Below are 54,752 nucleotides of genomic sequence, written 5' to 3'. Positions count from 1 at the left end.
GCTCGAAGGCGTGGACGAACGCGTCCAAGAGAAGATCCGAAAGCGCATCCCGCTCGACCGGTTCGCCGACGTCGAAGATATCTGCGGCATCGTGCGCTTTCTCGCGAGCGGCGACTCGCGGTACATGACCGGACAGGTCATCGGCGTCAACGGCGGTATGGAGTGGTAGGGAATCGAACCGGACCGTTCGCACACCAGTCTGCCACCCCAGACTGTGCACATCGGAAGCACACACCTTCAAACCCTCAGCGAGCGTACACGAGCATGTGTACTCGAACATCTTGATTCCGACCGACAGGAGTCGCGGAGCGAAGCGCGGAGTAGAGCGGGGATTGGAACTGGCCGAGGAACACGGAGCGAGGGTTCACTCCTTGTTCGTTCTCGACGAACGGATGTACGAGACGCCCGCGTTGAGTAGCGACGAACTCTACCTCGAAGAGATCGAACGGCGGGGGGCGAGAGACTGCGCGGAGATAGTGGCCTCGGCGTCCGAACGCGGACTCGAGGCCGAGGCGGCGTGTACGAGAGGGTGCCCGCACGAGGAGATACTCTCCTACGTCGCGAGAAACGACATCGACCTCGTGGTGATGGGCGGACACGGAACCTCGCCGCCGACGCGGCCGCACGCACACGCCTGCACCGACAGGGTCACCGAGTCGGCCTCCATCCCGGTCCTATCGGTGTGACGACTCGGCGTCCGCCCACCGCGGAGAACTCCGACCGACCGTCGCGGAGTCCGAAACGGCGGACAGTTGCCGACTCGGTACTGTGAAATCGCCGACACATTCTCGCAGTATTACAGGTATACGACTGTAAGGGAAGTCGAATCAGCGTCGGAGGAGGACGGCGATGCCGCCGCCGCCGCCGACGCTCATCCCGACGACGCCGTACGTCACGTCGTCTTCGACCATGGCGTGCGCGAGCGTCGTCGCCAGCAATCCGCCGCTTCCGCCGATGGGGTGGCCGTACGCGATGGCGCCGCCGAGGGGGTTCAGTTTCTCCCTCGGAACGTCGAGACGGTCCATTGTGTACACCATCTGCGCGGCGAACGCCTCGTTCAACTCGAAGAAGCCGACGTCCTCGACGGTCAGGTCGTTCGACTCGAGGAGTCGTTCCACCGCGTCGCCGACGGACTTGCCGAACCACTTCGGGTCGCGGTACGAGACGGCGTAGTCGGCGACGGTGGCGAGGACGTCGGAGTCGTCCACCGCGTCCGCGTCCGCGAGGAGGAGTGCTCCCGCGCCGTCGCTCAGGTCAGAGGCGTTTCCCGCCGTTATCGTCCCGTCGGACTCGAACGCGGGCGACAGCGACCCCAATCTGTCCATGTCGGTGTCCTCCCGCGGTCCCTCGTCCACTTCGACCGTTCCGGAGTCCGTCTCCACCGGGACGATTTCGTCCTCGAACCTGCCGTCTTCGATGGCCCGCACCGCGCGCCGGTGGCTTTCGAGGGCGTACTCGTCCTGCGCCTCGCGGGAGATGTCCGCCTCCTCGACGAGGCGTTCGGTGAGAGCGCCCATGTGTTCGTCGTAGCCCACGTCCCAGAGGCCGTCGTATATCATCGAATCGCGCATCCGCACGTCGCCGTACCGACGGCCCTTCCGCATCTCCGTCGAGAGGTAGGGCGCGTTCGACATCGACTCCATGCCGCCCGCGATTGCGACGGACGTCCGCCCCGCCTGAATGCGGTCGAACGCGAGCGTCAACGCGCGAAGTCCGGATCCCGACGCCTCGTTTATCGTCGTCGCCGCGACGTCGTTCGGCAGGCCGGCCTCGACGACCGCTTGTCGCGCGGGGGCCTGTCCCACCCCCGCTTGGATGGCGTTCCCCAGTCCGGCCCAGTCCACGTCCGCCGGGTCCACGTCGGTTCGGTCGAGGAGGGCCCGAAGCGTTCGCGCGCCGAGTTCGACCGCCGATCGGTTCGATAGCGCGCCGAGAAGTGCTCCGTGTGGCGTCCGGCATCCGTCGATGACGACTACGCGAGTCATGTACCGGACAAACGGCGGGGTCCGACAAAACAACTGGGCCACACACACGGCGAGGAGACGGTCACCGTTCGAGACGGGAGTGACGGCGCCGGCCCGCGCGGGCCGAACGACCGAGGTTTGATACGCATTCTCACGTCTACGGGGCGCAGAACGTCCGAACCGGCCTGAGTAAATTTTATGGCGTCTTCGGCGCATGGAGTTAGTGGACGCAGAAGTGACAGACGGAACACATCGAGCCACCGCCAGATTTCCCGACCCTGAAGCTCGAAAAGGCGTCGTTCAGCGGATACGGTGTCGTACGTCTCACTAACCATATAACAATGAAGAGCACTCAACTCACCGCAGAGACCGGTACGCACGCAGAACAGTCCCCCCTCGACGGAGACGAGTCCCTCCCGTCCGACCTGCAGTCGCCCCGGGCGAAACTCGTCTACCTCTACCTGCGCCAGATGGAGGAGGGGACGGTGGAACATCTCCGAACGGCACTCGGCATGAAGACGATAACGCTCTACCCCGTCCTCGGAACCCTCGTCGAGAAGGGCCACGTGCGGTCCGACGGCGACCGGTACGTCTGCCGATAGCGACGGTTTCCCCTCCCCTCGCCACGCGGAGCGTCCGTGACAAAACCGGTACCGGCAGGTCTCCCGCCGAGTGAGGGACGAGGAGAAGCGGAAACTCCCCCCGGTGAGTTCTCGGCGTCGGCGTCCCGTCTCAGTTCTCCGAACGCGTAATTCGAGTACTCGTTACGTTCCGGGAGAGCGCCGCACGGCGGTGATCACGCGTCGGGAGTCCAATCACTTTCGTTTTAGGAGTTTTCCTCGCGTCCGGAACAGTAGCGGCCGGCGGGAAGTCACCGGAACACGGCGAAGCGATAATACCGCGGAAACGGCGAACAACGGTCGTCTGTACGGTCAGAACGGAGTTCCGCTGCGAGAGGGGGAAACTCTCCAAGAGTTCATCTCCGTCGCTGCCGCTACGCCCGGAACTCCAGAAGATCGTCGCCTTCGACCGCACGAGCCCTCCGAATGAGAACGTATCCCACACTGAGTTACTGACTCAGAAGTGATTGTACACTTCTTAGATTCGTTCGGAGTCGAATCTCTTTCCGTTACACGACTATTTCTGTAATGGTCAGAGATCAGTCGGCGACGAACCCGCGCCGAGGCGGCGGACGATGGGCGAAGTCACACGTGACTTTACAAACCCCCGTCTCCATCGACCGAACGAATGCCCGCCCAATCCGGACCCGAGGAACAGACCGCCGCACCGACACTCCGAGAAGCGTTGGCGACGTTCGTCGAGAGCAAAGGGACCGCCGAGGGCGACGGCCGGTACGCGACGGAGTCCGAACGCGTCCTCACCTCGTGGATAGCGTGGTGCGAGGAACGGGGCGTAGAGACGTTCGACGGTCTCGACGCCCGGACGTTGGGCGCGTACGCGCGGCACCTCAAGCGCCGCGTCGGGGCGCGCGAGTCGGACGGCGCAAGCGGCATCTCCGGGCGGAGCGCGCACCAGTACTACGCCCGCGTTCGCGCCTTCCTCTCGTGGGCCGTCGCGTGGGAGTACCTCGCGGAGAACCCGGCGGCGAAGGCCGTCGCGCAGAACGAACTCCCGGAGGAGAGCGCGGGTTCCAGCGAGTCGAGACAGCAGTTCTGGCGGAGCGAGACGCGCGAGGCCATCGTCCGGTGGGCCGACTGGCGCGCCGAGGACGCCCTCGATTCGGGGTGGATGGACGGCGCGACGGCGGTTCGGGACCGCGCGTTGGTCGCGACGGTGGCGTACACCGCCGTCCGCGGCGCGGAGATACTCCGCGAACCGCGCGACTCGCGTCGGGCCGGTCTGCGCTGGAGCGACGTCCACCTCGACGATGGCTACTTGGAGGTACTGGGGAAGTCGCGGGAACGCGAGGACGTTCCACTTCCGCCGCAGGCGCGCCGCTACCTCGAACGACACCGCCGCCGACAGGACCCGCCGAGCGACGACTGGCCGGTGTTCGAGAGCGGTCACCTCCCGAGCAAGTACGCCCTCGTCCGCGAGGCGGTGGGCGACGAAGACCGAATCGAGGAGTTGTGCACGCCCGCCCGGATCGACGACGCCCTACGGACGTTGGACCTCGCGCCGCCGTCTCTCACCGTCGAGGGAGGGCGACGCGTCCTCGCTCGACTCTCCGAGGAATCCGGGATACGCGAGGACGGCGACGTGCTGAAACTCCACGGCGCGCGGAGGGGACTCGGTCACGAACTGTACCAGCGAAGCGCCGAGTTAGCGCAGGTGACGCTCCGCCACAAGAGCATCGAGACGACGCACGAACGCTACACGGACATCGAAGCCAAGCGCACGGGCGAAACCGTCGGCGAGATTCTGGACGAAGAGCGGTAGTCGGGCTTCGTCGGACACCTCGTTGACCCCCTCTCGGGAGGGGACGGCCACACAGCGTATTCGGACGCAGATTCTCTATGCGAGAAAGCGTCATCTCCGCTTGCGTGGGGCTCTCGTCCGGTTGCCCCTCGACCCGTCGACCGCCCCGCCACGATTCGACCACAGTAGAAATAGCCATCATAAATCTGACAACTGTTCAAACAGGATTACCGATGTCATATCGAGTAATACTGGTCGGTACCGGCGGACAGGGCGCGAACTGGTGTTCCGAGTACCTCCGCCGAATGTCGAAGGCGGACTCGTCGACGTCGTCGCCGCCGTCGACGTAGACGAGGAGGCTCGCCGAAGCCACGGCGAACGTCCGCACGGATGGAGACTCGGTCCGGGAGGCAGTGGAGGAGTCGGCGCGAAGGCCCGTCAGTAGTCTCGTTCTGGCGGTTTGTAGTCTGTGTGACAGAACGCACGTTCGCAATCGAGTACACCAACCACAAACTTTTCCACATATCTTGTTATTATTGTGCAATACTGCCGAATCAGAGCTAGTGTTAACATTAGCGTCATTTTTTCAGTGAAATAAGGAGTACACAGCCAAAACCCATTCTATCGCCGTTATTACCCGATAAATAACCCATGTATGCACTTTTCGAGCAGATTACTAGGATAAGACAGAATATAGTTGATAACGGACGCGTCTAAGGTCGTTATTCCTTCTAATGGACTCTATTGGTGGTAAAACGGCGGATAAGAACGGAGAGAGGCGGATGTCACGAGGAGATATCTCAGAGGTTACCAGGAATAGTATTGTGCTGTCTTTGCAATACGCTGCGCCCGGTTTTCGAAACGGCCGTTCGAAATAGCCGAACGATGGACTCAGTATTCGGTCCCCTTTCGCGCCCGTCGTCCCTCGTCGATGGGGTGTTTCACCTTGCGGACGTTCGTCACGAGGTCCGCGGCGTCGAGGAGGTACGTCGGTTCGGAGTGGCTTCCGGTGAGGACGAGTTCGAGGCCGTCGGGCTTCTCTCGAATCAGGTCCACCACGGACTCCTCGTCCAGCAGATCCATGTCCGCGGCGTAGAGAATTTCGTCGAGGACGAGCATGTGAACGCCGTCTTCCGGCGGCGCGGCGGCGTCGAACGGCGTCGAGAGGTCCGCCTCGCGCGCCGCGGCGACGAGTTCGGTCGCCCGTTCGAGTCCCGCCACCGCGCGTTCCGCGTGGTTCTCGTCGTCGCTCCCGTCGGCCATCCCCGCCCACCCGTAGTGGCCGAGGTTCTCGTAGGAGAAGCCCGGCATCGCCGCGATAGCGTTGTACTCGCCGCGGACCGCCTCCACGGAGTCCGCGCCGCCCTTCATGAACTGGAGCATGTGGACGCGGTAGCCGTGACCGGCGGCGCGAAAGCCCATGCCCATCGCGGCGGTGGTCTTGCCCTTGCCGTCGCCCCACCAGACCTGCACGAGGCCGAACTCCTCGGGCGCGGACGGTTCGATGGTCGCGGCGCCTGGTCGGACGCCACGGCCGGGCGTGTTTCGTCGGACTGTCTCCGGGTCGATGTCGTTCCCGTCGGTGTCGTTCGTTTCGGTCATAGGTGCGGTGTCGTTTGGTCTGCGTCGTCAGAGCTGTTCGACGAAGCGGTCGAACGCTCCGCTCTCGGCGTGGACGTGCGCGTACGTGCCGAGCGTCTCGTACTCGCAGAGGCCGTCGAAGCCGTCGATTCCGGTGCCGCGTTCGACCTCGAAGGCGAACGTCGCGTCCGGATCGGGGTCGGCCGTCGAGTAGTGGAACTCGTGGCCGCGAAGCGTCTCCCCCTCCGAGGCGGTCAGTGCGTCGCGCGTCGCCCGCAGTTCGACGTGGTCGAGAGCCTGATAGCGGTCGCACATCCGGATATCGACCGGTAGGACGCCCGCCATCTCGTGGCGTTCGCCCTCGGCGGTGGTCAGCGATTCGCCGAGGGCCATCAACCCGCCGCACTCCCCGAAGACGGGCAAGCCGTCGGCCGCGCGGTCCGATAGCGCCGACAGCGCCGACGACCGCGAGAGCGTCTCGGCGTGCAGTTCCGGGTACCCTCCGGGGAGGTAGACGCCGTCGCAGGGCGGCAACGCGTCGCCCTCGACGGGCGCGAACGTCACGACGTTCGCCCTCGCCCGCAGGCGGTCGAGCGTGGAGGGGTAGACGAAACAGAAGGCAGCGTCGCGGGCGACTGCGACGGTGGGGCGCGCCGAATCGGTCGCTCCACCCGCCCCGTCGTCGGGAACCGCGTCGGGGCCGAAATCCGACGGGTCGGTCAACCACCTGGGGCGACGCGCGAGTTCGAGTAGTCTGCCCACGAGGACGCCCTCGGCCGCCGCGTCCACCGCCTCCGTCGGAAGCGGTGCCTCCTCGCCGAGGTGGAGTCCGAGGTGTCGCTCCGGAATTTCGAGGTCGTCGCGGGGCGGAATCCGGCCCGCGTACGTCAGTTCCTCCGGAAGCGCGTCGCGGATACCGTCGGCGTGTCGCCCCTCGTGCGCCCGGGACGCGACGACGCCGGCGACGTCGATATCCACGCCCGCCCGGTCGGCGAACTCGCGGAATCCGAGCGCCGTCGCCGCGATGCTCTCCATCCCCGCGCCGGCGTCGACGACGAGAACGACCGGCAGGTCGAGCATCGCTGCGATGCGCGCCGTGGAGGTGTCGCCGTCGTACAGGCCCATCATCCCCTCCACGACGCAGACGTCGCCGTCTCCCCGGGCGTAGGTCCGGCGCATCCCGTCTTCGCCCTCCAACCACGGGTCGAGCGTTCGGGAGGGCCGTCCGACGACGGCGGCGTGGTGGGAGGGGTCGATGAAGTCCGGCCCGGCCTTCGCGGGTTGGACCTCGCGGCCGGCGCGTTCGAGTGCGCGACACACCGCCAGCGTCGCCACCGTCTTCCCGACGCCGGAGGACGTTCCCGCGAGGACGAACCCCTTCATCGTCGCACCACCCGAAGCGACGAGGGGCGAACCCGCGATGCCGAGTCGGAGTCGGCCTCTCCGGCGGGTCTCGGGACCGAAATCGCGACCGTTTCGTGGCCGTCCGCCGCGACGAGTGAGTCGGTTCCGTCCATCGGATCAACCTCAGTTTCGGTAGACAAAGATTTGTTGGGTTGGGTCCCCGCGGCGACGGCGGACGAACGCCGCGGCGGAAATCGACCGTTCGCGGGTCAATCCTGCGGCTTCCAGACGGTCGTGACGACGCCGCCCTCGAACTCCGTCGTCTCGTACTCGTACCCTCGGTCAGAGATCCGGGGGTAGAGGTGTTGCGGCGCGCGGTCGTTCAGTTGCACTACCGCCGTCCCGTCGTCCAGTTCCGCGAGGAGTTCGAGCGTCTTCCGGAGCGGTTGCGGCGGCGGCAGTTCGCGCGCGTCGAGCGTCGCTATCGGACGCGACGGCGGAATCGGTAGGTCGTCGAGTGACGGTTCGGTCGTCGCCATACGTTCGCGTAGGGGCCTCGGCAGTACGAAGACGACGCCGAACACGTTCGTCCGAACAGGTTCGGGGGGAAGGCTTCCCCGGCGGAGGACCACGGTCCGCGTATGTTCGGATTCAGGTCAGCGTCGTCGGAGGCGGACGACGCGTTCGACGGCATCGGCGAGTTCGTTCCCGAACACCTCCCGGACCCCGGCCCGTCCCTGGAGGGGCACGACGTCCTGCGCGGCGAGGAGCACGTCTCCTTCCACCGGACGACCGAGGGGGTGTTCGAGGAACGCGGCGTGTGCGACGTGACGTTCGGCTACAACCTCGCGCGCCTCAACCTCGACCACCGGCACCCGAACTCGGGGTACCGGTACGCGGTGGACCGAGACGACCCGGCGGTGCTTCGGGCGGAGTTCACGCCGACGACGCCGTTCTGCCCGCAGAGTCGGACGCTCACCGTCGAGTCGTTCAGGGCGTGGAACGGGCTCGCGGAGCGACACGGATACGAACTCGTTCGGGTGCGCGTCCACCCGATGCACCACCGGAGCGACGCCATCGACGGTGAACTCGACCGACTGGCGACCGAGTTCCGCGAGACCGGCGAACTCTCCGCCCCCTCCGAGGGCGGCGCGACGTGCCCGGCGGACGGCGGCGGAGGAGTGGGAAGCGATCCGGACGCACCGTTCTGACGGATCGTTTCCGCTTCGAGCCTCCGCCGCGAACACGTTCGGGGCAACGACCACCGGCCGGTCGCACGAACGTCTGCGCGTATGACCCGACTCACGTCCGAAGCGACGAGTCCGACCGGCGGGGAACCCCTCGGAGGTGTCCGTCGGTGCCGGCGGTAGATTTCGACGCCGAGCGAACGTTAGACGCCGACCGGTTCGTCGTACGGGAGGCGGCCCGGACGGAGCGAACGAAGGTCATCTGCGGCTACTTCGAACCGGGGCAGTTCATCCCCGTTCACGCGCCGGAGAGCGACGTGGTCGTCTCCGTTTGGGCCGGCACCGGCATCGTCCGAGAGGGCGACGAGGAACACCGCGTCGAACCCGGCGACGTCGTGGCCGTGGAGGCGGGCACCCCGCGCGGGGTCAAAGCCGACGACGACGGGCGACTCGAAGCGTTGTTGGTGACCGCGCCGCCGCCGACGGACGCCGAACACGGCCCCGTTCGGGAGGGACTCCGCCGCGGCGAGTTCGACCCCGGCGCGTAATCGGCGGAAGACGACTGCGTTTTGATCTCGTCGAATCCCTCGGGCGGTGGGAGGTTTCGGCGGTCGTGCCGAATCGGGGCGTGAGTTTCGCAGGAGGCGTTTCACGACTCCCCGATCCTTGGCCGTGGGGTTCACCGCTCGACGGACTGTTCGAGGAGCGTGGACGACGTCGCCAGCGTCGAAAGGGACGCGGAAGGCGGGAAAGGGACGCTGCAAACGCAGTCAGAAGCCCGAACCGGCTAGCGACCCTCTCTTCGAGTATGGGTTCTCCGAACGACCAGTACGACGACGGGCCGTACCGCGAGGAGAGTCGCTACGACGGCGATCAGTACACGGAAGAGGAGGACCGCGCAGGGTTCTCCTACTACCCGTCGTGGGGGTGGGGCGGCGGGTGGGGCGTGCCCCTTGCGAGTCGGAGAGAGGAGGCGCGCTCCGACGAGGGCGGTAACGGGAGCCTCTTGGACGAGGGCCTGATCACGCTGTTGATCGTCACCGGCGCGATCCTGTTTTTAATCCCCGAACCGGCCACCTCGGCGGTCGGGGTCCTGCTACTGTTCGTGGGCGCAATCGCGTGGCTCGTCGACTGGATACTGTAGTGACGGATTCGGGTGACCGGACGGTCGCGTTCTCCTCCGAACCGCGTCTCCGAGTTGGAGTCCGGGGACCGAGCGGGACAGTCAGGGAAGCGCGGCTTAGGTGATGTACTCGTGCCCCGTATTCAGTATGCCACGCCCGTCACACCCGAATTCTGACGGGGCGACGTTTCGATTCACTTCGATGACGGCGAGTCGTCGCCCGCGCCCGTCGGTCCGTCGCCGCCGAGGCGATTCGGAAGGGGGAGAACCGTCCCCACGACGCCGCGGGGGCCGTATTCGCGGACGACCGAGGCGAGGTTGTGGACGAACAGGGAGACGCCGACTCCGAACGCTACCCCGCCCGCGAGTCTGACGGCGCCCGGGAGGGCGAACCACTCAGCGAGGAGGAGGTGGTACCGCGCGGGGCCGACGAGTCCCGAGGCGACGCCGGCCGCGTCGGCGGCGGCGACGAGGACGCCGGCGAGGAGGAAGCCGAGTCCGACCAGAAAGTGCCGGAGGGGAATCGCCATTGGGGGTTGGCTGTCGGTGTCGACGCGTGGAATCGCGCTCATGTTCGCGCGTACGTGCGCACGCACCCTCGTCTTGGCCGCGAACACGTTCGGTTCGGGAAAAGAAGTCGCCGCGTCGCCCAACACTCTCGAAAAAGCGGATGGTTCCGTTCGGGGACGGGGCAGAGATCAGGTCCGCACGCGGCCGTCGTCCTCGGCGTCCTCGCGCCACGCAACCTCGGGTTCGTCGCCCGTCCCCGCTATCCACGCGGCGACGCCGAAGACGATGGGCGAGACGACGGCGAGGGTGACGCCCCCGGCCACCGAGAGGGGCCAGAACTCCTCCTCGGTGATCTCTCCGCCGCCGCCGGACCCTGACACCGCTGCCACGGAGTCGTCTACGACGACTGCGCCCTTCATCCCCATCGCCTCGTGGGGCACACAGACGTACTTGTAGGTGCCCGCCTCCTCGAACGTCCGCTCGAAGGTGTGTCCCTTCTCGCCTGTCATCTCGCTCCCGAACGATCCGTCCTTCGCGGAGACGTTGTGGCTACCGCCCTGCCCGGACCACTCCCACACGACCGTCGCGCCGGGCGAGACGCGCCGTCCGCGGACGGTGCGCCTCTCCCTCGACGCCGACGAACGCGTCCCCCCGCACCGACACCCGGGTACCGACATCGTCCTGCACCTCGTGGAGGGCCACCTCGAACTGACGTTGGACGATGAGACGCACGAACTGCGGCGGGGCAACTCGCCCGATTCAGCGGCGAGCGAGAGATTTCACCGTACGCCGTCGAACCGAGCACGGCCGTCGTCGTCTTCGCGCCCGCCGGGGACGACTGAGAGGGATCGGTGACCGACCGCGAGGGGAATCGGCGAACGGTCGGACGCGCCGCGACGGGGGCCGAAAGACCGAACCGCACGCACCGCGTCGGTTCCGACCATGTTCGACGAGACGGACACCGAGACGGGAGAGTCGCCGATAGACGCCCCCGTGGCGGAACGCGTCGCCGACGAAACCGACCTCGACCTCGACGAACTGCGGACCGCCCTCGTGGAGGTGAACGCGAGGCTCATCGGGCGACACTCCGCCCTCGAACGACGGGGCGACTACCAGACGGTGGACGGCGTCCGCGGATACCGCGTCCCCGCAGAGGAGTGGGAGTCGATTCTGGACGAGTTCGAGTTCGACGAGGAGACGGAGGGGGCGGTTATCCGCGCGCACACGGAACAAACTCGCATGCTGTTCGCGGAGTCCCCCGACGCCCGCGAACGGTTCGAAGACGACGAAGTCGGCGTCGTCATCGGCGTGGACACCGCCGAGGAGTTCTGAGCTTCGTCGCCGGCGGGCCGAACCTGGCGAGCAGCTTCCACCCCATCGGCAACGTCTGGGAGAAACTCTACCCCGAGGGGTGGCTAAGCACGGACCCGCAGCGACACATCCAGACGCGGTTGGTCCCGCCGGGGAGCACCACCATCGCCACGATGGACTTCCCCGTCCCCGGCGACTACAAGCTCGTGGACCACTCGCTCAGTCGCGTCGCCCGGAAGGGCTGTCTGAGCGTCGTCCGCGCCGAGGGCGAGGAGAACCCCGAGGTGTTCGACCCTGACCCGTAACGGCGCGTGAGTCGGTAAGTACCTCCCTCTCTCTTTCTCGGTTCGAACGCCGCGCCCGCTCTGTTCCCCTTCCCGCGTTCGTCCCGGCGGTTAGGCTCCGAACGCCAGCGACTTGACGACGACGGGAACCGCCTCCCCGGCCACCACCGGTTCGCCGACGTCGAGGTAGTCGCCGTCGGAGGCGACGATTTCGTCGATTACGAGAGACGGTGCGGCGGCGTCTACCCGCTGAATCTGTTGTCCGAGCGCCTTCGCGCAGTTCTGTCTCGTGAGGACGATACGGGGGAACTCGCTCCCGACGTACTGCTCGTAAACCCCAGCGACTGCTCGCGCGAGCGCTGTCATCCGGTCGTAGCTCAGCGGTTCGATAGCGGGCAGATACAGCACGAACGGCGTCCCCTCGTCGGCCTCGTACAACTCCATCCCCCTCTCGAAACACGCCCGCAACCGGGTTTCTATCTCCTCGTACTCGTGGTCCTGTTCGAGAGGCGGCGCTTCGACGACGGGGAGGTTCTTCAGCGGGAGTATCGACCGGTCGAGGTGGGTCGTGGTACCGCTGAACGACGTCGTCCGGGTGCCCGCCCCAATGACCGTGGCTCTGATATCCTCGTCCGGTCGGCGGACGGAGAGGGTACTCTCCTCCGCTCGGTCCCGGATCGCGGCGGCGAGGAGGACGCCGAAGTCGCCGAACTCGAACGGAGAGCGAGCGGGCGTCGAGTCGTCGTCTGAGATTAATCGTCCGACTCCGCCGCTGAACACGACGGTATCGACCGCTCCGTCCGAGTAGTCGCTCGACCCGATAGCCAGCGATTCGGTGACGGGTCCGACCGGACCGCCGCGAATCGCATCGAATATCGCGTCCGACATCGCAGTCGCGAGACGGGACAGTTCGCCGTCGCTCGGCCGCGAACCGACCGCGACGTCGATGTCGCACCGTTCGAGTAACCGCTCTGCGGGGGGCGAGATGTGGGTCACGACGCCCGACTCGTCGAACCGGAGTAGCCGACCGCCGACGGCGAGACAGCGGGTTTCGACCGCCCCGCCGCCCGCGAACAGGCACATGTTGGTGGTTCCGCCGCCGACGTCGACGTTCAGGACCGTCCGTCCGCCGTCCAACGCCCACGCTGCGGCACCGGACCCTTTCCCGGCTAAGACGGACTCCAGTTCCGGGCCCGCCGCCGCGACGACGAAGTCGCCGCTGTCTTCGGCGACGGCGTTGACCAGTTCCTCGGCGTTCCGCTTGTACGCCGACTCGCCGGTGACGATGACCGCTCCGCTGTCGATAGACGACGGCGAGTGGCCCGCGAGGCGGAGTTCCGACGTTATCAACTTCCCGACGGCGTCGACGTCGAGCGTCCGTCGGTCCAGCAACGGCGTCTCGTGGACGTCTCCCCGGTGGACGACGTCCACGTCGCCGATTTCGACCGCGACGGCTCCGACTCCGGACGCCGCGATCGAGAGTTCGCTGACGACGAGTTGCGTCGTCGTCGTCCCGATGTCGATGCCGACGCTCGTCAGCGTCGAGGGGTCGCTACCGGACATGCCGCGGGTCGGTCTCAGGAGAGGTCAATGCCGCTCCCCCGCTGTTCGTGCGCTCTCTCGACGAGGTCGAGTATCTGCGCGCCCGCCTCGACCGCCGGGAGGCCGTCGTCGTGGATGTTCGAGATGACCGACTTCTTCGCGGTCGGTTTCCCCTCTCGGGGGTCGTAGACGAAGTACGCGCTCAGGCTCTGCGCGGTGTTCAGTCCGGGCCGTTCGCCGATGAGGTTCACGACGCTCGTCGCGCCGAGCGTCTCGCCGACGACGTCCATCACGTCCACGCGGCCGAACTTCACGAACAGGGGCGTTCCGACCTCGAACCCCCGGTCCTCGAGGCCGTCGACGAGCATCGGCAGGAGGTCCGGGACGTTCGTCTCGACGGCCGTCGAACTCAACCCGTCGCAGACGATAATCTGGACGTCCGGGTCCTGCACGCATTCTTCACGGATGTGCGCCGCGGTGTCGTCGCTTATCTGACGACCCAAATCGGGGCGCGCGAGGTACTCGTCTTGGTCCGAGACCCGGCTCTGGATCCGGAGCAGACCCGCCTCCTCGATGGCGTCGTCGGACACCTGCGTCAGGACGGCGTCGCGGGCGCGGGCGTGGTCGGCGCGAAACGAGAGCACCGACGACGTTCGCGGGCGGGTCCCGCTTCTGCCGACGCCGAGTCGAGACGGCGTCGCGTCCGCGATTCGCTCCAGCGCTCTGCGGTCGTTCGGGTCGTCGACGTGAGGGGGTTGTGAGTCGCTCATGGCTCTAAGAAGTGCGTCGGGTCGCCCGCGTTCGCGGTCAGTCGTCCGTCCTCCATGACGCCGACCGATTCCAACCACTCCTCGAACTCCGGGGCCGGCCGCATATCGAAGATGTCCCACAGCGCGGAGGCGTCGTGGTAGCTGTTCGACTGGTAGTTGAGCATCGTGTCGTCACCCATCGGGACGGTGATGAAGTAGTTCGAACCGGCGGCGGTCAGCAACACCGCCAAGTTCTCGATGTCGTTCTGATCGGCCTGGATGTGGTTGGTGTAACAGGCGTCGATGCCCATCGGGAGCCCGGTGAGTTTGCCCATGAAGACGTCTTCGAGTCCCGCTCTGATGACCTGCTTTCCGTCGTAGAGGTACTCGGGACCGATGAACCCGACGACGGTGTTCACCAAGAACGGGTCGTACCGCTCGGCGAGGCCGTAACACCGGGCCTCCAAGGTGACCTGGTCGACGCCCGCGTGAGCGTCGCTCGAAAGTTCGGAGCCCTGTCCGGTCTCGAAGTACATGAAGTTCGGACCGGACGCGGTGCAGTGCTCCGCGCCGAACGCGTGCGCCTCGTCGAGGAGGTCGACGTCGATTCCGAACCCCTCGTTGCCGGCTTCCGTCCCCGCGAGACTCTGGAACAACAGGTCGGCGGGAGCGCCGTTCTCGACGGCTTCGAGTTGGGTGGAGAGGTGAGAGAGGACGCAGTTCTGCGTCGGAATCTCCCACGTCTCGATGAACTCCTTCGTCACATCGAGCAGCCGTTTCGTCCGTTCGGCGTCGTCTTCGACCGGATTGATTCCGATGACGGCGTCGCCGACGCCGTAGGAGAGTCCCTCGCGTATCGAGTGCCGGATGCTCTCTACGTCGTCCGTCGGGTCGTTCGGTTGGAGTCGGAACGAGAGCGTCCCCTCCGTCCCGACGGTGTTGTTACACCGGGCGGTGACCCGCATCTTCGACGACGCCTGGATCAGATCCATGTTGGACATGACCTTCGCGACGGCGGCTATCATCTCGCTCGTCAGGCCAGGGCGAATCCGGGCGATGTCGTCGTTCCGCGTCCGTTCGTCGAGGAGGAACTCCCGGAGGTCGGAGACGGACCAGTCCGCGATTCGTTCGTACGCCGCCTCGTCGACGCCGTCCTGGATGACTCTGGTCACCTCGTCGTCCTCGTACGGAACGGCCGGGGACCGCCGGAGGTCCGCGAGGGAGAGGCGACTGAGCGCGTCTTTCGCGGCGATGCGCTCCGCCTCGGAGTCGGCGGCGATGCCGGCCAGTTCGTCGCCCGTCTTCTCCTCGTTCGCTTTCGCGAGCACCTCGCGAACCGAGCCGAACGTGTGCGTCGAACTCGTGATTGTCGATGTGAGATTCATCTGTGCTCCGTCTGGTGGTGTTCGGTGTCTCTCGTGACTGCCCCGGGATAGTGGTTCGAACGCGCCCGTGGCAATTTTTACCGTGGGTATTATCAACATGGGAGCGCGACTTAAGTGTTGTTCGGCAGAACCGACTGATCGCCGGGCCGGATTCGACCGGACGGCCGAGTCCGCGCCTTCGCCGGTAGAGGGGCTCTCGTGCGACGTTTCTCGGAAGTCGGGAACCAGCTCGACTCTATATTCTTCCGAAGCGCGGACGGTCAGACGTACTATGAGTTCCCAAGTCGGCGCACCCGGAACCGGAGTTTCGCGCAGAGAATTCCTCGCCGCCACCGGCGCGGTCGGTGTCGGCACCCTCGCCGGGTGCGTCGCCCCGACGGCGTCGCCCTCGACGACCAACCGCGCTTCGATGTCCGAACAGGCGCTCCCCCACACCGGGAAACCCGAAGTCGTGAACCTCGACGAACTCGGCGGGGAGGTCACCCTCAGAGCGGTCCACTCCCGACACTCGCTCCACCCCCACGACACGATGGGCGGCCCCATCGAACTCCCCGTCGTGTGGGCGTTTCAGGCGAACGACGGGACGCCGAGCGTCCCCGGCCCGATACTACGGTGTACGGAGGGCCAGACGCTGAAAATCACGCTCGACAACACCGAGAGCCAGATGCCGCACACGCTCCACTTCCACGGCGTCCGGAAGACGTGGGAGAACGACGGCGTCCCGACGACGACGGGCGTCACCGTCAACCCCGGCGAGACCCACACGTACACCATCCCCGCGAACGTCGCCGGGACGCACCTCTACCACTGTCACTTCAACACCCCCTTCCACATGGATATGGGGATGTACGGCATCCTCCGGGTGGACCCGAAGGGGTACGAGGAGGCGGACAAGGAGTACTTCGTGACCGTCAAAGAGTGGGACACGCGCCTCTCGCGGATGTACGGCGGCGAGGACGCATCGTACGACCTCACCGCCCGGAAGGCGGACGCGTTCACCCTCAACGGCCGGTCCGCGCCGTACACGCTCCACCCCGAGGAGGGGTCGCCGATTCTCGTCGACCCCGGCGACACGGTGCGCATCCACTGGGTGAACGGGGGGTTCATGTCGCACCCCATGCACATCCACAACCACCGGTTCAAAATCGTCGAGAAGGACGGGTCGCCCATCCCCGAGGGGATGCAACTCCTCCAAGATGTGGTGAACATCGCCCCGGCGGAACGGTACACCGTCGAGTTCGAGGCGGACGCCGACCCCGGCATCTACCTCATCCACTGTCACAAGGTGGACCACGTCCGAAACGGGAGTTCCTACCCCGGCGGGATGCTCAGCGGCGTCATCTACACCCCCGTGATGAAGTCGGACATCTTCCGACAACTCATGGAGTACGCGGGCTACCAACAGTAACCACGACTCACGAGAATATCATGACCTCAGAGACAATCAACGTGGACCGCCGAACGTTCCTCGCGGGGACCGGCGGCGTACTATTCGGTTCCGCTCTCGTAAGCGGGACGGCGCAGGCCCAATCGGCCGACGAACCGGTCGACATCGACTCGTGGTTCGACGGCGTGGACAACTTCGACGGCGTCACGGACCTGACCGGACAGGAGACGGTGACCGTGGAGGTGGGGTCACCCGGAAACGGCGGCGCGTACGGGTTCGCGCCCGCCGCGGTTCGCATCGACCCCGGAACGACGGTGGTGTGGGAGTGGACCGGCGAGGGCGGCGTCCACAACGTCGAAGCGTCCGACGGGTCCTTTAAGAGCGAACTCCTCGGCAACGCGGGCGCGACGTTCGAACACGCGTTCGAGGACGACGGCGCGACGACGTACTACTGCATGCCGCACGAAGCGATGGGGATGAAAGGGGCGGTGCTCGTCGGCGACGCGGCCGTCGGCGGCGCGTCCGCGGACGCGGGAACGGCCGGCGAGTCCGGCGAACCGGCGTACGACGGCTGGTTTGACGGCGCGGACAACTACGAATCGACGACCGACCTCCGGGGGCAGAGAACCGTGACCGTCTCCGTCGGCGCGCCGGGCAACGGCGGCGCGTTCTCGTTCGACCCCCCGGCGATACGGATCACTCCAGGCACGACGGTGGTCTGGGAGTGGACGGGGTCCGGGATGCACTCCGTGACCGCCCTCGACGGATCGTTCGAGAGCGAGATGACCGCCGAGGCGGGACACACGTTCTCGCAGACGTTCGCGTCCGACAGAATCCACAAGTACGCCTGCCCGCCCCACGAAGTCCTCGGCATGAAGGGCGCGGTGGTCGTCGGCGGGGGCGGCGCCGCTGAGACGCCTCCCGCCGACCGCCTCGGAGACTACCTGACGGTCGGGTTCGGCGCGTCCATCGTGGCCGCCGTCCTCGGGATACCGTACCTCTCCGCCAAGGAGCGTCCGGACGCGTCGCCGCCGTCGTCGGCCTCACCGCCGCCGAGTCGCTAATCGGTGCGGTCCCCGGACCGGACGCTTCGGTGCGGTCACCCGTCCGCCGTCGCGTCCGACATCGCGTCCGAACACGTTCGGCGCAGGAGCGAGGGGGCGTCCGAACCACCGTCCGAACGACGCCCGCGCGGCGTCAGTTTCACCATGCCACGAGACGACGCACCCTCGGGAGAACGACCGAAGCCGCCGCACGCCGGCGTCGACGCGGACGAGCGACCGTTCGTCCTCGTCTGGGAGGTGACGCAGGCGTGCGAACTCGCCTGCGACCACTGTCGCGCCGACGCGCGACCGAACCGCCACCCGGACGAACTGACCACCGAGGAGGGAAAGCGCCTCCTCGAACGGGCGCGGGCGTTCGGCGACGGGCAACTCGTCGTCCTCTCGGGCGGCGACCCCCTCGCCCGCGACGACATCGCCGAACTCGTCTCCTACGGGACCGACCTCGGTCTGCGAGTGACGCTCACGCCGTCGGGAACATCGTCGCTGACGCGCGAACGCGTCGAAGAACTCGCCGACGCGGGCCTCAAGCGGATGGCCCTGAGCATCGACGGCGCGACGCCGGCGACGCACGACGACTTCCGCGGCGAGGACGGCAGTTTCGAGGAGACGCTTTCTGCCGCCGAGTTCGCCCGGAGCGTCGACCTCCCCCTCCAGATAAACACGACCGTCTGTCGCCGAACCGTCGGGGAACTGTCGGGCGTCCGCGATATCGTCTCGGAACTGGGCGCGGCGATGTGGTCGGTGTTCTTCCTCGTCCCCGTGGGCCGGGGCCGCCTCCTCGACCCGGTGTCGCCGGAACGCGCCGACGAGGTGATGGAGTGGCTGGCGTCCGTCGGCGACGAGGAACCGTTCGGACTCAAGACGACGGAGGCACCCCAGTACCGTCGCGTCCGAGTCCGACGGCGACGGGCCGAAGCCGACGACGGGGAGTCGGGCGGCGGTCCCCCGGCGGGCGTCTCGCGGCGGCGCGGAATCGTCGCCGGCGACGGCTTCGCGTTCGTGAGTCACACGGGCGAGATTTTCCCCTCGGGTTTCCTCCCCGAATCGGTCGGAAACGTCCGGGAGGAGGATTTGGTCGAGCGATACCGGGAGTCGGACCTGTTCGAGTCGCTCCGCGACAGGGGCCGACTCCGGGGGAAGTGCGGCGCGTGTCCGTTCAACCGCCTCTGCGGCGGGAGTCGATCTCGCGCCTACGCCCACACGGGCGACCCCTTAGAGAGCGACCCCCTCTGTCCGTACGTCCCGCCCGGATACGACGGCCCGGTGCCGGCGGCCGACGGGAGAGGACGGAGTCGTGACCGCGCGCACCGAGGCGGCCGTCGATGCCGACGGGGGCGCAGAGACGGACGCTCTCGGACCCGTAGAGCGGATGCGCCGCGAACAGGTCCGGCGCGCGCTCCGCCGGTTAGAGGCGCAGGGAGAAATGACGGACGAACAGCGACGGACGGTCGAGCGACTGTCGAACTGCCTCGTCGGCGCGCTTCGAGATCCGGCGCACGTCGTCGCGGCGGACGACCGAGCGACCGTCCGCAACTACTTTCAGACGGAGTGAGAAGAGTCAGCCATGCCGCGAGCCACGTTAGCGATAACGTTGCCGGAGTGGACGTGGGTGTCGGAGCTCTCGACGGCGAACCCCGACGTGACGTTCGAGGTGCTCGCCGCGATGCCGTCCGACGAGACGGGCGTCGGCCTCGTCGAACTGTCGGGGTCGAACCTCGATACGGTGATAGCGCAGATGGACGAGGACGAGCGCATCGTCTCGACGAACCTGCTCGAAGTGCGGGAGGACGCCGCACTCGTGCAGTTCGAGACGACCGAACCGCTGTTGCTCCTCTCTATCCGCGAAGCGGGCGTCCCCCTCGAACTCCCCATCGCCATCCGCGACGGCGAGGCCGAACTGGAGGTGACGGCGTCGCGCGACAGACTCTCGGAGCTCGGCGCGCAGTTCGAGGTGTTCGGCATCCCCTTCGACCTCCGGTCGGTGAAACAGACCGTCGAGATGGAGTCGCTCCTGACGGACGACCAGCGCGGACTCCTCGAAACCGCCGCCGAGGAGGGGTACTACGACTCCCCCCGACGCTGTACGCTGACGGAACTCGCGGAGACGGTGGGACTCGCCAAGTCCACGACGAGCGAGAAGCTCCACCGCGCGGAGGGGCGCGTCATCAAGGAGTACCTCGACTCCGACCGATGAACCCGAACGTGTTCGGGGGAGCGTTCAGGGTCTCTCGACGCCGACGGCCGAGTATGAGCGACGCGCAACACGACCTGAGCGAACCCGTCGAATCTGTCGAACCGATCACCGACCGCGTCCACGACAACTCGTGGTCGGCGAACCTCGAACACCCCGTCCACGCCGACGACAGGGAACTCGTCGTCCGGCAGGCCCTCGACGCCGTGGCCCACACGACGGCGGGGAACCACGTCAACCTCGTCACCCACGGCGACCACGGCCACCCGGAGACGTACCTCTACGAGGAACTCGAAGCGAGCGACCACGACGTCGAGTGGGAGTACGTCGAACGCTGCGGGTGCGGCGGCCACGTGACTCGCGTGCACGTCCGCTCGGACGGAGGGGCGGAGTGAGCGACGAAATCCAACACTGACGCGGAACCGACGCGGCGTGGCGAGCGACGGAACGCGGCGTTACCGAGCGACGGACGACGGAGACACAGATGAGTTCGAACCCACTCGCTGACGCACTCGCGCCGGACGCCGGGTCGGTGTTCGGCGTGCTGAACGACGACGACTGCCAGCGGATGGTCGAACAGATGGACCGGCCGATGACCGCCGACGAGATCGGCGACGAGTGCGAACTCCCCCGTTCGACGGTGTACCGGAAGCTCGAACGACTCGTGGAGGCGAACCTCGCGGAGAAGCGACTCCACGCCGGCGAGGCGGCGACGTACCGACTCACCTTCGACCGGGTGGTGCTCGCAGTCGAGGAGGAGACGGACGGAGTGGCGCTGAGCGTTCGAGTCGAGGAGGGAGCGGAGACGGCCGCTGACCTGTGGTCCGAGGTCAAAGCGGAGCGCGAGCGATGACGACGGAACCGACCCTCGCCTCGGCGGTGGTCGTCGCGAAGACGGTGACGCTCGTGCTCGGCGGTCTGGTGACGTTTGTGACGTGGAAGGCGTTCCGACGGACCGGAAGGCGGGCGCTGAAGGCGCTCTTCGTCGGCTTCGCCGTCGTCACCCTCGGGTCGCTGACGGCGGGCGTCGTCGACCAACTGCTCGCCGTGGACGCCGACTACGCCCTCGTCGTCGAGAGCGTGCTGACCGCCGTCGCTCGACGTCGCCGAGTGAAACTCGGCTGCTCACCGAATGTTATTCGGTGACGACGACTGCGCCCCTCATCCCCATCGCCTGGTGGGGGGTACAGACGTACTTGTACGTGCCCGCCTCCTCGAACGTCTGCGAGAACGTGTGGCCCTTCTCGCCGGTCATCTCGCTCTCGAACGACCCGTCCTTCGCGGAGACGTTGTGGCTAGCGCCCTCCCCCGTCCACTCCCAGACGACGGTGGTTCCGGCGTCCACCCGGACGGCCGCGGGGTCGAACGCGTAGTTACCGTTGTTTCCGCTCGCGCCGACGGCGACGGTCACCTCGGAGTTGCCCGTCGTATCGACGACGCCGTCGTAGTTGCTCATGTCGTCGAACCACCCACCGAACGACGGTTCGTCGCCGCCGGACTCTGAACCCGCGGCGTCCGTCGCCGTCCGCGCCGGCGTCTCCGTGGACGCGGGCGTCGATTCGCCGCCCCCGCCGCCGGCTTGATTCGCTTCCGCGCCGCTTCCGGTGCATCCCGCGAATGCGCCGACGGCGAGCGTACCGAGGGCCGCGGCGAACGCGCGTCGAGTCGAGTGTGAGTCCATCATACAGTCGGTCGTTCCGGCGGTACGCCACAGTCGCTTGCGCCGAACCTGTTCGGGTGCGCTCTCTCGGACCGATAACCGGCGTCTCCGCTCGCCCGTTTTCGATACCCCCTCGAACGCCGTCCCTCCGCCGGCACCTACGGCTTTAGGTATACGACTTTTGCAGATAGGAGAACTCGTCTCGAAACAGAGAGTCCGATGGCAGTCACAGAAAACAGAACCCTCCCGTCCGAAGTCCTCGACGAACACCTCGCCCTCTTGGCGAACGACCAGCGACGAGCCATCGTCGAGATACTCGCCGAAGAGAACCGCTCGCACCAGGTCCGACTCCTCGCGGGCTGGACCGCGGCCGAGGAGCGAGGCGTCCCGTTGGACGCGTTACCCGAAGAGGCCGTCGAACGGATGGAGGTCAAACTCCACCACGTCCACCTGCCGAAACTGGACGAGGCAGGAATCGTCGAGTACGACGCCGAGGAGAACCGGGTCGCGCCGGGGGCGGAGATGGCGACGGCACGGCGTCTAGTCGAGTCGTTACGGTCGGCTCGAAGAAACTGAGCCGGTGCAGGCGGATGACGGAGAGGCCCACATCGGGCGGCGACCCAGAGACGCTCGGCCGGTGCGCCGAGTGCGGGGCGGTCTACCCCGTGCAACGGACGCCGGGCGGAGATTTTCGAGTCGTCGGAACCGGAGGGTCGTGCGAGTGCGGACACGCCGAATTCGAACCCCTCGGAGAACCGTAGTCGAAACGAGGGCCGGCGGACCGCCTCCGAACGGAGTGTCGCAGACGAGCGTGAGTGAACCGATGCACAGTCCGCCGAGATCACGAACGGAAGTCGAAGAACAGCGGTACGGACGTCAAATTTGACTGCGAACGATCACCCCAGCCACGATAACAGGTACACGATGAACTCATCAGGCTCAACGTCGGACGTCACTCGAGACGATATAGAGCGTCTGTTCTCGACGTCCGACGAGCCGTGCACGCCGTTCACCGCGTCGGAAGTCGCAGAGCGATTAGAGTGTCCGGAACGGACCGTCGAACGGGAGCTGGAAGCGCTCGCCGACCGGGACGAGGTACGGACGAGAGAGGTCGCCGACGGAACCCGCGTCTGGTGGCGGCCGCCGGGCGAGGCGAACTCGACCGATCAACAGTCCGAACTGCGGGAGTTCGGCGCGTTCGTGAGGGCGGTCAAAGACTACGCGATTTTCATGCTCAACCCCGACGGCACCGTCGCCAGCTGGAACGAGGGGGCCAGACGTATCAAGGGGTACTCGGAGGACGAGATAGTCGGTCGCCACTTCTCTACGTTCTACACCGAGGAAGACAACAAAAACGAGGTCCCGGAGACGAACCTCCAAGCCGCCGCGACGGAGGGCCACACCGAGGACGAAGGCTGGCGGGTTCGGCAGGACGGCACGCGGTTCTGGGCGAACGTCATCATCACCGCCATCCGCGACGTCGACGGCACGCTCCAAGGGTTCACGAAGGTGACCCGCGACATGACCGAACAACGGGAGTACGAGCTGCAACTCCGCAGAGAGCGCGACCTGACCGAGCAGATACTCGAAACCGCGCCGGTCAGCATCTGCGTGCTCGACTCCAACAGGGAGTTCGTGAGGGCGAACCAGCAGGCGCTCGACCTCCTCGGCGCCGACGAAGCCTCCGTGGAGGGAGACTCCATCGAGTCGAAGAACCTCTACGACGGCGCGGGGGACTTCGTTCCGAGCGACGAGCGACCGTGGACGCAGGTCATCGACACCGGGAAATCCGTGTACGATTACCAGTGTCGGTCCGACTGGACGGAGGGCGACCGGCGCTGGCTCTCGATCAACGTGGTCCCCCTCGAAGGCGGCCTCTCCGACGACAGCGGAGTCGTCGTCGCGATCGAGGACATCACCGCACAGAAAGAGCGCGAACGGCAGCTCGAAGAGCGGAAGTCGGAGCTCGAGAGCGAGCTGAGCGAGATTCTCGGCCGCATCTCCGACGCGTTCTTCGCGCTCGACGACAAGTGGCAGTTCACCCACCTCAACGAACGCGCCGCGGAGCTGTTCCAGCAGCCCCAGACTGGGTTCGCCGGACGGTCCTTCTGGGAGGTGTTCCCCGAACGGTCCGACGGACGGCTCTGGGAGGAGTTCCACAGGGCGATGGGAACGCAGGAACCGGTCGACTTCGAGCTGTACGACGAGCGACTCGAAGCGTGGCTCGAATACAACGTCTACCCCTCCGAGTCGGGGCTGTCCATCTACATCCACGATATCACCGACCGACGGGAGTACCAGCGGAAACTGGAGGAGTCCAACGAGCGCTTAGAGCAGTTCGCCTACGCCGCCTCCCACGACCTCCAAGAACCGCTCCGGATGGTGTCGAGCTACCTTCGGCTCATCGAGAGCCGGTACGACGGCGTCCTCGACGAGGAGGGGCAGGAGTTCCTCGAGTTCGCCGTCGACGGTGCCGACCGCATGCGGGACATGATCAACAGCCTGCTCAAGTACTCCCGCGTGGAGACGCGCGGCGATCCGTTCGAGCCGGTCGACCTCAACGACGTACTCGACGAAGCCCGCAACGACCTCAGGCGGGCGATAGCGGAGAGCGACGCCGCGATCACGGCGGAGACGCTCCCCACCGTCGAGGGCGACGCCAGCCAACTCAGGCAGGTGTTCCAGAACCTACTCGAGAACGCCATCGAGTACTCGGGCGACGAACCGCCACGGGTCCACGTCGGTGCCGAACGCGACGGCGGCAGCTGGACCATCTCGGTCACGGACGAGGGCATCGGCATCGACTCCAAGGACGCCGACCGCGTCTTCGAGGTGTTCCAGCGACTCCACACCCGCGAGGAGTACGAGGGCACCGGCATCGGACTGGCGCTCTGCGAACGCATCGTCGAACGCCACGGCGGCGAGATGTCGCTCGACTCCGAACCCGGCGAGGGGTCGACGTTCTCGTTCACGATCTCTTCCAACGATGAGTAACGAAACCAACGACGGAGAACCGATAGAAGTCCTCCTCATCGAGGACAACCCCGGCGACGTCCGGTTGACGAAAGAAGCGTTCAAAGAGGGGCAGGTCGGTACCACGCTCCACGTCGCGGCCGATGGCGTCGAAGCGCTCGACTTCCTCTACCGACGCGAGGAGTACGCCGACGCGCCGCGGCCGGACATCATCCTCCTCGACCTCAACCTTCCGCGAAAGGACGGCGAGGAAGTCCTCGAGGAGATACAGAACGATACGGACCTCTCGCGGATTCCGGTTATCGTCCTGACGAGCTCGAAGACGACGGAGGACATCACGAAGTTCTACGAGCTGCAGGCGAACGCCTACCTGGTGAAACCCGTCGAACCCGACGAGTTCGTCGAGCTCGCGCGCGCCTTAGAGGAGTTCTGGTTCCGCTTCGCCGAACTGCCGACCCGCACGGCGTGAGCGTCCGGGGCCGTCACTCCGAGTTCTCGACGTCGCGTCCGAAGGGACTGTACGCGCAGGTGTACTCGTTGCGGATGATCTCCTCTTCGGCTATCTCGAATCCGAGCGCGCTGAGTTCCCGCCCGATTCGGCTCAGGTCGTCGCCGTCGCGTCCCACGGCGGTGATGTGAACGTTCTCGTCGCCGGTCATTATCTCTCGGACGGAGACGACGCCGTCCACGTCGAGCGCCTGCTTCGCCAGTTTCTCCCGGTCGGGGATGGGCGCGGTGCAGAAGATGATAGTGTACAACTGGTAACCCATCGCCTCGTAATCGACGTCGAGGTGGCTCCCGCGGATGATGCCGTTGGACTCTAGCTTGCTGATTCGGTTGCGGACGGTGCTGGCGGAGACGCCGCGTTCTTCGGCGATGTCTCCCCCCGACGTGTGTCGCGCGTCCTGTTGGAGCGCGTAGATGATGTAGCGGTCGAGGTCGTCAAGCGATGGCGACGCCATGCTACGATGAGCGAGCGAGAGGCCGATATGTGTTTTGCTCCGTCGGGGGGGTGAGCCGAGCGGGACGGCTCAGAAGAGCCAGCGGTCGGCGAGACGGGCGAGGCGGCCGCGCCGCCGCGCGTCCTGCCCGTGGACCATCAGCACCGAACAGCCCCACTCGTCGACGATGCGCGACTGCGCCCGGTCGGACCCCGCCTCGACGCCGACGACCAACACGTCGTCGTCGTACGGCGGTCCGTCGGAGCGACCGCCGTCGGTGAACGGCAGTCCCGTCCGGACTGGGGCCGAGCACAGTTGCCCGATTTCCTCGTGATACTCGCGTATCGTCCGCGCCCGCGTCGGGCGGGACTCCACGTCCACCGCGTGGTTGAGTGCGACGGTGGCACCAGCCTCGGTGGCGAGGGCGTCCGCGACGGCGACCTTGGTGGGGTCGTAGGGGCCCTCGTCCGTGAGGACGCCGACCGTCTCTATCTCGCCGAGTCCGCGGTCGTCGAGGAGCGTCACGTCGCAGGGGGCGTGTCGCACGACCCAGTCGGCGTCGTCGCCGAACAGGCGGCCGCGGAGGCCCGACGCGCCGGGGTCGTGCTCCATCAGGAGCATGTCCACCTCCTCGTGGTCGGCGTAGTTGACGACGGCGTGTCTCGTGTCGTGGCTGACGATGGTACCGCTGTCGACGGGCACGTCGAACTCCTCGTCGAGTTCGTCAGTCTGTCGCTCGAACTGGAGGTCCGCGGGCGACTCCGTCTCGGAGGCGTGCGTCAACGGAACCTGGTCGGGGACTTCCTCGAAGCGGACGACCGTCACCCGACCGTGGTTCGGACGCGCGAGGTCGGCCGCCACGCGGACGAACGCCCGTTCTTCGTCCTTGGTGACGTCGTTCGAGAGGGCGACGAGAACGCGGTAGCCGCTGGTCCACTCCTCGATGGCGTCCCGCGTCCGTTCGACTGCGCTCTGCCCTATCTGCCGGCGGACGGCGTCTCTCGCCGCGCCCTCGCGGTCCACTCTCGGGCGCGCGTACGCGAAGTACCAGCCGATGCCTGCGGCGGTCATCACGGCGGCACCGACGAACGGGACGGTCCCCATCTGCGTGAGGAGGACCACGCCGCCGACGATGCCGAACGCCTGCGTCCACGGGTAGAGCGGCGACTCGAACGACGGTTCGTACTCGACGTTGCCCTCGCGGAAGGCCACGATGGCGAAGTTGATGAGGACGAACACGAGGATCTGGAAGGCGCTCGCCAGTTTGGCGATGTCGAGGATGGGGACGAACGCGATGAGGAGTAACAGGACGACGCCGGTGAGCGTGATGGAGGTGCTCGGCGTGCCAAACCGGTCGCTGACGACCGACAGCGAGGACGGGACGAGGTTGTCCCGACTCATTGCGAAGGGGTACCGCGACGACGAGAGGATGCCCGCGTTCGCGGTGCTGACGAGGGCCAAGACGGCGGCGACGACGATGGCGACGACGCCCGCGGTGCCGAGGGTCGCCTCGGCCGCGACGGCCATCGGCGTGGCGCTCTCGGCGATGCTTCCGGGGTCGGTGACGCCGACCATCACCGCCACGATGAGCGTGTACAGAAGCGTCGTGAACGCCAGCGAACCGACGATGCCGAGAGGGATGTTCCGGTCGGGGTCCTCGACTTCCTCGGCGACGCTCGCTATCTTCGTCACGCCCGCGTAGGAGACGAACACCAGACCGGTCGCCGCCAACAGGCCGCCGACGCCGCCGGTGAGGAACGGTCGGTAGTTGGTCTGCTGGACGCTGGGCGTCCCGCCGACGGCGAACCACACGAGTGCGGCGAGCATCACCGCGACGATGCCGACTTGGAGGCGGCCCGTCTGCTTCGCGCCGAAGAGGTTGACGAGGACGAGAACCGCCGCCAACGCGAGGGCGACGGGCGTGACGATGTCCGACGGCACGTCGAACAGCAACAGGAGGTACGGGACGCCGCCCACGAGGGCGAGTGCGCCCTTGAAAGAGAGGGAGAACCACGTCCCGAGACCGGCGACCGTTCCGAGAAGCGGGCCCATCCCGCGTTCGATGTACAGGTACGTCCCGCCCGCTTCGGGCATCGCCGTCGCCATCTCGGACTTCGACAACGCCGCGGGCAACACGAGGAGGCCGGCGATCACGTACGCGAGGATGACCGCCGGGCCGGCGATTTTGACGGCGAGTGCCGGGAGGATGAAGATACCGCTCCCGACCATCGCGCCGATACTGATGGCGAGGACGGAGTAGAGGCCGAGGTCACGCTCTAACGCCTTCTGCATCAGTTCGACCTCCTCCCGCCGAGGCGGGCGATTCGGTTCCGGGCCGACTTGGCGAACCGGTCGGTGCCGAGCGTTTCCGAACGGAGGCGACTCCCGAGGTCGAACGACCGCGCGACGCTCCGGTCCGGCTCAGATCCGTCATTGGTGTCGAACATCGGTTCGACGGGCGAACCGTCCGACGTTTCGGTGTCGGGGTCGAGCGTCGTTCGAAGCACGGCCCCAGTGATGGCCGTGGACGCGCAGATCGATTCCACGCCCAGTTCGTCGAAGGCGTCTCGATTCCGCGGGTCGTTGACGAGGACAATGACTCGCGGGACGCCGAACTGACAGCGCAGCAACTGGACGACCAGCATGTTGACGCTGTCCTCCAACGAGACGGCGATAGCCGTCTCGGCGTCGCCGACCCCCACCTCGTCCAACGACCGCAGGCTGGTGAGCGTCGCCTCCCGTGCCGGTACTCCGTTCTCGCGTGCGCGTCGGACCGCAGTCTCGCTGTCGTCGACGAAGCGGACGGTCCCGCGACGTTCGTCCATCTGTCCAGCGAGCAAGCGGCCGACGTGACCACCGCCGACGATGAGTGTTTGTGTAGACATGGTTGTAGGTGCGTACGTCGCCGGAGTGGTGCCCGGCTTCGGCACTAGCACATACAGGACGGAACGGCATAAACTAGCCGGTTCGAATATCGATTCGACAAAATAAATCCCATATTTTGTTTATCCGTCCTAGGACAGTGGGAGAAACGGGACCGTGTTCGCTCCGTGACGTATCCGTTCGGGTAATAAACCGCGGGGTAGCCGGGTGGAGTCGGACGTGCGGGAACAGACTGCGGAGAGGGCACGAGAGGACGGGAAGAACGAGTCACCGGAGTGACGCAGTCACCGCCCGTCGTCTCGGAGAACGCGGAAGCGCCCGGCGGTCAGTCCCGCCACGGTGCCCGTGAAGTGGGCAACGAGTGCGCTCCCGGGTGCGCTGTAGGTGAGCGTGAGGGCGAACGCGACGAGGGCGACGAGAATCACGACGGCCCGCGCGGGGAGGCGGAACCGGTCGAGGAGCGACGCCGAGACGGGGTTCGAGGCGAGGACGTAGCCGACCAACGCGAACGCCGCCCCGGACGACCCGAGAACCGCCGTCGGGTTCCCGAGAGCCATCCCCGACCACACTTGGGCGACGGCGGCGAGTGCGCCCGTCGAGAGGAAGAACGCGTGGAACTTCAGCCGGGTCGTCGAGAGCGAGACGATGCCGCCGGCGACGGCGATGAGCATCGCGTTCGAGACGAGGTGCGCGGGGTTGGCGTGGGCGTACACGCTCGTGACGAGCCCCCACGGCGGGTCGAAGACGGGCGGCGCGAGGACGAACAGTCGGGCCGAACCGACCAGAAAGCTCCACCACGTCAGCAGGGAGACGACGACCATCGCGACGAGCGTCTGGACCGCCGGGTTCCGAGCGGCCCGTTCGAAGAGAGACGCCTCGCGGTCCGGCTTCATGCCGGTTCGTAGGACCGGCGCGTATGAAACGTTACGGACGAGTTCCCTCGGGAGGTTTCCGCCGTTCGACAGTCGCCGTAGGGTCGTCGAGTTCCGCGCTCTCGTCGTCGCGGCGAGAGCCGGTACGAAACCGCGGGAGACTCACCGAACGACGGTGACCGGGACCGGAGAGCGACGGAAGACCTTCTCTGCGACGTTTCCGACGAACAGTCGTTCGGCCACCGTCCCCCCGTGCGTCCCGAGGACCACCGCGTCGAAGTCGTCGACCCGGCGGAGAATCGCCCGTACCGGATGCCCGGCCTGTACCTCGGTAGTTATCTCGGTGTCGTACTCGGACGCAACCTCCTCGGCGCGGATTTTGACGGCCACAGGAGCAGAGATATCAAAGATAGTTTTTCTAGTTTTGACGGCTCGGACTATTTTTCTATCAAAACGGTGCAAATCGGGAACGCTAGCAAAGAAGCCCCGGACGTGAAAGAGAGCAAAATCGAACGAAACGTCCAAACGCCGTCGCCAGCGCCGACGAACGCGTACTTCGCCTGACGAAATTCAGAGAGAAGATTTGATAGCAAAAATTGAAAAGAGTGAAAAGACGAGTGAACCATCAAAGCAGTCTTTGATAGTTTTGACGTTAGAGAGAAGCTCTCGCTCGTCATTGTAATCGCGTGACTGCGGGGCGTTACGCTGGTTGGCGTAGTCGACAATGGAAACAAAGAGGGCAAAGATGGTTTTGCCATCCATACTCAAACTATAAGTTTAGACGGCAAAGACAGTCCGTATGGCCGGACCAGTAAAACTCTGCGTGTCGAACCAGAAGGGGGGCGTCGGGAAGACCACTATCGCCATCAACGTCGCGGGCGCACTCAACGCCCGTGGGCACGACGTGCTCTTCGTCGATTTGGACCCCCAAGGGAACGCGACGGAGAACCTCGGGCTGATGGAGGCCTACGACGACGAACCGCCGACGCTGTTCGACTGTCTCACGGACGCCGAGAAGCGAGGGGAGATAGAGAACATCGTCCGAGGACACCCCGAGATGGACGTCGTCCCGTCGAACATCGACATGACGGCCGCGGAACCCGAACTCACCCTCGCGCGCCGAAGCGGCGAGCAACTCGACCTCGTCCTCCGGGAGGTCGAAGACGACTACGACTACGTCATCGTCGACTGCCCGCCGAACCTCGGGAACCTGATGGACAACGCGCTGTTCGCGACGCAGAACGTGCTCATCCCGGCGCTCGCGGAATCGACATCGAAGCGCGCCTTTGAGCTGCTCTTCGACCACATCGACGCCTTGGAGTACGACTACGAGATAGACATCCGGGACCGAGGCGTCGTCGTCAACCGCATCGACGTGCGGAAGAAGCAGGCCCGCGAGATGGTCGATTGGATAAACGCCGCGTTCGAGGACGTTCCGATCTGGGAGATTCGCGAACGCGCCGACGTGCAGAAGGCCCTCGACGCCGGCGTGTCGCTCCTCGAGTTCAACCCCGACTGCGACATGTGCGAGACGTTCCTCGACGTGGCGGCCGACCTCGACGAACAGTTCGGTCTCGCGGAGGCGAACGCATGAGCGACGGCGACCGCGCCGACCGACTCCGACGCCGTCGCCAACGCGCCCGCGATCGCGCGCACGGTTCGTCGGCGGACGAAGACGACGAAGGGGAAACTCACGCCGAGGAGGCGTCCGACGCCGAGGAGTCCGAAACCGAGTCTCGGACGGAGGCTGAGACGACGGAGACGGCGGCTTCAGCAGAGACAGCAAAACCGTCAAAGACGAACGAGACGAGCGGGAAAGACGAGACGGAAAAGACGAGCGAGACGGAAGAGACGGAAAAGACGGACAGCGTAGACGAGAGCGGCGGGACCGCAGAGACGGCCGAGAGCGAAGGGAGAAACGAGACCGGTCGAACCGACCACTCCGACGAAACGGACGAGGGAGACGAGACGGGAACGGCGGCCGGTTCGTCGGATGCAGAGACGGCCGCGTCGGGCGGAGAGAACGGAGCCGAACCCGAGGACGCGGCGGCGGATCGGGAGTCGCCGCCGACGTCCGTCAAGGACGAGCAGAAGCCGACGTACATGTACCTCCCGCACGACGTGCGTCGGAACCTCGACAGGGCATACGCGATGCTCAAAGCCGACTACGAGTACGAGTTCGACGAGAGCTTCGAGAAGAACCGCCACTTCTACCCCCTCGTCGTCTCGCTCGGCCTCGACGAGATAGACGAACTCGACGCCGAGAGCGTTCGGGAGAAGTTGGAAGACGTCGAGTGACCGGCTCGGACGCCCGTCGGGGACGTTCGATACCGCCGGCGCCGGAGTACCGCATCCGGGCGTCGTTCGTAATTAGTTCCTCGTTTCGTCGTGGGTTGTGCTGCCGTTCGCCGTCCCCGCCACCGTCTCCGCTGTCGTCTCCGCCGCCGTCTCGACGGCCGAGGCGTCACTCCTTCAGCGCCGCTTGACAGCCTCTAGGTCGAACTCGTTGACGTCGGTATTCGGACGGAGTCCGGCCTCCTCGATGACTCTGATGTCGTCGGCCGGCGACTGTCCCTCGGTGGTGAGATAGTCCCCCGTGAGGATGCCGTCCGCGCCGGCCTCGAACGGGCGGTGCTGTTCGTCCGCGCCGAGGTTCACCTCCCGACCGCCGGTGAGGCGGATGCGCGCCTCTGGATGAAGGAGTCGGTAGACGGCGACGGTCCGAACAATCTCCTCTGTAGTGATGTCCGCCTCGTCCGCATCGCCGAGTGGCGTCCCCTCGACGGGGTTGAGGACGTTCACCGGGAGGGAAGCGACGCCGATATCGCGGAGCGCGAGGGCGGCGTCGATACGGTCGGTCGGCGCTTCGCCCATCCCGAGGATGACGCCGGCGCAGAGGTTCATTCCCGCGCTCTTGGCGCGTTCGAGCGTCTTCACGCGGTCCTCGAAGGAGTGGGTGGAGACGACCTCTGGGAAGTAGTCGGGGGACGTCTCGATGTTGTGGTTGTAATGGTTGACCTCCTCCTCAGCGAGAATCTCGGCTTCCTCCGCGGTCAGCAGGCCGAGACTCGCGTCCACCTCGACGTCCGTCTCGTCGCGGACGAGACGAATCGCCCGGAGCACGTCCGCCCACTCCTCGGGGCGGCGGTCCTTGCTCACGCCCTCCTCCGCGACGACGATGCCGAAGCGCTGAGCGCCGTCGTGTTCGGCGCGTTTCGCGGCCGCGAGAATTTCGTCGGGATCGAGGAAGCCGTAGGAGTCGATTCCGGTGTCGAAGTGGACCGACTGCGCGCAGAACCCGCAGTCTTCCGTGCAGTCGCCCGCCTTCGCGTTGACGATGCTGCAGGCGTCGACCGTGTCGTCACCGTAGTGAGCGCGAACGTAGTCCGCCGCCGGCGCTAAATCTTCGACCGGTTGCGCGACGAGTGCGAGCGCGTCCGTCCGGTCGAGAGCCTCGCCCTCGAGTATCCGTTCTACCGCGCCATCGACCGTCCGATTTCCAGTCTCGTAAACCACGGTTCGAACCGTAGTTTACGACCTTATAATGGTTGTGTATTGACAAGTGGTCGGCAGAGAGTACCTGCGTCATCTACGGACGACGCATCAGAGAAGGACGCAGTCGAGAGTGACTACCGTGAGTCGGGGCCGGAGTAGTATTCGAATCCTCACCGGATGCCATAGGGAGACGGCGAACGGCGAACGTATCAAACCACTCTAAAGTTTCAATCGAAGTTCAGATGATATGTGTAGTTCTAGTACTGTACTAGAAAAATAGTAGTCGCTAGTAGCTGGGCCGTTACTCGGCAATGGATCGGTGTATCGATATACCATATACTGATTAAGGCATTAACGAACCGCACTGTATCGTCATCCGACTCTATCTCTCGGAGACACACCACTCCTACAAGTGATTCGACCGGGAACCGGTTCACTTGAAATAGTGGAGTGGGGACCCGACGGAGAAGCGTTGAAGCGGCGATATAGCGGAGATGAGGGTCAGACGACGTCGTACCGTCGAGCGGTCGTTCGGATGTCTTCGAGCACCGATTCGAGCGAGAGGACGTCGGTGAGCGCGGTCATCGCGCTGGAGAACGGAACGTCGAGCGCGTAACTGTAGTAGTTCCCCCGAGAGCCGGTTCGGTTCTCCTCGGCGGAGAGGATGCCGAGCATCCGCAGGTCCGAGAGGTGGTTGTGAATCGACCGCTGTGCGAGGGGTTCGATGTCGGCTTTCTCACAGAGGTTCACGTACTCGTCGTACACGTCGCGCATCCGGCAGGGCGTCTCTCGCTGGGCGGCCTTCGAGACGACGGCCAACAGCGCGTAGTGGCCGTTCACGGTGAGTTCGCGCATTCCCTCGACGACGCGTTCTTGCTCCAGTTTCTCCCGGGCGGTTTCGACGTGGTCGCGGGTGATACACTCGTCGTCGCGGTTCTCCGCGTACTCGCCGGCCAACCGAAGCAAGTCGAGCGCCTGTCTCGCGCTTCCGCTGTCTCTCGCCGCCAGCGCCGCACACAGGTTCAACGCGCCCTCCTCGTAGGCACCCTCGGAGAGTGCCACGCCGGCGCGGGACTTGAGGATGTTCTGCAGTTCCGGCGCGTCGTACGGCGGGAAGTGAAGCTCGCGTTCGCAGAGCGTGTCCTGCGCCCGCGGGTCGAGCCTATCTCTGAACTTGAAGTCGTTCGAGATGCCGACGATTCCGACTTTCGCGTGCTCCAGTTTCCCGTTCGACCGGGCGCGGGGGAGTTCGTACAGCAGTTCGTCTCGCTCTCCGATGGAGTCTATCTCGTCGAGGACGACGAGTATCGTGCCGCCCAACTCGTCGAGTTCCTTGTAGAGCTTCTTGAAGACGGTCTGTTGGGGGTATCCGGTCGAACTGATCTCGCCGCCCGGCGGACGGAGCTCGTTGACCAACTCGATGGCCACCTGATAGGAGGAGTTGAGCGTCTTGCAGTTCAGAGAGAGGACGTGGAGGTTCACGTCGTCGTACTGTTCGACGTCCTCTCGCAGTACCTTGAGCAGATACTCGGTCACCGCCGTCTTCCCGACGCCGGTGTTCCCGTAGAGGAAGACGTTGTTCGGTTCCCACCCGTCGACCACGGGTTGGAGCGCGTCCATGTACTCGTCTATCTCCTCGTCCCGTTCCTGAATCCGCTCCGGTCGGTAGGACTCCCCCAAGGCGTCCTTGTTGTGGAAGATGTTCTGTTTCCGCTCGAAGCGGCGCATCGTGCTTCGCATCTTACGGTGTACCCACTTAAAACCACGGTTACAACTGATTCATCTGATGCAAGTGAACACCCACACACTCCACTGTTGCAAGTGAAGCTAGTGTGAGAAGGTACTCTAGAAGAAGAACACACCACCGTTTCATCTAAAGCGCTGACTGTAATTGGGCGGGTACGTGGGTTGATCCCCCGAACGAGGCCCCGGATCGCGCTATTTCACTTGCAACGGTGGTGTCTGTTCGGTGGCGAGGTGACGGTTCTCGGCTTCGGTCTCGAATCCCGTTGGGCACCCTCTCGGGCTTTCACTTGCAGAAGTGGTGTGTCTGTGTGCCGATTCGTCGGGTGAATCCGTGGTGAATTTCCTCATAGAGGGCGACCGAGAACCCCCACCCCACCGCTTCGGGGCCGATCACTTGCAGCGGTGGTGTGTGTGTGTCGCCGCGCGCTTCACTTGAATCAGTGGTGTCCGACGTTCCGCAGGCGGACGAACGCGCTTCACGTGCAGTAGTGGTGTGGGGGAGGGCTCTCTTGAATCCCGAGACAGCGACAGGATTCAACGTTGAATCGTCCGGTTGTTGCTATAGACGGAGGCGACGAGGGCGAGTTCGTGGAACTGACGAACCGGCGTGGACGGTGATGGTTTCGCGGATCGGGCGCTTGATCGCTGCGTTGACCGACTCGACGAGGGCTCGCTGATTGTCGTGATCGGCGTCCAGGCTTAGCGTCGTGCGCGTGATCGGCGGCGTACAGCCGGATGTAGCCGAGGCAGGAGCCGCCGATGGCGCTGAGCGGGATCCACATCCGCGATATCGCCGCCGGCCGTGGCCAGATATGGACGTCGGAGAGCCGTACGGCCGCCTAGCTCGTTCCCTCGGAGGTGATCTGTTCGGTGAGCTCGACGATCAACCCTTCAGGACCGCGGATATAGCAGAGCCGATAGGTGTCCTCGTACTCACGGATCTCGCCGACCGTGTCGAAGTCTCTGTCTCGCAGTCCGTCGACGGTCGCGTCGAGGTCACCGACCGCGAGAGCGATGTGGCGGAAGCCCAGCCGGTTCGCCGGTAAGGGGTGCGCACTCTCGTTGTCAGCCGGCGCATGGAACTTGATGAGTTCTAGCTTGCCGCCGCCGTCCGGCGTCCGCACCATCACGATCTCCGCCCGGATGCCGTCGAGTCCGACGACCTCGTCCACCCACTCGCCCTCGACCAGCCCGCCGCCTTCGAGCTCGAATCCCAGATCGAGGAAGAAAGTAGCCGCAGCGTCAAGGTCGTCGACGACAACACCCACATGATCGAGGCGCGGAAACTGCATCTCGTACTTCCTTAGACGTTCGCTCTATTGAACCTTTAGCGGGCGTTTCAGTAATCCGACGAGACGAGACTAGCGAAGTGGGAAAACGGTGTAATGAGAAAGGACTCCTCCGCTTCGTCGAGCAGGTGGCAACGCTTGTTCGAACGCATTTTTGCCAATTCCGCGAACTCGTCCTCGTCGCCTCCGTTCACAACGTCGATCGGGCCATCGAGCGATGACCGTCAACTCGACGCTGTCTTGAGATTTAATAGAGCCGTGCGGGCGGAGTCGGAATCGCGAGGGCCTCCGTTCGCCTTCTCTCCCGACGAGTGCCCCCCCGCGAAGGCTCAAGAGATTTTGCAGAGGGGGTCGATTGACCACTCGTGCACCTGACCGCTGAACGTCGCGTCTGCGTCCGACGACGGGGGCGAAGAGGTCCGCCGCCGACGCCGTCGACTCTCGTCCGCCCGAGAACGCTCGTTCCGGACGAACGGTCCGACAGTCCGCGTCCCGCCGCGCGTTCGGGATTCGGACGGAAACGAACACGGAGGCTGTTGTCGTGATTCGCTCCGACATCGACGCGCGGAGCGTCTTCTTCGCCGTTCTGCTCGCCTTCTTCTCACTGCTCGTCGCCGCGATAATCAAGCCGTTCCTCTCGTATCTCCTCGCGGTGGTCCTCTTGGCGTTTCTCCTCTCCCCGCTTCAACGGCGACTCGAACCCCGCCTCGGCGAGCAGCTATCCGCCTTCGCTCTCGTCGCCGGGACGATAGGTGCGACGGCCCTCTCGGTGGCCGTGATGGTGATGGCGGTACCGACCGATCCGTCGAGAGTCACGCAGACGATAGAGAACGAACTCGCGCGCGGGCGGTTTCAGCGGCAGTTGGAGAGCGCTCTCGGCGTCGAGTTACCGCTTCAATCGTTCCTGGCGAACGCGCCGCGCCGCGTCGCGCAACTCCTCGTCGGCGACATCTCGAACATCGTCAGCGCGACGACGGACGTGTTCATCGGCGTCCTCCTCCTCGTCTTCTCGCTGTACTACCTGCTCAAGGACGGCGACCGACTCGTGACGTGGATAAAGCGGATGCTCCCGCTGAAGGTGGAGATAACGGAGGAACTCGCCGACGAGGCGTACGTCACCACGTGGGCCGTGCTGAAGGGGCACGTCCTCGTCGCCGTCGTGCAGGGCATCGTGGCGGGCGTGGGCCTGTTCGTCGTCGGCATCTCGAACGTCCTCTTTTGGACCGCGGTGATGATGTTCCTCGCTCTCCTCCCTATCGTCGGCGTCGCCGCGGTTCTCGGCCCCGCCGCCCTCTATCTGTTCCTCGACGGCCGCCTCTTCGCGACGGCGTTCTTGGTCGCCTACGGACTCACCGCCGTCGCCCTCGTCGATGATTACCTCCGGGCGTACGTCGTCGACAGGGAGTCGTCGCTCCACTCCGCGGTCATCCTCGTGGGCGTCTTCGGCGGCGTGTACGCCTTCGGCGTGATGGGCCTGTTCTACGGCCCGATAGTCATCGGCCTGTTCAAGCGACTCGTCCAACTGTTCAACGAGAACTACGTCGAGACGGCCGAGACGCGAACGCGGGCGGAGTGAGTCGCCGTCCCCCGACGGAGCAGTGTCGGAACGACAGAACGATTCGCACACCCGCAGAACGCTTACGCCGTCGCTCGGGGTCGTTCGACCGTACGGATGAATCTGTCCGCGGTCATCGACGACGTGAACGAGAACCCGCACCGCCGGCGAACGTTCTACGAGTACCCGGAACTGTACGAATTCTACCACTCGCAGGTTCTCGACCGAGAGGCGCAGGTCGGCCTACTGGAGCGATTCAGTCCCGAGGAGGTCACTCGAGTTCTCGAATTCGGGTGCGGAACCGGTCCCCTCCTCGCGCGCATCGAAGACGACTACGACGAGGTGTTCGGCGTCGATTCGAACGGGTCGATGCTCGAACTGGCAGAGGAGAAGGTCGAGAAGGCGACGCTTCGACGGGCGGACTTCACGGAGTGGTCCGCCGCCGACGAGGGCCGCGTCTTCGACGTCGCAGTTCTGATGGGTGGACTCCTCCACCTCACCGACGACCGGGACCTTGAATCATTCGCCGAGAACGCTCATGAGAGTCTTCGGGACGGGGGCACGTTCGTCACCTTCTTCGAACCGCTCTCGGACGACGTCGAGAACGGAAGCTGGAACGTTCGAACCGTCGAATCCGACCGATACACCGTGGAACGGCGCTCCGTCAGCGCACTCACCTCCGGAGAGGGCCACTACACGACCACGCACCTGTTCGTCATCGCCGACGAGAAACGGGGGACGGAGGCGCGCATGGGGACGGTGTTCCGGGGGCGGTTCCACGACCCGGAATCGCTCGAACGCGCGTTCTCGGCCGCCGGTTTCGAACGCGTCGAGGCCATCGACGGGGAGGGACCGACCGTCTTCCGCGCGGTGAAGTGACGGACGGGTCAGGCGTCGCGTTCGAGGTACGTCATCGCCTCCTCGTCGGACACCTGCCCGAACCGGTCGTAGAACTGCCCGACGGCGCGGAAGTTCGAGGGCGTCGCCAGACAGACCACCTCGTCGGCCTCCGATTCGAGTTCGCCGATGGTCCGCGGCGACCCGACGGGGACGGCGAGGACGACGCGCCGCGCGCCCGCCTCGCGGACGGTTCTGACGCAGGCCGTCGCGGTACCGCCGGTCGCGATGCCGTCGTCGGCTATCACCACCGTCTTCCCCTCCAACTCAGGACTCGGCCGGTCGCCGCGGTACCGGTCTGCTTTCTCTCGCGAGGCGCGTTCGACGGCGTCGCGCTCTGATTCGACGTACTCCCTGTCCACGCCGCCCGACTCGACGGCAGTGTCGTTCACCCAGAAGTGACCCTGACTGGAGACGGCCCCGACGGCGTACTCGGGGTTGTTCGGCGCGCCGATCTTCTTCGCGACGATGATGTCGAGTGGGACGCCGAGTTCGTCGGCGATGGGCCGCCCTATCGGCAGTCCGCCCCGCGGAACCGCGAGAACGACGTCCGCTTCGACCCCGCGTTCCGCGAGTTCCTCGGCCAGTCGCCGCCCGGCATCCGCTCTGTCTCGGAACATCTGTCTATCGAGTGACGTAGGCGCGGCGGCGACATAAGCGGCGTCCCCGTCGGTTCTCACAGCCGACTTGGTGACTTGCTGCACCGACGGGCGGTCGTAGCTCCCGCCTGGGCGCTACAACGTCACCGTCGTCTCGGTGTGCCCGGAGGGGACTTCGACCGTCTCCTCTTTCTGCTCCGTCGCGAGCGTGACTGTCGCGGCGTCGGTCGAATCGACGGTCAGCGTTATCGGTTCGGCCGGGTCGAGTCCCGCCTCTTTGACCCAGATGGTGGCTTCGCTCACCCGGTCGAGGTCGGCCGAGAGCGCGTTTCGCTTCGGCGGGTCCGACGTCGGCTCCGTCCACTCCGTCCCGTGCTTCGTGTGGGGCGCCGGTTCCGTCCCCTCGCGTTCGTAGTTCACCGCGACCGGCGGCGTCTCGCCGAACGCGTGCGAGCGAACGTCGACGCGTCCGTCGGCCGCGCCGTCCGCCACCCGGACGCCTGAGACCCAGTACGCGCCGTCGTGAACCAGGCCGAACTGCTCGGCGTCCTGCGCGGGGATCGGGCGGTAGACGACTCGAACCGGAGACTCCGGGACCGTCGACGTCCCGAGGAAGTCGCGGGCCGGGCCCCACTGGTCGCGGAACGCGAACGTGAAGTGGTCGTACCCAGGGAAGACGTCCAGTTCGTGCCGGTACTCCAACTCGCGCAGTCGCTGTTCGGTACTCGTGTAGACCGGAGCCGGGACGAGTTTGTCGTTCGAACCGTTCCACATCCGCACCGGGAGGTTGCGGAATCCGTCGAGGTACTTCGGGGTGCTCGCCTCGTACGTCTCCGATTCGAAAGCGCCCCCGGCGACGGCGAACGCGCGGGCGAACAGGTCCGGGTAGAGGCCGCCGAGGCGGAACGTCCCGAACGCGCCCATCGAGTATCCGCCGACGGTCACGCGGTCTTCGTCGACCGCGAACCGGCGGGCCGCGTCGTTCCACGCCTCGAACACGTCGAGTTCGGCCTCGTCGTGGTACCACCCGGCCGGACCGCGCCCCTCCGGCGTCAGGACCAACGAATCGCGCCGTTCGCCGAGTTGGCGGAGGAGGTTCGGACTGAGGACCGCGTACTCGCTGTACGTCGACCCGAGGGAGTGGAGGTGGAGGTGCAACGCCGTCGGGTCGCCGTCGTAACTCTCCGGTACGTACAGCCCGTACGGTTGGATGCGGCCGAGCAACACGTCGTCCTCGGCGTCCACCCCCGACCCGAGGTCGTACCGCGACGAGTACAGGCACGTGAGGAAGCCGGAGTCGGGGATTCGGCGGTCGGTGACGCGACTGTCTAGCTTTCCGAAGTCGACGTCCGCGTGCAACTCCGAGATGTCTCGCTCCGCGAGGGCTTTCGCCTGCGCGTGGTCGCGCCAGTGGCCGTAGCCGATGCCGCGCGAACCCGTCTCGGTCGTCTCCGCTACCTCGCCGGTCTCCCGATTCACGTTCGGCGCGCCGACCGGTTCGTCGAACCGGAAGCCGACGTTGAACACCGGTGGGGGGTTCTGGCCGTGGGCACCGCCCGGGTGCGTCGAGTCCGGCAGTTCTCGGACGGGGGTGAACCGCTCGTTCTCCCCGTCCCAGAGACCCACGACGAGGTAGTGCCGCCACGTGGCGTCCTTCGGCGGAGAGAGGGGGACGGTCACGTCTATCTGGTTCCGTTCGAGGTCCACCGACGACTCGACGGACTCGCCGTCGAGTTCCGCGCCCGACCCCCACGTCACGAGCGTGTGATCCAGGCCGAGTTCGCCGAGGGTTCCGATCCCGTACCCCCAGTCGTCGGTTCCGCCGGACTCCCCGGTGTCGATACCGACAGCGACGGCCGCGGCGTCCGGTTCGACCATCGTGTTGAGGGTGAACCGATACCGGAGTTTCCCCTCGTGGCGCGTCGCGCGGAACTCCACCAAGTCGGCCGCGTTGTGTCGGTAGGTCGCCTCGTCGGTCGGGTAGACGACGTCGCCCGTCATCGTCCCGTTCTCCCCGTAGGCGTCCTCGCTGTTCGGCGCTGGTTGCGGCGGTTCGGACGTGTTCGTCGTGTTGGCGCCGTAGTCGTCGTAGACGTAGTCCTGATAGAGGTACTCCCCTCTGACGTACGCCTCGGTGCCGGCGACGCGGAGCGGATCGGCCTTCCACGGGGGTTCGTTCTCGAACTGCGGCGCCGTCACCGGTTCGTCGTACAGGAGGGACGGACCGGGGTTCGGCGACCCGCCGTCCGCGGACCGAAAGCCGCTGTCGTCCTTCGCCGCCCGCGCCGGCGTCGAGGCGAGAGCGCCCGTTCCCGCGAGTGCGCCGAGGAGACCGACGTTCCGCAGGACCGTTCGACGGGAGTGTCTCTGTCCCTCGTCTCGCTCGCTCTCTCGGTCGTTATTATCTATCACGAAGAACAGTCTGTCCGACCGCGCACAAGGAGTTACTGCGCGGTCTCTCGTCGACGGAACGGTTGTCAATCTCTGCCGCACCCTCACGGTATCTGAACGTGGACCGCCCGATTCGGCACTCTGACTGCGTGCAAATCAGACGACGGAGAAATAAGATGTCAGAACGGTATCAGTCGTTGTAAATCCCGTACGCTACCACCGGTGCGGTTAACCGACCGGTGTAAACGAACAACAGAGTGTAGGCGATAGCGGGATCTAAAATATCAACTCGCTTGAAGGAGTTCGTCGGCAGATGGCCGGCGCTGAAAGAGATTGTCGATCAATCCATTACAGACATCGACCCGTTACGACACGCATATATACATCACATGCAATATATTATTCGTGGCTGAAACCGATGTTTTCGTGGCGCTGGCCGACCCGACGCGGCGTCGCCTCGTCGAGGTTATGCACGACGGCGAAAGCTCCGTCACCGAACTCGCCGAACACGTTGACATCGAACAGCCCGGCGTGTCTCGTCATCTCCGGATCCTCAAGGATGCGGGGTTCGTGAACGTCCGGGCCGATGGACGGCGTCGCATGTACTCGCTACGGCCGGAACCCTTCGAGGAGCTGGCCGAGTGGATGCGCCGCTACGCGCACGAGGAGGTCGATCGCGTCGAGCGGTTGGCCGCCTTCGTCGAGGATAGCCACGATCAGGAGGAACCCCGATGACCGAGGAAACACCCAACGTACGAGAAGTCTCCGAACGCGAATTCGTCGTCGAACGTACTATCCGGAGTACCCCGGAACGGATTTTCGAGGCGTACACCGAGCCAGAGTTCATCGCCCAATGGTGGGCGCACCCAGGCCAGTCCATGCACGTCGACGAAATGAACGTCCGGCCCGGTGGTGAGTGGCGCTTCGTTCACATCCTCGACGATGGCGAAGAGATGGTGATGCACGGTGAGTACCGGGAGGTCGATCCAGTGACGCGACTCAGCTACACGTACAACGTGGGTGAGGGTACCGACGAGGAGATCCTCGCCATCGTCGATCTCGAGGCCGTCGAGGCCGGGACCGATATCACGCTGACGTTCCGCTGTGCCTCGGAGGAGCAGCGTGAGGACATGCTCTCGTCCGGCGCCGCCCAGGGCGCGAAGGCCGCCTGGAAGCGCCTGGAAGACGCGCTGGGGGCGGAGGCCTGAGCATGGCTAGCGAAGACGAACCCAAGTCACCCTCCGAGGTGATCGACGCGAAAATCGAGGAGCTGTCCGATTGGCGGGGCAAGACGCTCTCCCGGATCCGCCGCCTCATCAAGGAGGCGGACCCCGACGTGGTCGAGGAGATCAAATGGCGGAAACCGTCGAACCCGCTGGGGATCCCCGTGTGGTCCCACGGCGGGACCATCTGCACCGGCGAGACCTACAAGGAGAAAGTGAAACTCACCTTCCCGCAAGGTCCCTCGCTCGAGGATCCGGCTGGACTCTTCAACGCCAGCCTCGATAGCGACACGAGGCGCGCCATCGATATCCACGAGGGAGACGAGATCGACGAGGAGGCCTTCAAGTCCCTCGTTCGCGACGCAGTGACCAAGAACGAGTCGTGAGCCGGCGGCTGGTACCGGCAGGCTACTTCGCCCTCTCCGCCACGGGCAGCGAGGTCTCTCCCGTGGTCTACCTCCCCCCGCCCCTCTTCGGTCTCGTTCTCACGGGCGGCGACCTCCTTGTGAGGCCTTGGATCCGTCGGCTCCGGGCGAACTGAACGCCACGAGCGTAGTAACAGTGAAACGACCCGGTCGAGGCCAGGCTCGGCGAACGGCTCGTGGCGACCTTCGATCGAACGACGGTGTATCGAATCAGACCACTCCCCCGAGTACGAGGACGATTATCAGGAGCGACACGACGATACCGAGTATCCCGGCCGCGAGTCCGAGGCGTCGCCTCCGGTCGTCGCTCATATCTCCGTTATCCACGTTCTCCGGGAAATAGGTTCGCCGACCGGCGTTCTCAGTCGAGGACGTTCCCGTGTTCGTCTATCTCGCCGCGGACGATGCGCGTCGAGGAGATGCGCTCGCCGTCGTCCGCGTAGACGTACGGGACGACGATAGCCAGAATCGGGTCCATCCCGCGTTCCCGCCGAACGTCGTTGATGGCTTCGACTTCGGGCACCGTCTCGGGGGAGACGATGAGGGCGTCCAGCGAGGGGTCCTCGGTGGCTATCCCGTGTTCGTCCGCGAGTCGTTCCACGCTCACGTCGCGCCCCCACTCGTCTACGTCGGCTATCTCCGCCCGCACGACGTCGGCCCGTCGGTCGTACGGCGGCACGGGGCGCGTCCGCTCCGCCCCCGCGAGTTCGTCGCTCGTGAGTGCGACCACGACGCCCTCGTCTCCGAGTTCGAGCGCTGCACGGAGGAGCGTTCGATGGCCGTCGTGAAGGGGTCCGAACGTCCCCGCAACTGCGACTCGCATGACCGAACGTTGGGTCCGGGCGGCCGTGTATCCTCCGGTCGTTCGCACGGGTGAAGATCACCGCGGACGACCCGTCTACCCCGAATATCGGGCTTTCTCCTCAGCGTTTATTGACTCTCGGGCGCTAGTTCAGCCGGGAGGCACACACCATGGACTACGACAGCTTCCTCGGTCAGGTGCAGAACGAACTCGAACTGAGCTCTACGGGCGAGGCGGCCCGAGCGACGCGTGCGGTCCTGACGACGCTCGGCGAACGCCTCGAAGAGGGCGAGGCGAGCGACCTCGCCGCACCGTTACCGATGGAGATAGACCGATTCCTCCTGGAAGCCGAGTCCGGGCAGCGATTCGACTACGACGAGTTCGTAGACCGGGTCGTCGAACGAGGGGGCGAGGACCGGTCGGAGGCGGCGTACCAGGCGCAGGCCGTCCTCGGCGTGGTGAGCGAGACGGCTCCGGAGGGTGAACTGGAGGAGGTCAAAGCGCAACTCCCGCCGGAGTACGAGGACCTGTTCGAAGTCGCCGAGCGAGCGACCGACGGCTGACAGTAACCGCCTTCCGGGTTCTCTCTGGACCGTCCTTCCGACCGTCGGTCGCTCGTCGGCCGCGTTCGCACCGTCGTGCGCTTTCGGCCGTACCGCGCCGTGTTCGTCGGTTCCGTCGGCAGTCGATTCCTCACTCCGAGTCCGCGGTGAGATGTCGCTCGAACTCGTCTACCTTCTCGGTCATGGCGTCCACGACGGTGCGTTCTCGCGATTCGTCGTACACGTACGTCGGCCCGCAGACGTTGATGGAGCCGCACACTTCGCCGAGAGGCGTCTTCACGGGCATGCTGACCGCCCACATCCCTTCTATCGCCTCCTCGAAGTTGGTCGCGTAGCCGCGTTCGCGCACTCGTTCGAGTTCGTCGAGGAACTCCTCCGTCGAGGTGATGGTGTGGTCCGTCTGCGCGGAGAGGCCCCACCGGTCGAGGATGTCGCGGACGCGGTGCTCAGGGTACTCGGCGAGAATCGCCTTCCCGGATGCCGTACTGTGGACGTGGAACAGTCGGCCATCTACGAGGTAAGAGGGCGTATCGGAGTACGTCGATTCGTCGTACAGCGAGACGACGCGGCCGTTCTCCTCGACGGTGAAGTCCACCTCCAACTGCGTCTCGTCGGCGAGTTCCGGGACGATGGCCTTCGCCACCCCGTACACTTCGTTGCGCTTGCGGGCGTAGTTCCCGAGGTGATAGAGCTTCAGCCCGACGTGGTAGGTGTCCCCCTCTCGGCTGACGTACCCGTACTTCGCGAGGGTCTTGAGGTGGTTGTGGACGGTGCTCTTCGCGAGTTCCGCCTCGTCCGCTAACTCCGCGAGCGTGGCGCCGTCGAGCTCCGTGATGAGTTCGACGAGTCGAAGCGAGATGTCGGTCGTCTGGAGCGTGTCCTCGGTACGGCGCGGCTTCATGTGGCAACCGTCGCGGCCGAACTACTTATCGCTATGTAGACCCCCCCTCCGGAAGCCATTCCGGAGAGCGGAACGAGTTTTTATACGGAATTCCACGCCTCCGTGTGATCCCCATGCCCGATCAGATACTGTTTACAAACAAACCATCTCTATTTATACACGAAAAATATAACTTAAATTTAGAACAGATGATGAAGAAAATCGAAAATAGGGGAATTAAGGGGTATATAAGAAATAAATGGATAAACCTATACACAAATATCGTTTGTGCTACTCACTTCCTCAACGATTATTCTGACGGATTTCCTGACTACCGTTACAGGATTAGGTCTGTAAGGGGATGCGGGTCGTGAAACGTCTGCACGGAGAGGAGGCGGAGAGAGCGCACGAAACGGGGGCCGATTCATTCGGCTCTCAGGAACGGCCGCGAACGCGAGGTTCGAAACTACGCCGGACCGCCGCGTCGAAACCGTGCGAACGTACTCCTATTCGGATGATTTCTTTGCAGGAGAACGGGGAACCGAGTTCGGTCGGCGACGAACGGTCACCGGGTCGTGCGGGGCGGGGGTACGGGGCGGCTTCAGTCGTCGTCGGACTCGACGTTCGCCCGGGCGACGGTCGATTCGTTCGACGTTCCACTACGTCCGAACAGAACCGTCTCGTCCTGGAGGATGACGCTCCCGTGGCGGTCGGTGAACGTCTTCACCAGACCGGCGACGGCGACGAGGCAGACGATGGCGAACGGCCCGCCGGTGACGATGGCGGCGGACTGAAGCGCCTCCACGCCGCCGATGACCATCAGTATCGACGCGACGACGCCCTGCAGGAGGCCCCAGAAGATTCGGTTGACGGCGGAGGGTTCCTCCTTCCCCCCGGTCGTCATCATCGAGACGGCCAGCGTCGAGGAGTCCGCCGAGGTGACGAAGAACGTCGTCACCAACACGAGGAAGCCGAAGAGCAGGAGGGTCCCGACGGGTATCGGGAGCCACGACACCTGAAGCGCCTGAAACAGGATGTAGCCCGACACCGCCTCGCCGTACTGCCCGACCGGTCCGAGGATGTCCACCGCACCGCGGTGTTGGAACACCGTCGCGGTGCCGCCGACGATGGCGAACCACGGGATAGTGGCCAGCGACGTCGCGACGATGCCGGTGAACGCCACCTCGCGGACGGAGCGTCCGCGGGAGATGCGGGCGATGAACAGGCCGGCGAACGGCGACCACGCGAGGGGCCACGCCCAGTAGAACACCGTCCACGCGTTCGACCACTCGCCGCCGCCAGCGAAGTGGGTGAACAGGCTCATCTTGAACCAGTCGCCGATGAGGCCGCCGGTCGCCTGCGTGCTGAGTTCGAGGACGCGAACCGTCGGACCGAGAATCAGCGTCGCGACCATGAGCACCGCGAATAGCCCCATGTTGAAGTTCGAGAGGCGACGGATGCCGCGGTCGACCCCGAGGACGAGAGACGCAGTGAAGAGGACGGTCATCCCGGTGATGACCGCTATCGTCCCGACGTCGCCGAGCTGGTACCCCCACTGGAACTCGATGCCGGTGAGGAACTGACTGCCGATGAAGCCGAGCGACGTGGCGACGCCGCCGAGGGTGGCGAACACCGCGAGGATGTCCACGAGTTTCCCGAGGGCGTTGTCCACGTTGTCCGCGCCGACGAACGGCGTCAGCACCGCCGACACGCGGAGGGGCGCACCGTGTGCGTGCGCGAAGTAGCCGATCCCGAGGCCCATGACCGTGAAGCAGGACCACTGCGTGATGCTCCAGTGGAACAGGCTGTACTGGACGGCGATGGGGATGGCCGCCTGCGACTTCGCGGCCACGTCGTACAACGGGGGCACCGACGAGTAGTGCATCAGCGCCTCCGTCGGTCCCCAGAAGACGATGCCCGCGGCCAGTCCCGCGGAGTATATCATCGCGAAGTACGAGACGTAACTGAACTCGGGCGACTCGTCGCCTAACTTGATCGACCCCCACGGCCCGAGGATGAGGAAGACGAGGAAGCCGACGAGAACGAGCATGACGATGAGGAACGCCCAGTTGAAGTGCGCGAGGACGAACTGGTTGACGCCCGAGACGACTTCGGCGGCCGCGTCCGGACGAACCGCGAACAGGCCGACGAAGAGCAGGGTGATACCCGCGCCGAAGCCGAAGATGGACGGCTCTATCTCCTCGAAGAACTCGCCGAGTGCGCCGTCGCTCTCACTCATCGTCTCTCCTCTCGGCAGTGCCGTCGGCGTTCGTCCGTTTCGTCGCGATACTACTCGGCCGGGCGTCGACGACGGCGGCTGCCGTCCGCTCTCGTCGGCTGCACCCGCTTCGAACCCGGTCGTACGCCTCGCCGCTGCTGTGTGCTAACATGGTCTCGTGAGTGGTAGCATCAAACACATCTCAGAACTCCGGGATAAAATTTGGGGTCGACTGACGAAACGCCCCCGAAACGGCGTCGCGTCCGACCGAAGTTCCCTCTCTACCGCGAGTTTTAAACGATATCTGTGTTCGGCTCCGATTCTCAGTCGTCGCCCCTCCCCACCAAGTACGGCGTTTTATACCGTTCGATTCGAGTCGTTCGGTCGAGACGACGTTTGAGGCCTCCGTAACCCTTAATTGAGGACGTACACGAGAAGTGTGTATGGAAGACGACCCACGGACGAACGGCGCGGACGCGGACGACGCTCTCGCCTACTCGGCGGACAGAGAACGCGGCATCCTCACCCCGAGCGACCGCGAGTTCCTCCTCGGACGGAAGACGGACTACACGGAGCACTCGAAGAAGCAGAAGCGAAACCGAATCCGCCGTCGCCTGCGGAACGCCATCCTCGATTTCACCATCCTCTTCGACCACCTCGAAGACCGCGACAGGGAGACGGTGTTCGACCCCGACGACGAGGCCCGCGAGGCGTACACGCGGGGTATCGTGGACATGCTCGGGTTCCTCCACCTCGGGACGATGGGCTACTACGTCCCGTTCAAGGACATGCTCGGACAGGGCGTCAACCGGGCCGAACAGAAACTCGCCGGGTCGGACTACCGCATGGTGACCGTCGACTTCAACGTCGACCCGGTCGGCCAAATCGACGTGGACGAGGTCGTAGACAAACTGGAGGCCGGGCACTTCGACGAGGTGACTGACGAGGAACTCCGCGCGTTCGTCCGCCTCATGACGGAGTCCGAGACGTTCTCGCCGTCAGAGATGCGGTCCGGCATGAAAGAACAGATGCCCGAGTTCGTGGACGCGGTGGCGAAAGCCACGGAGGCGCGCGACCGCCGCGTCGAAGACTTGGACGACTGACCGTCGTCGCGGCCCCTCGTTTTCGTTCTCCGTCGTTTCCCGATTTCTCGTCTCCGCCTCCACCCCCGAGAAACCGGTCTTCGCGTACGGCCACCGAATAACGTTTATTGCATCTCGGCGAGACGCTCCGCCCGCAACCTATGCCAGAGAAGACTGCCGTCTCCGCGTCCGGCGCGCCGCAGAACGACAACCCCTACTCGCAGGGCGTCCTCGCGGACGGACTCCTGTTCGTCTCCGGGTTCGGCCCGGTGGACCCCGAGACGGGCGAGGAAGTCGAGGGCGACGTGCGGGAACAGACGCACCGCGTGATGGAGAACCTCGCCGCCGTCGTGGAGGAGGCCGGCGGGTCCCTCGACGACGTCGTGAAGGCGACGGTGTACGTCACCGACATGGACGACTACGGGGCGGTCAACGAGGCGTACGCCGAACACGTCGGCGAGACGCCGCCCGCCCGCGTCTGCATCGAGGCGTCTCGCCTCCCCGACGACGTGCGCGTCGAGATAGACGCCGTCGCGAAGGTCGAATAACGCGCCGGGCGACCGGTCTCCCGAAGAGCGCCCCTCCTCGATCCGACGCGTCGAAGAGAGTTCGGGCGGGCGGCGGTTCGACGTTCGAGAGGCAGTACGAGAGTGGCCCGACGCTCAGACCGTCGATGTAGCCGTCGTGGCCTGCTCGATTGCGTCTTCGATGACATCGAGTGCGGTGTCCGCGAGTTCGCGAGTGAGGACGAGGGGCGGAAGCAGGCGCAGGATGTTGCCGTGGCGGCCGGCCTTCCAGACGAGGACGCCGTGCTCGAAGCAGTAGTCCTGAATCGCGTCGCCGATGTCGCCGTCCGGGTTCCCGTCTTCGTCCACGAACTCCGCGCCGATGAACAGGCCCTTCCCGCGAACGTCGGCGAGTTGCGGGTTGGACTCGCCCACCTCGCGCAAGCGCGTCCGGATGTGCTCGCCGAGTTCGCGGGCGTGCGCCAACAGGTCGTGTTCTTGGATGTACTCGATGGCTCGCGTTCCGGCGCGCATGCCGACGACGTGGCCGCGGTAGGTGCCCGCGTGGTCGCCCGACCCCCACGTGTCGAGGTCCTCGTGGTACATCGTCGCCGAGAGCGGGAACCCGGTTCCGCCGAGTGCCTTCGCGGAGGTCATCACGTCCGGCGACACGTCGTACCACTCGCTGGCCCACCACTCGCCGGTGCGCCCGAGTCCGCTCTGAATCTCGTCGAAGACGAGGGGGACGTCGTTGTCCGTCGCGATGTCGCGCAGTCCCTTCAGGAAGCCTTCGGGCGGGGCGACGACGCCGCCCTCGCCTTGGATGGGTTCGACGATGATGCCCGCGGGGTTCGCGAGGCCGCCGTAGGGGTCTTCGAGGATCTCCTGAACCTCCTCCAACGCGTGGTCCACCGCCTCCTCGGGCGTCTTCTCCATCCGGAACGGGTACGGGTACGGCGCGTGGACCACGTCGGGGAGAAGCGGCGTGTACGCCTCCTTGAACTTCTTGTTCGAGGTGACGCTCATCGCGCCGCTCGTCGCGCCGTGGTACGCGCCGCGGAAGGCCACGAGGCCGTCGCCGCCGGTGTTGTACTTCGAGAGTTTGATGGCCGCCTCGATCGCGTCGCTCCCCGTCGGGCCGCCGAAGACGGTTCGCATGTTCCCCTGGAGGCCCGAGGGCGCTATCTCGTCGAGTTTCTCGATGAGTTCGAGGCGCGCCTCCGTGGGGAAGTCGACCGTGTGGACGAACTTGTCCGCCTGTTCGTGGACCGCCTCGAGGACGTAGGGGTTCGAGTGGCCGACGTTGAGGACGCCGATCCCCGCGAACATGTCGATGAACGTGTTGCCGTCCACGTCGCGGACGGTCGCGCCCTTCCCCTCCTCGAACGCGATGGGGATATCCTCCGGGTACGCGACGGCGCTACTGTCGATTGCCTGCTGTTTCTCGATGAGAGCGCGCGACTTCGGACCCGGAACGGAGTCGACCGACGGCGCCTCGTCGTAGTGCAGTTCCGCTATCGGTGGTCCTCTTGCCATGTCCGTGCCAACGCGTAACTATCATAAATAAGTTGTCCACAGTTACCATATAGACTGTACACAGTTTCTGACATCAGTTCCCCGAGTCCGTTCGGCTGCTGCGAGGTTCGTCACCACAAATCATTAAGCCCCTCCGCGGGCAACCGCCGGGCAATGCTACACTCGAAAGGTCCGCTGGTCTCCGTCGACGTGGGAACGCGGGAGACGGAGCGTATCGACGTCACCGAGGTACTGGAGTCGTACATCGGCGGGCGGGGAGTCGCCACCAGACTCGCGCACGACCGCGTCCCGTTCGACGCGGATCCTCTCGGCCCGGAGAACCGACTCGTGTTCACGACGGGGCCGATGCAGGCGTCGACCATGAGCTTCACCGGTCGGATGAACGTCACCGGCGTCTCGCCCCTCACAGACGGCCTCCTCTCTTCGAACGCGGGCGGGTTCATGTCGCGGCACTTCGCCGACACCGGGAACGCCGCCGTGGAGTTCACCGGTCGGAGCGACGAACTCGTCGTCGTCCACGTGAGAGACGACGGCGTTCGGTTCGAGGAGGTGCCGAACCTCGAAGGTGGGACGGTGCCGGAGACGGTGGCGTACCTGGACGAGGCGCACGGCATCGGGGCCGACCAGACGGCCGTCGTCGGCCCCGCGGGCGAGAACGAGGTGCGCTTCGCCTCCATCATGACCTCGGAGGAACGCGCCTTCGGGCGCGGCGGACTCGGGGCCGTCCTCGGGTCGAAGAACGTCAAGGCCGTCACCTTCGAGGGCGACTCCGCGCCCGACATCGACGTTCCGGCCGGGCAGATGGAGATTCACCGCGAGGCGGCGACGGACGACCACGTCATGAAGGAACAGGGCACCGTCGCGGTGATGGACCTCGCGAACGAGGTGGACGGCCTCCCCTCGTACTACTTCTCAGAGCAGACGTTCGAGGGCGTCGAGGGCATCAACGGCGACGCCGTCGCCGAGAAGAAGTACAAGAAAGGCACCTGTTCGGCCTGCGCGTTCGCGTGTAAACTCCCGACGAAGGACGAGGAACGCGGCATCGAGACGGAGGGCCCGGAGTACGAGGTGGCGATGGCGTTCGGTTCGAACTCGGGCGTGGACGACATCGTGGACGTGATGAAGTCGAACCAACTCTGCGACGACTACGGACTCGACGCCATCTCGGCGGGCAACACCGTCGCCGCCTACCTCGCCGCCGAGGACGAGTTCGGCAACCGCGAACTCATCTGGGACCTCGTCGAGAAGATAGCCCACCGCGAGGGCGTCGGCGACACCCTCGCGGAGGGGATCGACCGCGTCCACGACGAACTCGGCGTCGAGAACTGGACGGTGAAGGGGATGGACTTCGCCGGCCACGAGGGGCGCGTCCTCAACGGGCAGGGCCTCTCGTACGCCGTCGCCAACCGCGGCGCGGACCACATGTACGCGACGTTCTACTCCGTCGAGTACCCCCTCGTCCCGCAGGAGCAGGCGGTGGACCCGAAGGGCACCGTCGGGAAGGCGGACGTCCTCGCGGAACGCGAGGACCTGATGGCCCTGAACGACAGCGGCGTCGTCTGCAAGTTCTCCCGCGACTACATGACCCCCGAACGCTACGAGATGCTGTTCGGCGCGGACTTCGAGGACCTCCTCGACGTGGGCGCGCGCACCGTCACGCTCGAACGCCACTTCAACAACCAACGCGGGTTCGACAGGGACGACGACAGACTCCCGTACGACCTGCCGGAGTTCGAGGCGGCCTTAGACGAGTACTACGAGGTGCGCGGGTGGACGGACGACGGCGTGGTTCCCGACGGGCGCGTCCCCGCCTGACCGACCGTCCCTCCCTTCTCGCCCCGGCGCTACACAGTATCCGTAATCATCGTACACAAACGTTAAATCGCTGTCAGCCGAATCACGGTTCGAGCACCGGTAGTATGCCCCAGTCAATCTTCGGAGAGAGCGAGTACGAAAGACGCATCGACAAGACGAAAGAACGGATGCGGGAGGCAGAGTTGGACGCCCTCGTCGTCTCGGACCCCGCGAACATGAACTACCTCTCGGGGTACGATGGGTGGTCGTTCTACGTCCCGCAGGCCGTCGTCCTGACGCCGGACCGCGAGGAACCCGTCTGGGTCGGACGGGGGATGGACGCCAACGGCGCGCGCGCGACGACGTGGCTCGAAGAAGAGAGCATCCGCGCCTACAGCGACGACCACGTCCACTCGCCGCACGACCTCCACCCGATGGACTACGTCGCGGGCGTCCTCGAAGAACTGGACGCCGACGGCGGCCGCGTCGGGTTGGAGATGGACGCGTACTACTTCACCGCCAAGTCCTACACGCGCCTGCAGGAGAACCTCCCCGAGGCGACGTTCGAGGACGCGACCCTTCTCGTCAACTGGGTCCGGGTGAAGAAGTCCGACCGGGAACTCGACTACATGCGGGAGGCCGCCCGCATCTCTGAGAACGCGATGCAGGCCGGTATGGACGCCATCGAGGAGGGCGTCCCCGAGTCGGAGGCGGCGCGCGCCATCTACGACGCCCTCATCCGGGGCACCGACGACTATGGCGGCGACTACCCCTCCATCGTCCCCCTCATGCCCTCCGGCGACCACACGGGGACGCCGCATCTCACGTGGACGGACCGCGAGTTCGAGGACGGTGACCCGGTCATCATCGAACTGTCTGGCTGTCGGCACCGCTATCACTCCCCCCTCGCGCGGACGACGTTCGTCGGCGACCCGCCGGCGGAGATGAAAGACCGGGCGGAGATCGTCGTCGAGGGCCTGAACGCCGCCCTCGACGCCGCCGAACCGGGCGTCACCTGCGAACGGGTGGAGAAGGCGTGGCGCGACGTCATCTCGAAGTACGACATCGAGAAGGAGGAGCGAATCGGCTACTCGATGGGGCTGGGCTACCCGCCGGACTGGGGCGAACACACGGCGAGTCTCCGACCCGGCGACGAGACGGTACTGGAGGAGAACATGACGTTCCACGCGATTCCGGGCCTGTGGTTCGACGACTTCGGCATCGAACTCTCAGAGACGTTCCGCGTCACCTCCAACGGCGCGGAGACGCTGGCGGAGTTCCCGCGGAAGCTGTTCTCGACATAACACACCATGGCTACCACTACGACGACGGACGCGACGGCGGAGGAGGAATCGGACGCGGACTCGGCACTGGTCACCGCGCGGCGGCAACTCGAACGCGCGGCGGCGCACGTCGAGGTGGACGAGAACGTCATCGAACGACTCAGACACCCGACGCGGGTCGAACGCGTCTCCGTCCCCTTGAAGCGAGACGACGGGTCGCTCGACGTATTCACGGGCTACCGCGCCCAACACGACGACGTGCGCGGCCCGTACAAGGGCGGACTCCGATACCATCCGGAGGTGACCGAAGACGAGTGCATCGGCCTCTCGATGTGGATGACGTGGAAGTGCGCGGTGATGGACATCCCGTTCGGCGGCGGGAAGGGCGGCGTCGCCGTGGACCCGAAGGGCCTCTCCGAGACGGAGAAGGAGCGTCTCACCCGGCGGTTCGCCGAGGAGATTCGAGACGTCGTCGGCCCGAAACAGGACGTTCCCGCGCCGGACATGGGGACCGACGCGCAGACGATGGCGTGGTTCATGGACGCCTACTCGATGCAGGAGGGCGAGACGGTGCCCGGCGTCGTCACGGGCAAACCGCCGGTCGTCGGCGGCAGTTACGGCCGCGAGGAGTCGCCCGGCCGGAGCGTCGCCATCGTCACCCGCGAGGCCGTGGACTACTACGACTGGGACCTCTCGGAGACGACGGTTGCGGTGCAGGGGTTCGGAAGCGTCGGCGCGAACGCCGCCTGCGCACTCGACGACTGGGGCGCGAACGTCGTCGCCGTCTCCGACGTCAACGGCGCGATATACGACCCCGACGGACTCGACACGCGCGCCGTCCCGACGCACGAGGAGGAACCGGAGGCCGTCATGTCCCACGACGCGCCGCAGAAACTCTCCAATGAGGAGATCCTCGAACTCGACGTGGACGTGCTGATCCCAGCGGCCGTCGGCAACGCCCTCACCGCCGACAACGTGGACGACGTGCGGGCCGACCTGGTCGTGGAGGGAGCGAACGGCCCGACGACGTTCGCCGCCGACGCGATACTCGAAGAGCGCGGGATTCCGGTGGTTCCGGACATCCTCGCGAACGCCGGCGGCGTCACCGTCTCGTACTTCGAGTGGTTGCAGGACATCA

At 65.5% G+C, this 54,752-nt stretch carries 56 protein-coding genes and 4 pseudogenes (1 of these 60 running past the window's edge); 35 read left to right on the top strand and 25 right to left on the bottom strand.

Features of this window, described 5'->3' with window-relative positions:
- Both ACFQEV_RS00830 and ACFQEV_RS00825 read left to right on the top strand, forming a co-directional pair.
- A protein-coding gene (locus ACFQEV_RS00830; RefSeq protein ID WP_379691996.1) for a beta-ketoacyl-ACP reductase crosses the window boundary here: on the top strand, positions 1-169 show its end. It extends 575 nt beyond the left edge of the window; only the last 169 of its 744 coding nucleotides appear in the window; the start codon falls outside the window, past its left edge; the stop codon is at positions 167-169.
- Between the two features lie 97 nt (positions 170-266).
- Positions 267-686, top strand: coding sequence for a universal stress protein (locus ACFQEV_RS00825; RefSeq protein WP_379691995.1), 420 nt, complete (start codon positions 267-269; stop codon positions 684-686).
- A 141-nt stretch (positions 687-827) separates the two neighbouring features.
- Here ACFQEV_RS00825 and ACFQEV_RS00820 read toward each other — a convergent pair whose 3' ends face one another.
- Positions 828-1,985 carry a thiolase family protein gene (locus ACFQEV_RS00820; protein ID WP_379691994.1) on the bottom strand — a complete coding sequence of 386 codons (1,158 nt, stop codon included), beginning with the start codon at positions 1,983-1,985 and terminating at the stop codon, positions 828-830.
- A 320-nt stretch (positions 1,986-2,305) separates the two neighbouring features.
- Between ACFQEV_RS00820 and ACFQEV_RS00815 the strand changes: the two genes are divergently transcribed.
- The gene (locus ACFQEV_RS00815; protein WP_379691993.1) at positions 2,306-2,566 is read left to right on the top strand and encodes a TrmB family transcriptional regulator; all 261 of its coding nucleotides are present in this window, start codon (positions 2,306-2,308) and stop codon (positions 2,564-2,566) included.
- A gap of 646 nt (positions 2,567-3,212) precedes the next feature.
- Positions 3,213-4,364 carry a tyrosine-type recombinase/integrase gene (locus ACFQEV_RS00810; protein ID WP_379691992.1) on the top strand — a complete coding sequence of 384 codons (1,152 nt, stop codon included), beginning with the start codon at positions 3,213-3,215 and terminating at the stop codon, positions 4,362-4,364.
- A gap of 870 nt (positions 4,365-5,234) precedes the next feature.
- Here ACFQEV_RS00810 and ACFQEV_RS00805 read toward each other — a convergent pair.
- The 3 genes from ACFQEV_RS00805 to ACFQEV_RS00795 form a co-directional block, all read right to left on the bottom strand.
- Positions 5,235-5,945, bottom strand: coding sequence for a cob(I)yrinic acid a,c-diamide adenosyltransferase (locus tag ACFQEV_RS00805; RefSeq protein ID WP_379691991.1), 711 nt, complete (start codon positions 5,943-5,945; stop codon positions 5,235-5,237).
- 27 nt (positions 5,946-5,972) lie between these two features.
- Positions 5,973-7,307 carry a cobyrinic acid a,c-diamide synthase gene (locus ACFQEV_RS00800; protein ID WP_379691990.1) on the bottom strand — a complete coding sequence of 445 codons (1,335 nt, stop codon included), beginning with the start codon at positions 7,305-7,307 and terminating at the stop codon, positions 5,973-5,975.
- A 230-nt stretch (positions 7,308-7,537) separates the two neighbouring features.
- Positions 7,538-7,807, bottom strand: a complete 270-nt coding sequence (locus tag ACFQEV_RS00795) for a DUF2249 domain-containing protein (RefSeq protein WP_379691989.1) — start codon at positions 7,805-7,807, stop codon at positions 7,538-7,540.
- A 102-nt stretch (positions 7,808-7,909) separates the two neighbouring features.
- Here ACFQEV_RS00795 and ACFQEV_RS00790 point away from each other — a divergent pair, with 102 nt between their 5' ends.
- From ACFQEV_RS00790 to ACFQEV_RS00780, 3 genes are all read left to right on the top strand, one after another.
- Positions 7,910-8,479: a hypothetical protein gene (locus ACFQEV_RS00790; RefSeq protein ID WP_379691988.1), complete on the top strand. Its 570-nt coding sequence runs from the start codon at positions 7,910-7,912 to the stop codon at positions 8,477-8,479.
- 146 nt (positions 8,480-8,625) lie between these two features.
- Positions 8,626-9,003, top strand: coding sequence for a cupin domain-containing protein (locus tag ACFQEV_RS00785; RefSeq protein WP_379691987.1), 378 nt, complete (start codon positions 8,626-8,628; stop codon positions 9,001-9,003).
- A 260-nt stretch (positions 9,004-9,263) separates the two neighbouring features.
- On the top strand, positions 9,264-9,599 hold the full coding sequence (locus ACFQEV_RS00780; protein WP_379691986.1) for a hypothetical protein: 336 nt from the start codon (positions 9,264-9,266) through the stop codon (positions 9,597-9,599).
- 173 nt (positions 9,600-9,772) lie between these two features.
- Here the strand turns inward: ACFQEV_RS00780 and ACFQEV_RS00775 are convergent, their stop codons facing one another.
- Positions 9,773-10,150: a hypothetical protein gene (locus tag ACFQEV_RS00775; RefSeq protein ID WP_379691985.1), complete on the bottom strand. Its 378-nt coding sequence runs from the start codon at positions 10,148-10,150 to the stop codon at positions 9,773-9,775.
- 126 nt (positions 10,151-10,276) lie between these two features.
- Positions 10,277-10,666 (bottom strand): plastocyanin/azurin family copper-binding protein, encoded by a 390-nt coding sequence (locus tag ACFQEV_RS00770; RefSeq protein WP_379691984.1) that lies wholly within the window; start codon positions 10,664-10,666, stop codon positions 10,277-10,279.
- Here ACFQEV_RS00770 and ACFQEV_RS00765 point away from each other — a divergent pair.
- The 3 genes and pseudogenes from ACFQEV_RS00765 to ACFQEV_RS00755 form a co-directional block, all read left to right on the top strand.
- Positions 10,632-10,930, top strand: a pseudogene (locus ACFQEV_RS00765) (cupin domain-containing protein). The gene ACFQEV_RS00770 and the pseudogene ACFQEV_RS00765 overlap by 35 nt on opposite strands.
- A 100-nt stretch (positions 10,931-11,030) precedes the next feature.
- Positions 11,031-11,420: a DUF8048 family protein gene (locus ACFQEV_RS00760; RefSeq protein WP_379691983.1), complete on the top strand. Its 390-nt coding sequence runs from the start codon at positions 11,031-11,033 to the stop codon at positions 11,418-11,420.
- A gap of 2 nt (positions 11,421-11,422) precedes the next feature.
- A pseudogene (locus tag ACFQEV_RS00755) lies at positions 11,423-11,704 on the top strand (cupredoxin domain-containing protein); the annotation flags it as partial.
- Between the two features lie 90 nt (positions 11,705-11,794).
- Here the strand turns inward: ACFQEV_RS00755 and ACFQEV_RS00750 are convergent.
- Genes ACFQEV_RS00750 through ACFQEV_RS00740 form a run of 3 tightly spaced genes read right to left on the bottom strand, consistent with a single transcriptional unit; the run spans position 11,795 to position 15,359 of the window.
- Complete coding sequence (locus ACFQEV_RS00750; RefSeq protein ID WP_379691982.1) at positions 11,795-13,246, bottom strand: ethanolamine ammonia-lyase reactivating factor EutA; 1,452 nt, start codon at positions 13,244-13,246, stop codon at positions 11,795-11,797.
- 14 nt (positions 13,247-13,260) lie between these two features.
- Positions 13,261-13,995 carry an ethanolamine ammonia-lyase subunit EutC gene (gene eutC / locus ACFQEV_RS00745; protein ID WP_379691981.1) on the bottom strand — a complete coding sequence of 245 codons (735 nt, stop codon included), beginning with the start codon at positions 13,993-13,995 and terminating at the stop codon, positions 13,261-13,263.
- On the bottom strand, positions 13,992-15,359 hold the full coding sequence (locus ACFQEV_RS00740) for an ethanolamine ammonia-lyase subunit EutB (protein WP_379691980.1): 1,368 nt from the start codon (positions 15,357-15,359) through the stop codon (positions 13,992-13,994). Before ACFQEV_RS00740 ends, eutC begins: the two co-directional genes overlap by 4 nt.
- Before the next feature lie 271 nt (positions 15,360-15,630).
- Here ACFQEV_RS00740 and ACFQEV_RS00735 point away from each other — a divergent pair, with 271 nt between their 5' ends.
- The 8 genes and pseudogenes from ACFQEV_RS00735 to ACFQEV_RS00700 all read left to right on the top strand — a co-directional run bounded on the left by ACFQEV_RS00735 (position 15,631) and on the right by ACFQEV_RS00700 (position 21,147).
- The gene (locus ACFQEV_RS00735) at positions 15,631-16,767 is read left to right on the top strand and encodes a multicopper oxidase domain-containing protein (protein ID WP_379691979.1); all 1,137 of its coding nucleotides are present in this window, start codon (positions 15,631-15,633) and stop codon (positions 16,765-16,767) included.
- Between the two features lie 20 nt (positions 16,768-16,787).
- Positions 16,788-17,810, top strand: a complete 1,023-nt coding sequence (locus tag ACFQEV_RS00730) for a halocyanin domain-containing protein (RefSeq protein ID WP_379691977.1) — start codon at positions 16,788-16,790, stop codon at positions 17,808-17,810.
- 144 nt (positions 17,811-17,954) lie between these two features.
- A pseudogene (locus tag ACFQEV_RS00725) lies at positions 17,955-19,097 on the top strand (TIGR04053 family radical SAM/SPASM domain-containing protein); the annotation flags it as partial.
- A gap of 7 nt (positions 19,098-19,104) precedes the next feature.
- Positions 19,105-19,362, top strand: a complete 258-nt coding sequence (locus tag ACFQEV_RS00720) for a hypothetical protein (RefSeq protein WP_379691975.1) — start codon at positions 19,105-19,107, stop codon at positions 19,360-19,362.
- Positions 19,363-19,374: 12 nt separating this feature from the next.
- Entirely contained in the window at positions 19,375-20,004 is a 630-nt protein-coding gene (locus ACFQEV_RS00715) for a helix-turn-helix domain-containing protein (RefSeq protein ID WP_379691974.1), read from the top strand.
- 53 nt (positions 20,005-20,057) lie between these two features.
- Entirely contained in the window at positions 20,058-20,396 is a 339-nt protein-coding gene (locus tag ACFQEV_RS00710) for a CGCGG family putative rSAM-modified RiPP protein (protein ID WP_379692200.1), read from the top strand.
- A gap of 89 nt (positions 20,397-20,485) precedes the next feature.
- Positions 20,486-20,854, top strand: coding sequence for a helix-turn-helix domain-containing protein (locus ACFQEV_RS00705; RefSeq protein ID WP_379691973.1), 369 nt, complete (start codon positions 20,486-20,488; stop codon positions 20,852-20,854).
- The gene (locus tag ACFQEV_RS00700; protein ID WP_379691972.1) at positions 20,851-21,147 is read left to right on the top strand and encodes a DUF7521 family protein; all 297 of its coding nucleotides are present in this window, start codon (positions 20,851-20,853) and stop codon (positions 21,145-21,147) included. The genes ACFQEV_RS00705 and ACFQEV_RS00700 overlap by 4 nt, the downstream gene beginning before the upstream one ends.
- Here the strand turns inward: ACFQEV_RS00700 and ACFQEV_RS00695 are convergent.
- Positions 21,137-21,685 carry a halocyanin domain-containing protein gene (locus ACFQEV_RS00695; protein WP_379691971.1) on the bottom strand — a complete coding sequence of 183 codons (549 nt, stop codon included), beginning with the start codon at positions 21,683-21,685 and terminating at the stop codon, positions 21,137-21,139. The genes ACFQEV_RS00700 and ACFQEV_RS00695 overlap by 11 nt on opposite strands.
- Before the next feature lie 195 nt (positions 21,686-21,880).
- Here ACFQEV_RS00695 and ACFQEV_RS00690 point away from each other — a divergent pair, with 195 nt between their 5' ends.
- From ACFQEV_RS00690 to ACFQEV_RS00680, 3 genes are all read left to right on the top strand, one after another.
- Positions 21,881-22,237, top strand: coding sequence for a DUF7344 domain-containing protein (locus ACFQEV_RS00690; protein WP_379691970.1), 357 nt, complete (start codon positions 21,881-21,883; stop codon positions 22,235-22,237).
- Between the two features lie 348 nt (positions 22,238-22,585).
- Positions 22,586-24,655: a PAS domain S-box protein gene (locus ACFQEV_RS00685; RefSeq protein ID WP_379691969.1), complete on the top strand. Its 2,070-nt coding sequence runs from the start codon at positions 22,586-22,588 to the stop codon at positions 24,653-24,655.
- On the top strand, positions 24,648-25,103 hold the full coding sequence (locus tag ACFQEV_RS00680; RefSeq protein ID WP_379691968.1) for a response regulator: 456 nt from the start codon (positions 24,648-24,650) through the stop codon (positions 25,101-25,103). Before ACFQEV_RS00685 ends, ACFQEV_RS00680 begins: the two co-directional genes overlap by 8 nt.
- Positions 25,104-25,116: 13 nt before the next feature.
- Here the strand turns inward: ACFQEV_RS00680 and ACFQEV_RS00675 are convergent, their stop codons facing one another.
- The 6 genes and pseudogenes from ACFQEV_RS00675 to ACFQEV_RS00650 all read right to left on the bottom strand — a co-directional run bounded on the left by ACFQEV_RS00675 (position 25,117) and on the right by ACFQEV_RS00650 (position 30,092).
- Positions 25,117-25,596: an Lrp/AsnC family transcriptional regulator gene (locus ACFQEV_RS00675; protein ID WP_379691966.1), complete on the bottom strand. Its 480-nt coding sequence runs from the start codon at positions 25,594-25,596 to the stop codon at positions 25,117-25,119.
- Between the two features lie 69 nt (positions 25,597-25,665).
- Positions 25,666-27,867, bottom strand: coding sequence for an amino acid permease (locus ACFQEV_RS00670; protein WP_379691964.1), 2,202 nt, complete (start codon positions 27,865-27,867; stop codon positions 25,666-25,668).
- Entirely contained in the window at positions 27,867-28,460 is a 594-nt protein-coding gene (locus tag ACFQEV_RS00665; protein WP_379691962.1) for a potassium channel family protein, read from the bottom strand. The genes ACFQEV_RS00670 and ACFQEV_RS00665 overlap by 1 nt, the downstream gene beginning before the upstream one ends.
- A gap of 282 nt (positions 28,461-28,742) precedes the next feature.
- Positions 28,743-29,351, bottom strand: coding sequence for a rhomboid family intramembrane serine protease (locus ACFQEV_RS00660; protein ID WP_379691960.1), 609 nt, complete (start codon positions 29,349-29,351; stop codon positions 28,743-28,745).
- 141 nt (positions 29,352-29,492) lie between these two features.
- Positions 29,493-29,705, bottom strand: a pseudogene (locus tag ACFQEV_RS00655) (universal stress protein); the annotation flags it as partial.
- Positions 29,706-29,900: 195 nt separating this feature from the next.
- Positions 29,901-30,092: a hypothetical protein gene (locus tag ACFQEV_RS00650; RefSeq protein ID WP_379691959.1), complete on the bottom strand. Its 192-nt coding sequence runs from the start codon at positions 30,090-30,092 to the stop codon at positions 29,901-29,903.
- A 37-nt stretch (positions 30,093-30,129) separates the two neighbouring features.
- On the opposite strand from ACFQEV_RS00650, the gene ACFQEV_RS00645 reads away from it, so the two are divergent.
- A complete protein-coding gene (locus ACFQEV_RS00645; RefSeq protein ID WP_379691957.1) occupies positions 30,130-30,924 on the top strand; it encodes a ParA family protein in 795 nt (264 codons plus the stop codon).
- Positions 30,921-31,628 (top strand): hypothetical protein, encoded by a 708-nt coding sequence (locus ACFQEV_RS00640; RefSeq protein ID WP_379691955.1) that lies wholly within the window; start codon positions 30,921-30,923, stop codon positions 31,626-31,628. The genes ACFQEV_RS00645 and ACFQEV_RS00640 overlap by 4 nt, the downstream gene beginning before the upstream one ends.
- A 174-nt stretch (positions 31,629-31,802) precedes the next feature.
- Here the strand turns inward: ACFQEV_RS00640 and bioB are convergent, their stop codons facing one another.
- From bioB to ACFQEV_RS00625, 3 genes are all read right to left on the bottom strand, one after another.
- Positions 31,803-32,846: a biotin synthase BioB gene (gene bioB / locus ACFQEV_RS00635; protein WP_379691953.1), complete on the bottom strand. Its 1,044-nt coding sequence runs from the start codon at positions 32,844-32,846 to the stop codon at positions 31,803-31,805.
- Positions 32,847-33,326: 480 nt separating this feature from the next.
- Positions 33,327-34,553: an orc1/cdc6 family replication initiation protein gene (locus tag ACFQEV_RS00630; RefSeq protein WP_379691952.1), complete on the bottom strand. Its 1,227-nt coding sequence runs from the start codon at positions 34,551-34,553 to the stop codon at positions 33,327-33,329.
- A gap of 857 nt (positions 34,554-35,410) precedes the next feature.
- The gene (locus ACFQEV_RS00625) at positions 35,411-35,863 is read right to left on the bottom strand and encodes a VOC family protein (RefSeq protein ID WP_379691950.1); all 453 of its coding nucleotides are present in this window, start codon (positions 35,861-35,863) and stop codon (positions 35,411-35,413) included.
- Positions 35,864-36,401: 538 nt separating this feature from the next.
- On the opposite strand from ACFQEV_RS00625, the gene ACFQEV_RS00620 reads away from it, so the two are divergent.
- On the top strand, positions 36,402-37,436 hold the full coding sequence (locus tag ACFQEV_RS00620; RefSeq protein WP_379691948.1) for an AI-2E family transporter: 1,035 nt from the start codon (positions 36,402-36,404) through the stop codon (positions 37,434-37,436).
- A gap of 96 nt (positions 37,437-37,532) precedes the next feature.
- Positions 37,533-38,294: a class I SAM-dependent DNA methyltransferase gene (locus tag ACFQEV_RS00615; RefSeq protein WP_379691947.1), complete on the top strand. Its 762-nt coding sequence runs from the start codon at positions 37,533-37,535 to the stop codon at positions 38,292-38,294.
- 8 nt (positions 38,295-38,302) lie between these two features.
- On the opposite strand, the gene ACFQEV_RS00610 is transcribed toward ACFQEV_RS00615, so the two are convergent.
- On the bottom strand, positions 38,303-38,932 hold the full coding sequence (locus ACFQEV_RS00610; protein WP_379691946.1) for a phosphoribosyltransferase: 630 nt from the start codon (positions 38,930-38,932) through the stop codon (positions 38,303-38,305).
- 114 nt (positions 38,933-39,046) lie between these two features.
- Entirely contained in the window at positions 39,047-41,323 is a 2,277-nt protein-coding gene (locus tag ACFQEV_RS00605) for a dienelactone hydrolase family protein (RefSeq protein WP_379691945.1), read from the bottom strand.
- 384 nt (positions 41,324-41,707) lie between these two features.
- On the opposite strand from ACFQEV_RS00605, the gene ACFQEV_RS00600 reads away from it, so the two are divergent.
- From ACFQEV_RS00600 to ACFQEV_RS00590, 3 genes are read left to right on the top strand one after another with little or no spacing between them, the layout of a single operon-like run.
- Complete coding sequence (locus ACFQEV_RS00600; RefSeq protein WP_379691944.1) at positions 41,708-42,037, top strand: ArsR/SmtB family transcription factor; 330 nt, start codon at positions 41,708-41,710, stop codon at positions 42,035-42,037.
- Positions 42,034-42,510: an SRPBCC family protein gene (locus ACFQEV_RS00595; protein WP_379691942.1), complete on the top strand. Its 477-nt coding sequence runs from the start codon at positions 42,034-42,036 to the stop codon at positions 42,508-42,510. The genes ACFQEV_RS00600 and ACFQEV_RS00595 overlap by 4 nt, the downstream gene beginning before the upstream one ends.
- A gap of 2 nt (positions 42,511-42,512) precedes the next feature.
- Positions 42,513-42,911, top strand: a complete 399-nt coding sequence (locus ACFQEV_RS00590; RefSeq protein WP_379691941.1) for a DUF1801 domain-containing protein — start codon at positions 42,513-42,515, stop codon at positions 42,909-42,911.
- A gap of 400 nt (positions 42,912-43,311) precedes the next feature.
- Here the strand turns inward: ACFQEV_RS00590 and ACFQEV_RS00585 are convergent, their stop codons facing one another.
- Positions 43,312-43,773 (bottom strand): phosphopantetheine adenylyltransferase, encoded by a 462-nt coding sequence (locus ACFQEV_RS00585; RefSeq protein WP_379691940.1) that lies wholly within the window; start codon positions 43,771-43,773, stop codon positions 43,312-43,314.
- 149 nt (positions 43,774-43,922) lie between these two features.
- On the opposite strand from ACFQEV_RS00585, the gene ACFQEV_RS00580 reads away from it, so the two are divergent.
- Positions 43,923-44,315, top strand: coding sequence for a DUF2267 domain-containing protein (locus ACFQEV_RS00580; protein ID WP_379691939.1), 393 nt, complete (start codon positions 43,923-43,925; stop codon positions 44,313-44,315).
- 130 nt (positions 44,316-44,445) lie between these two features.
- Here the strand turns inward: ACFQEV_RS00580 and ACFQEV_RS00575 are convergent, their stop codons facing one another.
- A complete protein-coding gene (locus ACFQEV_RS00575; RefSeq protein WP_379691938.1) occupies positions 44,446-45,216 on the bottom strand; it encodes an IclR family transcriptional regulator in 771 nt (256 codons plus the stop codon).
- Positions 45,217-45,329: 113 nt separating this feature from the next.
- Here ACFQEV_RS00575 and ACFQEV_RS00570 point away from each other — a divergent pair, with 113 nt between their 5' ends.
- Positions 45,330-45,569, top strand: a complete 240-nt coding sequence (locus ACFQEV_RS00570) for a hypothetical protein (RefSeq protein WP_379691937.1) — start codon at positions 45,330-45,332, stop codon at positions 45,567-45,569.
- A gap of 227 nt (positions 45,570-45,796) precedes the next feature.
- Here the strand turns inward: ACFQEV_RS00570 and ACFQEV_RS00565 are convergent, their stop codons facing one another.
- Positions 45,797-47,434 carry a BCCT family transporter gene (locus ACFQEV_RS00565; RefSeq protein ID WP_379691936.1) on the bottom strand — a complete coding sequence of 546 codons (1,638 nt, stop codon included), beginning with the start codon at positions 47,432-47,434 and terminating at the stop codon, positions 45,797-45,799.
- A gap of 422 nt (positions 47,435-47,856) precedes the next feature.
- Between ACFQEV_RS00565 and ACFQEV_RS00560 the strand changes: the two genes are divergently transcribed.
- Positions 47,857-48,516 carry a hypothetical protein gene (locus ACFQEV_RS00560; RefSeq protein WP_379691935.1) on the top strand — a complete coding sequence of 220 codons (660 nt, stop codon included), beginning with the start codon at positions 47,857-47,859 and terminating at the stop codon, positions 48,514-48,516.
- Between the two features lie 140 nt (positions 48,517-48,656).
- Complete coding sequence (locus tag ACFQEV_RS00555) at positions 48,657-49,043, top strand: Rid family detoxifying hydrolase (RefSeq protein ID WP_379691933.1); 387 nt, start codon at positions 48,657-48,659, stop codon at positions 49,041-49,043.
- A gap of 114 nt (positions 49,044-49,157) precedes the next feature.
- On the opposite strand, the gene ACFQEV_RS00550 is transcribed toward ACFQEV_RS00555, so the two are convergent.
- On the bottom strand, positions 49,158-50,537 hold the full coding sequence (locus ACFQEV_RS00550) for an aspartate aminotransferase family protein (RefSeq protein WP_379691932.1): 1,380 nt from the start codon (positions 50,535-50,537) through the stop codon (positions 49,158-49,160).
- A 153-nt stretch (positions 50,538-50,690) separates the two neighbouring features.
- On the opposite strand from ACFQEV_RS00550, the gene ACFQEV_RS00545 reads away from it, so the two are divergent.
- The 3 genes from ACFQEV_RS00545 to gdhB form a co-directional block, all read left to right on the top strand.
- Complete coding sequence (locus ACFQEV_RS00545) at positions 50,691-52,352, top strand: aldehyde ferredoxin oxidoreductase family protein (protein ID WP_379691931.1); 1,662 nt, start codon at positions 50,691-50,693, stop codon at positions 52,350-52,352.
- Between the two features lie 104 nt (positions 52,353-52,456).
- A complete protein-coding gene (locus tag ACFQEV_RS00540; protein ID WP_379691930.1) occupies positions 52,457-53,635 on the top strand; it encodes a M24 family metallopeptidase in 1,179 nt (392 codons plus the stop codon).
- 6 nt (positions 53,636-53,641) lie between these two features.
- Positions 53,642-54,752, top strand: a 1,111-nt coding sequence (gene gdhB / locus ACFQEV_RS00535; RefSeq protein ID WP_379691929.1) for a glutamate dehydrogenase GdhB, incomplete at its 3' end; no start/stop codon positions are given.

The sequence above is a fragment of the Halopelagius fulvigenes genome, assembly GCF_042662625.1.
GTDB classification, from domain to species: Archaea; Halobacteriota; Halobacteria; order Halobacteriales; family Haloferacaceae; genus Halopelagius; species Halopelagius fulvigenes.
Note: the sequence above shows the minus strand (reverse complement) of the source record. Positions and strands in the feature narration are given on the sequence as shown.

What these genes read in the sequence shown, in the direction of transcription:
- ACFQEV_RS00820 (WP_379691994.1), bottom strand. Translation starts at nt 1,985, where the DNA reads ATGACTCGCGTAGTCGTCATCGACGGATGCCGGACGCCACACGGAGCA.
- ACFQEV_RS00815 (WP_379691993.1), top strand. Translation starts at nt 2,306, where the DNA reads ATGAAGAGCACTCAACTCACCGCAGAGACCGGTACGCACGCAGAACAG.
- ACFQEV_RS00810 (WP_379691992.1), top strand. Translation starts at nt 3,213, where the DNA reads ATGCCCGCCCAATCCGGACCCGAGGAACAGACCGCCGCACCGACACTC.
- ACFQEV_RS00805 (WP_379691991.1), bottom strand. Translation starts at nt 5,945, where the DNA reads ATGACCGAAACGAACGACACCGACGGGAACGACATCGACCCGGAGACA.
- ACFQEV_RS00800 (WP_379691990.1), bottom strand. Translation starts at nt 7,307, where the DNA reads ATGAAGGGGTTCGTCCTCGCGGGAACGTCCTCCGGCGTCGGGAAGACG.
- ACFQEV_RS00795 (WP_379691989.1), bottom strand. Translation starts at nt 7,807, where the DNA reads ATGGCGACGACCGAACCGTCACTCGACGACCTACCGATTCCGCCGTCG.
- ACFQEV_RS00790 (WP_379691988.1), top strand. Translation starts at nt 7,910, where the DNA reads ATGTTCGGATTCAGGTCAGCGTCGTCGGAGGCGGACGACGCGTTCGAC.
- ACFQEV_RS00780 (WP_379691986.1), top strand. Translation starts at nt 9,264, where the DNA reads ATGGGTTCTCCGAACGACCAGTACGACGACGGGCCGTACCGCGAGGAG.
- ACFQEV_RS00775 (WP_379691985.1), bottom strand. Translation starts at nt 10,150, where the DNA reads ATGAGCGCGATTCCACGCGTCGACACCGACAGCCAACCCCCAATGGCG.
- ACFQEV_RS00760 (WP_379691983.1), top strand. Translation starts at nt 11,031, where the DNA reads ATGTTCGACGAGACGGACACCGAGACGGGAGAGTCGCCGATAGACGCC.
- ACFQEV_RS00750 (WP_379691982.1), bottom strand. Translation starts at nt 13,246, where the DNA reads ATGTCCGGTAGCGACCCCTCGACGCTGACGAGCGTCGGCATCGACATC.
- eutC (WP_379691981.1), bottom strand. Translation starts at nt 13,995, where the DNA reads ATGAGCGACTCACAACCCCCTCACGTCGACGACCCGAACGACCGCAGA.
- ACFQEV_RS00740 (WP_379691980.1), bottom strand. Translation starts at nt 15,359, where the DNA reads ATGAATCTCACATCGACAATCACGAGTTCGACGCACACGTTCGGCTCG.
- ACFQEV_RS00735 (WP_379691979.1), top strand. Translation starts at nt 15,631, where the DNA reads ATGAGTTCCCAAGTCGGCGCACCCGGAACCGGAGTTTCGCGCAGAGAA.
- ACFQEV_RS00730 (WP_379691977.1), top strand. Translation starts at nt 16,788, where the DNA reads ATGACCTCAGAGACAATCAACGTGGACCGCCGAACGTTCCTCGCGGGG.
- ACFQEV_RS00715 (WP_379691974.1), top strand. Translation starts at nt 19,375, where the DNA reads ATGCCGCGAGCCACGTTAGCGATAACGTTGCCGGAGTGGACGTGGGTG.
- ACFQEV_RS00710 (WP_379692200.1), top strand. Translation starts at nt 20,058, where the DNA reads ATGAGCGACGCGCAACACGACCTGAGCGAACCCGTCGAATCTGTCGAA.
- ACFQEV_RS00705 (WP_379691973.1), top strand. Translation starts at nt 20,486, where the DNA reads ATGAGTTCGAACCCACTCGCTGACGCACTCGCGCCGGACGCCGGGTCG.
- ACFQEV_RS00700 (WP_379691972.1), top strand. Translation starts at nt 20,851, where the DNA reads ATGACGACGGAACCGACCCTCGCCTCGGCGGTGGTCGTCGCGAAGACG.
- ACFQEV_RS00695 (WP_379691971.1), bottom strand. Translation starts at nt 21,685, where the DNA reads ATGATGGACTCACACTCGACTCGACGCGCGTTCGCCGCGGCCCTCGGT.
- ACFQEV_RS00690 (WP_379691970.1), top strand. Translation starts at nt 21,881, where the DNA reads ATGGCAGTCACAGAAAACAGAACCCTCCCGTCCGAAGTCCTCGACGAA.
- ACFQEV_RS00685 (WP_379691969.1), top strand. Translation starts at nt 22,586, where the DNA reads ATGAACTCATCAGGCTCAACGTCGGACGTCACTCGAGACGATATAGAG.
- ACFQEV_RS00680 (WP_379691968.1), top strand. Translation starts at nt 24,648, where the DNA reads ATGAGTAACGAAACCAACGACGGAGAACCGATAGAAGTCCTCCTCATC.
- ACFQEV_RS00675 (WP_379691966.1), bottom strand. Translation starts at nt 25,596, where the DNA reads ATGGCGTCGCCATCGCTTGACGACCTCGACCGCTACATCATCTACGCG.
- ACFQEV_RS00670 (WP_379691964.1), bottom strand. Translation starts at nt 27,867, where the DNA reads ATGCAGAAGGCGTTAGAGCGTGACCTCGGCCTCTACTCCGTCCTCGCC.
- ACFQEV_RS00665 (WP_379691962.1), bottom strand. Translation starts at nt 28,460, where the DNA reads ATGTCTACACAAACACTCATCGTCGGCGGTGGTCACGTCGGCCGCTTG.
- ACFQEV_RS00660 (WP_379691960.1), bottom strand. Translation starts at nt 29,351, where the DNA reads ATGAAGCCGGACCGCGAGGCGTCTCTCTTCGAACGGGCCGCTCGGAAC.
- ACFQEV_RS00650 (WP_379691959.1), bottom strand. Translation starts at nt 30,092, where the DNA reads ATGGATGGCAAAACCATCTTTGCCCTCTTTGTTTCCATTGTCGACTAC.
- ACFQEV_RS00645 (WP_379691957.1), top strand. Translation starts at nt 30,130, where the DNA reads ATGGCCGGACCAGTAAAACTCTGCGTGTCGAACCAGAAGGGGGGCGTC.
- ACFQEV_RS00640 (WP_379691955.1), top strand. Translation starts at nt 30,921, where the DNA reads ATGAGCGACGGCGACCGCGCCGACCGACTCCGACGCCGTCGCCAACGC.
- ACFQEV_RS00630 (WP_379691952.1), bottom strand. Translation starts at nt 34,553, where the DNA reads ATGCGCCGCTTCGAGCGGAAACAGAACATCTTCCACAACAAGGACGCC.
- ACFQEV_RS00625 (WP_379691950.1), bottom strand. Translation starts at nt 35,863, where the DNA reads ATGCAGTTTCCGCGCCTCGATCATGTGGGTGTTGTCGTCGACGACCTT.
- ACFQEV_RS00615 (WP_379691947.1), top strand. Translation starts at nt 37,533, where the DNA reads ATGAATCTGTCCGCGGTCATCGACGACGTGAACGAGAACCCGCACCGC.
- ACFQEV_RS00610 (WP_379691946.1), bottom strand. Translation starts at nt 38,932, where the DNA reads ATGTTCCGAGACAGAGCGGATGCCGGGCGGCGACTGGCCGAGGAACTC.
- ACFQEV_RS00595 (WP_379691942.1), top strand. Translation starts at nt 42,034, where the DNA reads ATGACCGAGGAAACACCCAACGTACGAGAAGTCTCCGAACGCGAATTC.
- ACFQEV_RS00590 (WP_379691941.1), top strand. Translation starts at nt 42,513, where the DNA reads ATGGCTAGCGAAGACGAACCCAAGTCACCCTCCGAGGTGATCGACGCG.
- ACFQEV_RS00585 (WP_379691940.1), bottom strand. Translation starts at nt 43,773, where the DNA reads ATGCGAGTCGCAGTTGCGGGGACGTTCGGACCCCTTCACGACGGCCAT.
- ACFQEV_RS00580 (WP_379691939.1), top strand. Translation starts at nt 43,923, where the DNA reads ATGGACTACGACAGCTTCCTCGGTCAGGTGCAGAACGAACTCGAACTG.
- ACFQEV_RS00575 (WP_379691938.1), bottom strand. Translation starts at nt 45,216, where the DNA reads ATGAAGCCGCGCCGTACCGAGGACACGCTCCAGACGACCGACATCTCG.
- ACFQEV_RS00570 (WP_379691937.1), top strand. Translation starts at nt 45,330, where the DNA reads ATGCCCGATCAGATACTGTTTACAAACAAACCATCTCTATTTATACAC.
- ACFQEV_RS00565 (WP_379691936.1), bottom strand. Translation starts at nt 47,434, where the DNA reads ATGAGTGAGAGCGACGGCGCACTCGGCGAGTTCTTCGAGGAGATAGAG.
- ACFQEV_RS00560 (WP_379691935.1), top strand. Translation starts at nt 47,857, where the DNA reads ATGGAAGACGACCCACGGACGAACGGCGCGGACGCGGACGACGCTCTC.
- ACFQEV_RS00555 (WP_379691933.1), top strand. Translation starts at nt 48,657, where the DNA reads ATGCCAGAGAAGACTGCCGTCTCCGCGTCCGGCGCGCCGCAGAACGAC.
- ACFQEV_RS00550 (WP_379691932.1), bottom strand. Translation starts at nt 50,537, where the DNA reads ATGGCAAGAGGACCACCGATAGCGGAACTGCACTACGACGAGGCGCCG.
- ACFQEV_RS00545 (WP_379691931.1), top strand. Translation starts at nt 50,691, where the DNA reads ATGCTACACTCGAAAGGTCCGCTGGTCTCCGTCGACGTGGGAACGCGG.
- ACFQEV_RS00540 (WP_379691930.1), top strand. Translation starts at nt 52,457, where the DNA reads ATGCCCCAGTCAATCTTCGGAGAGAGCGAGTACGAAAGACGCATCGAC.